We start from the raw sequence: 56,808 nt of genomic DNA on the forward strand, positions 1-56,808 counted from the left end.
CCAGCAAGCTGATGCAGGAATACAACACGCTCGTTTTCCAGAGCAACCGCCAGTAGTGCTCCTGCTTATGGCGTGATCAGCGTGCGCCGGTGTACATCGCCGGCGCTCGCATCAATGACTGAACGCATCCGGCAGCTTGCCGCCGCACTTGCGGCAGTGCAGTGCATCCGGTTCATGGCCTTCCAGCCCACAGTCCGGGCAGCCACGCGCATCGCGGCGTGCGGCCTGCTCGGCTTCACGCATGGTGCTGGCCAGTTCGGCGGTGTAGATGCCGGTGGGCACGGCGATGATGCTGTAGCCGATCAGGATCAGCACCGAGGTGACGAAGCGGCCGAGCACGGTCTGCGGCACGATATCGCCGAAGCCGACCGTGGCCATGGTCACCACCGCCCAGTACATGCTGGCCGGGATGTTGGTGAAACCGTGTTCGGGGCCCTCGATCACGTACATCAGCGCACCGGCGATGATGGTGATGGTGATCACCGTGAACAGGAACACCAGCACCTTGCGCCGGCTGCGCCACAGCGACGTCATCAGGACGCCGCTTTCCTCGATGTAGCGGGTCAGCTTCAGGATGCGGAACACCCGCAGGATGCGCAGCGCGCGCACCACCAGCAGGCTCTGCGCGCCGGGGATGAACATCGACAGGTAGGCGGGCAGGATCGACAGCAGGTCGATGATGCCCCAGATGCTCACTGCATACCGCAGGGGGCGCTTGACCACCGCCAGCCGTAGCAGGTACTCGGCGGTGAAGATGATCGTGAATCCCCATTCCAGGATGTACAGGCCGGTGGACCATTCCGCATGCAGGTGCTGCACGCTGTCGATCATCACCACCAGGATGCTGGCGACGATCGCCACCACCAGGATCAGGTCGAAATTGCGCGAAGGGCGGGTGTCATGGCGGTAGATGATGTCGAACCACCGACGGCGCCAGCCGGTCTCGGTGGCGGGGTTGAGCTGGGGGGCGGAAAACGGTCGCATGGGCGCATTGTGCCGCAGGGGTTCCGGCGCGAGAATGGGCGTTCCTGAACCCTGCCGACTGCCATGACCGCCGCGACCGATCCGCTGATCTCCCTTTCGCACTATTACCTGCCGGTCTACAAGCCCCGCCAGGTGGTACTGGAGCGAGGCCAGGGCGCCCGCGTATGGGACAGCCAGGGCCGTGAGTTCATCGACCTGGCTGCCGGCATCGCCGTGTGCGGCCTGGGCCACAACGATCCGGACCTGGTGGCCGCGCTGGTCGAGCAGGCCGGCAAGCTCTGGCACACCAGCAACGTGTTCTACAGCGCACCGCCGCTGCACCTGGCCGAGGAACTGGTGAAGGCCAGTCGCTTCGCCGAGCGGGTGTTCCTGTGCAACTCCGGCGCCGAAGCCAACGAAGTGGCGATCAAGATGGTCCGCAAGTGGGCCTCCAGCCAGGGCCGCCCGGCCGACAAGCGCGTCATCATCACCTTCCGTGGCAGCTTCCACGGCCGCACCATGGGCGCGGTGACCGCTACCGCGCAGCCGAAGTACCAGGAAGGCTACGAGCCGCTGCCGGGGGGCTTCCGCTACATCGATTTCAACGACGAAGTGCAGCTGGAAACCGCGATGGCCGCCGGTGACGTGGCGGCGGTGATGCTGGAGCCGATCCAGGGCGAGGGCGGCGTGATGCCGGCCAAGTCCGGCTTCCTCAAGCGCGTGCGCGAACTGTGCGACCAGCACGACGCGCTGCTGGTGCTGGACGAGATCCAGGCCGGCATGGGCCGCACCGGCACGCTCTTCGCGCACTGGCAGGACGACGTGGTGCCGGACATGGTCACCCTGGCCAAGGCACTGGGTGGCGGCTTCCCGATCGGTGCGATGCTGGCCGGCCCGAAGGTGGCCGAGACCATGCAGTTTGGCGCGCACGGCACCACCTTCGGTGGCAACCCGCTGGCCGCTGCGGTGGCCCGCGTGGCGCTGCGCAAGCTGGCGTCGTCGGAGATCGCCGCCAACGTCAGCCGCCAGTCGAAGGCGCTGCGCGATGGCTTCGCGCGCATCAACGAAGAGTTCGGCGTGTTCAGCGAGGTGCGTGGTCGCGGCCTGATGCTGGGTGCGGTGCTGAGCAAGGATTTCGCCGGCCAGGCTGGTGCGATCCTCGACCACGCTGCCGGGCAGGGGCTGCTGACCCTGCAGGCCGGCCCGGACGTGCTGCGCTTCGTGCCGTCGCTGAACATCACCGACGAAGAAGTGGCTGAAGGCCTCAAGCGCCTGCGCGCGGCAATTGCCGCGTTCATCGCCGCGCGCTGACGCCTTGGCGTCGGGGTCGGATCCCTCTCCTGCGGAGAGGGCTCTGGCCCCGATCAGCCCACCGCGTAACGCTTCAACACCTTGCCCAGCCCACGGCCATCGCGCACGGTTTCCGCGTGCAGGCCGGCGGCGCGTGCGCCGCGCACGTTGGCGAACAGGTCATCGACGAACAGCGTGCGCGCAGGTGCCACGTCCAGTGCTTCCAGCGTGCGCAGGAACACCGCGGGCGCCGGTTTGCGCAGGCCGAACTCCGCGCTGCAGAACACGCGCTCATGCAGGGCCGGGAACAGTTCCGGTAGCAGAGTCGGCAAGGCCTGCTGCATCAGTGCGCCATTGTTGGTCAGCACCGCCATCGGCAGCTGCAGGGCCTGCAGCCGCTGCAGCACGGCCGGCTGTGGATGGCTGGCGGCCTGTCGCGCCGCGATCCACGTGTGTACATCAACGGTGCGGCCCAGCTGTTTGCTCAGCTGCGCCAGATAGGCCGGGCCATCCAGCGTGCCATTGTCATGTGCCGCTTCCAGCCCGCTGTCGTACAGCGCGGCCTGCACGGTTTCCGGCGCGACATCCAGCGCCTGTGCCAGATGCAGCACGCGCTGCGCGCGCAGGTACTGCACCAGCACGCCATCCACATCCAGCAGCAACAGATCGATCCGCATCGGCCGAGCATGCCATCGCGGTGGATGCGCGGAAACCCTGGAGTGCGCGTGCGACAGACGGTCGCAGACGCGGCCACAGGAGGCTGCCTAGAATGGCGCTTGAATCCGCAGGAGATGCAACGATGAAGGCTTGGATGGTGGCAGTGGGACTGGGCGTGCTGATGCTGGCGCCGTCGGCGATGGCGCGGGTGTGTGCGGTGAGCATCGACAGCACCGACCAGATGAGCTTCAGCAGCCGCGAGATCAAGGTCGCCGCCGACTGCACCGCCGTGGACCTGACCCTGCGCCACACCGGCAAGCTGGCTGTCACCGCGATGGGCCACAACTGGGTGCTGACCCGTACCGCCGATTACCAGCCGGTGGCGATGGCGGGCATGCGCATGACCCTGGCCGACAGCTACCTGCCGAAGGCCGACAAGCGCGTGCTGGCGCACACCAAGGTGATCGGCGGTGGCGAGACCACGCGCGTGCGCTTCTCCACCCAGGGCCTGCAGAAGGGCGGTGACTACACCTTCTTCTGCTCGTTCCCCGGCCACTTCGCGATGATGAAGGGCAAGTTCGTCTTCGGTTGAAAAAAAGGGGACGGAGGGGATTAAGTCGTTTGTGCACAAACGACTTAATCCCCTCCGTCCCCTTTTTTGTGCTCAGCCCTTGGCAGCCCTGAACGCCACGCGTGCTGCGGCCAGCGTCGCCTCGATCACGGCATCGTCGTGCGCGCTGGACAGGAAGCCGGCCTCGTACGCCGACGGGGCCAGGAACACGCCCTGCTCCAGCATCGCGTGGAAGAAGCGGTTGAACGCCGGAATGTCACAGGCGGTGGCCTGCGCATAGGTCTCCACCTTCTCGCTGGTGAAGAACAGCCCGAACATCGCACCCACGCAGGTGGTGGTCACGGCCACACCGGCGTCGGCGGCGGCCGCTTCCAGACCCGCACACAGGCGTGCGGTGCGCTCGGCCAGGTCGGCATGGAAACCCGGCTGCTGGACCAGCTCCAGCATCGCCAGGCCGGCGGCCATTGCCACCGGATTGCCGCTCAGCGTGCCGGCCTGGTAGATCGGGCCGGCCGGTGCGATCTGCTGCATCAGCTCGCGGCGACCACCGTAGGCACCCACCGGCATGCCACCGCCGATGATCTTGCCGAAAGTGGTCAGGTCCGGGGTAATGCCGTAATGCGCCTGCGCACCGCCGAGGGCAACACGGAAGCCGGTCATCACTTCGTCGAAGATCAGCAGCGCGCCATGCTTCGTGCACAGCGCACGCAGGTGTTGCAGGTAGCCCTCGCGCGGCGGGATGCAGTTGGCGTTGCCGACCACCGGTTCGATGATCAGGCCGGCGATGTCGTCACCCTGCTGTTCGAACAGGGCGGTGGCCGCTTCGAAGTCGTTGTAGGGCAGGGTCAGGGTCAGTTCGCTCAGGCCGGCCGGGACGCCCGGCGAGGTCGGCACGCCCAGGGTCAGCATGCCGCTGCCGGCCTTGACCAGGAACGAGTCGCCGTGGCCGTGGTAGCAGCCTTCGAACTTGACGATGCGGTTGCGGCCGGTGGCGCCACGCGCCAGGCGGATCGCCGACAGCGTGGCCTCGGTGCCGGAGTTGACCATGCGCACCATCTCGCACGATGGCACCAGGCCGGTGATGGTCTCGGCCATGGTGACTTCGGCCGCGCACGGCGCACCGAAGGACAGGCCACTGTCGATCGCCTTCTTCACCGCCTGGCGCACGGCCGGGTGGTTGTGGCCGACGATCATCGGGCCCCAGGAACCGACGTAGTCGATGTAGCGGTTGCCATCGACGTCGTACAGGTAGGCGCCATCGGCGCGTTCAACGAAGAACGGCTCGCCGCCGACCGACTTGAACGCACGTACCGGCGAATTGACGCCGCCCGGCAGCAGCTGCTGGGCACGGGAGAACAGGGCGTGGGACTGGTCGTGGTTCATGGGGCTTTCCTGGGCATTACGCGAACTGGGCGAGATAGGCGCGCTGGGTCGCGACCGGGTCCGATGCGGCATAGATACCGCTGACCACGGCCACCAGATCGGCGCCGGCGTCGATGATGGGACCGACATTGTCCGGCGTCAGGCCGCCGATCGCCACCCGCGGCACGCCGAGTGCGGCGCTTTGCCGCAGCAGGTCGGCGTGGGCGCGGCTGCTGGTGACCTTGGTGGTGGTCGGGAAGAAGGCGCCGAAGGCCACATAGCTGGCGCCGGCCGCCACGGCCTTCTCGGCATTGGCCAGCTGGTCGTAGCAGGAGGCGCCGATGATGGCCTCGGCACCGAGCAGCGCGCGCGCGCTGGGGATGTCTCCGTCGGTGCCGCCCAGATGCACGCCGGCCGCGCCCACGGCCTTGGCCAGCACCGGATCGTCGTTGACGATCAGCGACACGCCGTGGGCGGCGCACAGGCCTTGCAGGGCCGTTGCCTGTTCCTGCCGCAGGGCATCGCTGGCGGTCTTGTGGCGGTACTGCAGCCAGGTGGCACCCGCGGCCAGCAGCGGCGCGGTACGGGCCAGCAGGCGCGCGGTATCGGGCTCGTCCGGGGTGATCAGGTAGACGCCGCGGGGCGCCGGGGAAGCAGAAGTCATCGATGGCTACCGGTGCGTGGGCTGCAATGGGACAATGGCCGCCCGTGAATCCAGCCCCGATTATCCGATGAGCGACGCCAGCCCCACCACCCTGCGAACCTGGATGTGCGTGGTCTGCGGCTTCCTGTACAGCGAAGCGGAAGGCTTGCCGGAGGAGGGTATTGAGCCCGGGACGCGTTGGGAGGACATTCCCGAAACCTGGACCTGCCCGGACTGCGGGGTGACCAAGGCCGATTTCGAGATGGTCGAGGTCGATTGACCGGCGGGCCACCCGGCCCATCCTGTGGGTGCGGACCGTTGGGGTGGGTGTGGACCGTTGGTCCACACACCGACACCCTCAATGCAGCCGCGGCATCGGCCCGCCGAGGTCGATCAGCTTCTCGCGCAGCCACTGCGCGTCGCTGGCCTCGGGATTGCGCTTCAGGTACTGCCCCAGGTCATGGCGGGCACCGGCCAGATACTCCAGTTGCAGGTACGCCAGGCCGCGGTCGCGCAGCGCGTCGTCCTGCTCGGGCGCCAGTTTCAGCAGGCGGTCGGCACTGCGTGCGGCACGATCCCATTCACCGGCTTCGGCGTAGACACCATGCAGGTTGCGCAGCATGCGCATCAGGATCGCGCGCGCCGGCGCCGGGTCGAGGATCTGCGCCAGCACCTGGTCATCGGGCATCTGTCCGCCCAGGTGTGACTTGGCGCGTTCGCGCAGTTCGTCCACGTCCAGTGGCCGGCCACCGTTGAACGGGTCCATCACCAGCACGCCGTCGTCCACCGGCAAGCGCACCAGGAAGTGGCCGGGGAAGGACACGCCATCCAACGGTATGCCGAGCCGGCGCGCGACTTCCATCTGCACCAGCGCCAACGAGATCGGATTGCCCAGGCGCCGCTCGAACACCTGGTTGAGGTAGCTGTTGCGCGGGTCGTAATACTCGTCGTGGTCGCCGCTGTAGCCCAGCTCGTCGAACAGGTGGCGGTTGATCGCCGCCATTTTCAGTGGGCTGTTGTCGATGCTCTCCACTTCCGAGCGGAGGTGGTCGACATGGCTCTGGATCAGCGCGTCGTAGGTGGACGGCTGCAGATCGGGGTATTCATCGCGCGCGATCAGCAGCGCGGTCGGCAACAAGGGCAGCGCCTCGTCTTCGAGGTCGGCCAGTGCATCCCAGTCGGGGAGTGTGATCCGGTCCTGCATGACCACAGACTGGCGTCATTCGCAGGCGGTTTCAAGCGGTGCCGCGTGAAAAATCCGGGGGTCAGATCCCTTTCGCGTGCGAAAGGGATCTGACCCCTGCAGGGTTGCCGGCCAGCGGCCGGCGCTACCGCGGGCAGAACCCTGTTACTCGATGCCCGGGCCGAACTTCAGCTCCGTGCCATCCTTCAGCTTGAGCTTCTCGGCCTGGCCGGCGTTGAGCTCCAGCACATAGCGCGCCGGGCCACCGCTGGGGTAGGGCGGGCACATGTCACCGGCCGAGCACGGCGGCACATCGCGCTGCTGGCTGACCAGCTTGCGCTGGCTGTCGAAGTACAGGATGTCCAGCGCAAGCTTGGTGTTCTTCATCCAGTACGCCTGCATTTCCTCGCGGTCGTGGATGAACAGCATGCCGTGGTCGGCTGCCAGCTGGTCGCGGAACATCAACCCGCGCGCGCGGGTTTCATCGTTGGTGGCCAGCTCGACCTGGTAGCGGGCGCCATCCAGCTCGACCCAGTGGCGGGCCGCGTCGGTGGCACAGCCGGCCAGGGCCAGCAGCGGAAGCATCAGCAGCGAACGCAACAGCGACATCGTCAGGATCCTTCGAAAGGGTCAGAGCACGACCGGCGGCTCGCCACCGACGATCACCACATCGGCGCGGCGGCGGGCGAACAGGCCGACGCAGACCACGCCCGGCAGCTGGTTGAGCTCGCGCTCCAGCTTTTCCGGATCGGTGATCTGCAGGTTGTGGATGTCCAGGATCTGGTTGCCATTGTCGGTGACCACGCCTTCGCGCCAGGTCGGCTGGCCGCCGGTCATGTCGCGGATCTGGCGGGCGACCAGGCTGCGCGCCATCGGGATCACTTCCACCGGCAGCGGGAACCTGCCCAGCACCGGCACCTGCTTGCTCGGGTCGATGATGCAGATGAAGCGCTCGCTGGCCTCGGCGATGATCTTCTCGCGGGTCAGCGCGGCGCCGCCGCCCTTGATCAGGCACTTGTTGGCGTCGCACTCATCGGCGCCATCGACGTACAGCGACAGGTTGCCGCTGTGGTTCAGCTCGATCACCTCGATGCCGTGCTGCTTCAGGCGCGCGGTGCTCTGCTCGGAGCTGGAAACAGCGCCCTTGATGCGGTGCTGGATGCGGGCCAGGGCATCGATGAAATAGGCCACGGTGGAACCGGTGCCGACACCGACGATCATGCCGTCTTCAACGTACTCGATGGCTTTCTCGGCGGCCAGGCGCTTGGCTTCGGACATGGGAGAACTCTCAGGCAGGGAATCAGGATTTCTTTTCCAGCGACAGCAGCAGCTTCCACTGCGCGGCGGTCACCGGGAACACCGACAGGCGGTTGCCCTTGGCAACCAGCGGGAAGCCCTCGCCGAGTTCTTCGGCGTGCAGCTTGATCTCGTCCAGCGCGATCACCTGCTTGAGCTTGCGGTCGAAGGCCACGTCCACCAGCATCCAGCGCGGGTTTTCGCGCGTGCTCTTGGGGTCGTGGTAGTCGGATTTCGGATCGAACTGGGTGTCGTCCGGGTAGGCCGTACTGGCCACGGTGGCCAGGCCGACGATGCCGGGCACCTTGGTATTGGAGTGGTAGAACAGGATGCCGTCGCCCACCTGCATGCCATCGCGCATGAAGTTGCGCGCCTGATAGTTGCGCACCCCGTTCCAGGGTTCGACCTTGACCTTGGCCAGGTCATCGATGGAGAAGGCGTCCGGTTCGGACTTCATCAGCCAGTAGCGCTTGCGGGCGGTCATGCGTTCACGGGGGCAGCGGAGGGGAACAGGGTGCCGTCTTCGGTGCAGATCGCATCCACCGGCACGTCCCACGACGCCACCGGCAAGGACTCGACCTGCTGCACCGCGAACGCAGCACCGACCAGCCAGGGCGGCGCCGGCCGGTCGTGGCGGAAGGCGAAGCTGCGATCATACCAGCCGCCCCCCATGCCCAGCCGCCGGCACTGCGTGTCGAAACCCACCAGCGGGGCCACCACCAGCGCCATCTGTGCTGGTTCCAGGGTGTCTTCCAGCGCCACGTCCGGCTCGGGAATGCCGTAGCGGTTGCTGGTCAGCGGCTGCCCCGGCCGCCACGGCGCGAAGCGCAGCACGTCGCCGGCCAGCACCGGCAGACAGTAGGTGAGGCCTTCGGGCAACTGCAACTGCCAGCGGTGCAGGGCGATCTCGCCATCCAGCGCCCAGTAGCCGGCCACGGCGCCTTCGCGCGGGGCGAACGGCAGGGCGAGCAGGGCATCGGCAAGCGATTCGGCGGCGGCGATGCGCTCAGCGGCGGAAAGGTCTCGGCGGCGTTGCCGCAGGTCGTGGCGCAGGGCCTGGCGCGGGTCGGTCATGGCAGCGTGCGGCAAGGATCAGCCGTCATTGTGCCGGAAAGAACAAGGGCGACGCCCGAAGACGCCGCCCTTGCTGGAATATTGCATTCTCCGCAATGTCGATGCATGCGAAACGACCTTGAACCCGGGGGCTCAAGTGGGAACGCTGGAGAACCATCGGGCTTCCCGCTGCAAGGCGGACCTGCACTCCCGGCGCTGTCGCGCTCCCGGTGTCGTTCTTAAGGGACAAGGCGAATGTTTGCACATGCCGTCGAGTACCGCAGAGAACGCGTGGCTATTATAGCCAGCACGCAGGATCTGGATAGGCCGTTCGTCGGCAACAGTCCGTGCCAATTCAGATATGAGAAGACGCGTCTTGCACGATTTTCAGGCGCCGCCGTCGATGGCGCGGTCCAGGCGCCGGTTCAGGTCGGCCAGGGTCTGCTGCAGGGCCACGGCCTGGCGGGCGTTTTCGTCGCGCAGCAGCTGCAGTTCGTGGGCCAGGTTCAGCGCGGCCAACACGGCGACGCGATCGACCGCGGCCATGCGGTTGCTGCCGCGGATCTCACGCATGCGCGCGTCCAGCAGGCGCGCGGCGGCCATCAGGCTGTCACGTTCATCGCCGCCGACGCCCACGGTGTATTCACGATCGAGGATGCGGACACTGACCGGTTCGGCGCTCATGTGTGCTGCTCCAGGGATTTGAGCCGGCTGATCATCGCTTCCACCCGCGAGCGTGCCTGCTCATTCTTGGCCAGCAGCGTCGAACGCTCGGCCACCAGCTGTTCCTGCTGGTGGCGCAGGCTGCGGTTCTCCTCGGCCAGGCGCTGGTTGCGGTCAAGCAACGCTTCCACGCGGGCAGCGAAGTCCTGCAGCTGGGCAAGGGGATCGGCGGGTTCCATGCGGGCACGATAGGCAAGCCGGGTAAGGGCGGTCAAGCGTTGTCGCAGCAAGGCTGGACGGCTGCGGAGAGGATGCCGTCGGGTTGCTACACTACGGGGTCTCACGGGCGCGCGCGTGCGCGCCCCGGGTTTCCTTTCCGAACGAGCCGCACGATGACCGAACTTCCCTCCGTCGACGACGTTACCCGCGCCAGCCAGGCGTTGGGCCTGGGCGCCACCGCTGCCGAGCTGCACGGCGCGCTGTGCGGCTGGCTGGCTGCCGGCGGTGCCCCCGGCAACGACTGGCCGGCGCGCGTGCTGGCCGACGACAACCTGCCGCCGGTGGCTGCCGACAGCGTGCTGGGGCAGCTGCTGCAGGCCACCATCAAGCAGCTGGAAGACCGCGACTTCGCCTTCGAGCTGCTGCTGACCGACGGCGACGATGTATCCGCGCAGGCCGATGCCATGTTCAGCTGGACCCGTTCCTTCCTGGGCGGCTTCGGCCTGGGCAGCGGCGGCCGCCGCCCGACCCTGTCCGAAGAGGGCGAGGAAGCGCTGACCGACATGGCCAGCCTGGCGCGTGCCTCCAGCGAGGATTTCGAGGCCGGTGGCGATGATGACGACGAAGCCCTGTCGGAGATCGAGGAATTCATCCGCGTGGCGGTGCTCCTGCTGCACGGCGACGTGGTGCTGGCCTCGCGCCATCGTCAGCGCCTGAACTGATGGACATCAAGCAGCGCACCGGCATTGCCGCCGGCGAGTACAAGCGTCGTCGCCGCCAGCTGATGGACATGGCCGGCGAGGATGCGATCCTGGTGCTGCCGGCCGCGGCCGAGAAGGTGCGCAGCCTCGATACCCATTATCCGTTCCGGCAGGATTCGGATTTCCAGTACCTGAGCGGCTTCCCGGAGCCGGAAGCAGTGCTGGTACTGATCCCGGGCCGACGCCACGGCGAGGCCATCCTGTTCTGCCGCGAGCGCGATGCCGAACGCGAAGCCTGGGACGGCAGCCGCGCCGGCCAGGAAGGCGCGGTGGCGCAGTACGGCATGGACGACGCCTACCCGATCGATGATCTGGACGACATCCTGCCGGGCCTGCTGGAAGGCCGTTCGCGCGTCTACTACCACTTCGGCCGGGATGCCGACTTCGACCTGAAGCTGATCGGCTGGGTCAACCGCGTGCGTTCGCAGGTGCGCCACGGTGCGCAGCCGCCGCACGAGTTCCTCGAACTGGGCCACCTGCTGCACGAGCAGCGCCTGTTCAAGTCCGGTGCCGAAGTGGCGTTGATGCACCACGCCGCGCAGATCAGCGTGCGTGCGCATCTGGCCGCGATGAGGGCCGCCAGGGCCGGCATCCACGAGTACGAACTGCAGGCGGAGCTGGAACGCGTGTTCCGCGCCAACGACGCCGTGCCGGCCTATTGCAGCATCGTCGGCGCCGGCCGCAACGGCTGCATCCTGCATTACCGCGACAACAACGCGCGTTCGCGCGACGGCGAGCTGGTGCTGATCGACGCCGGTGCCGAGTACCGTGGCTACGCCAGTGACATCACCCGCACGTTCCCGGTGAATGGCCGCTTCAGCGCTGAGCAGCGTGCACTGCACGACCTGGTCGGCGATGCGCAGGCCGCTGCGTTGGCCCAGGCCAGGCCGGGCGTGCCGTACGAAGCCGGTCACCTCGCCGCAGTGCAGACCCTGACCGAGGGCCTGCTGCGGCTGGGCCTGCTGAAGGGTACGCTGGAAAAGAACCTGGCCGAAGGCCTGTACCAGCGCTTCTACCGGCACAAGACCGGGCACTGGATCGGCATGGACGTGCACGACGTGGGCGACTACCGCCTGGCGGGTGACTCGCGTCTGCTGGAGCCGGGCATGGCGTTCACCATCGAGCCCGGGTTGTACATCGGCGTGGATGACACGACGGTGGAACCGCGCTGGCGCGGTATCGGCATCCGTACCGAGGATGACGTGCTGATCACCGATGACGGCCATCGCGTGCTGACCGAAGGCCTGGCGCGCAGCGCCGACGAGATTGAAGCGGTGATGGCGGGGTAAGGGGTGTTCTGCAGGGCTTGCAGCCCTGCACCTGCTGCAATCAACGGCAACTGCCAATGCCAGAGCGGCATTCCGTGGGATGGCGGGGCGGTGTGGGTGGTCAGGACACGCCGTAAACCCATCCATGGGGGCTCGATGGCGCCATCCATGGCGCCAACGGTCCTGCCCACCCACACCGCCCCACCCCTGACAGATTCCTGTGGCTGTTGGTGGGTGCCGACCGTTGGTCGGCACATCTGTCAGATATCGAATGAATCATCCACGCATGGCGTGGATCTACGGGCAATTGCGGCTGTTGGTAGGTGTCGACCTTGGTCGACACAGAGCGAGCGCAGCGAGCGACCCGCTTCTGCTTTTCTTTTTCTTTTCCGTGGTTGGACGCGCGCAGGAAACTGTCAAAGGCCGGGCGGGGTGGGTTTGCAGGACCGTTGGCGCCATGGATGGCGCCATCGAGCCCCCATGGATGGGTTTACGGCGTGTCCTGCAAACCCACCCCGCCCGGCAAAGCGCGGCTTTTGAATTCAGCACCCAACCACGAGGGGCTCAGCCGTTCGCCGCCGCAAACGCCGGCCGCGTCAGGTTGTCCGCCTCGCCATCAGTGCACAGCACTTCGTCTTCAATGCGGATGCCACCATACGGACGGAAGAAGTCCACGCGCTCCCAGTTGATCGCATCACCATGGCCGGCGTCCTTCACTTCGTTCAACAGCATGTCGATGAAGTACAGGCCTGGCTCGATGGTCACCACCATGCCCGGTTCCAGCACGCGGGTCAGGCGCAGGTAGGGATGGCCGGCCGGGCGCTCGATGCGGCCACCTTCGTCGCTGGCGGCGAAGCCGGCCACGTCGTGCACCTGCAGGCCGATCAGGTGGCCGATGCCGTGCGGGAAGAATGCGGCGCTGACGCCGGTCTCCAGCGCGGTCTGTGGCGACACCTTGATCACGCCGAAGTCCTTCAGCACGCCCATCAGCGAAAGATGTGCGTCCACGTGCAGCTGCTTGTAGTCGAAGCCCGGGCGCACCGCTGCGCACATCTGCTGCTGGGCCGCGTCGACGGCCGCAATCATCGCGGCGAATTCGTCGTGGCCCTGCGCGGCGTAGGTGCGGGTGATGTCGCTGGCGTAGCCGTGCGCACTGGCGCCGGCGTCGATCAGGAAGCTGCGCAGCGGCTGCGGTGCCTTGCGGCCCAGCTCGGTGTAATGCAGCACGGCGGCGTGTTCGTTCAACGCCACGATGTTGCCGTAGGGCAGTTCGTTGGCATCCTGGCCGACGGCCTGGCAGTACGCCATGTGGATGCTGAATTCGTCGGCACCGTTGCGGAACGCGGCCTCGGCGGCGCGGTGGCCGCGCACGCCCAGCACCTGGGCCTGGCGCATCAGTGCGATTTCATACGGTGTCTTGCTGCCGCGGTGCCATTCCAGGTAGTTCACCACCGGCGCTGGATTGTTCGGCACGTAGTTGCACAGTGCGCTCTGCGGCTCGCCCAGGATCGCGCAGCGCGACGGGTCGGCCGGCAGCAGGGCCAGCGCCTCTTCGGGCTTGCGGATGATGTGGATGTCGAAGTGCTCCACCCACCAGCCACTGGGGGCGTCCGGTACCACGTGCCAGTAGTCGAAGGGCTGGTGGAAGATCACCGCCGGGCGCTTGCCCGGGGTGAACACGATCCAGCTGTTGGGCACGCGGGTCAGCGGCAGCCAGGCCTTGAACTGCGGGTTGACCGCATACGGGTAGTCGCGGTCGTCGAACACCTGGTAGTGCAGGGTGCCACTGGGCACCACCAGATGGTCGAAGCCGCCGCGGGCCAGCGCCTGTTCGGCGCGTCGGCACAGCACGGCCAGGTGGTCGGAATACAGGGCGCCGGGGTCTTGCTGGATCATTGCGGTGGCTCGACACGGAAAACGGCCCTAGATTCTGCCGCATACCGCGAAAAACCGCTGTGCCGGAACCGGCACTCAGGCCGTCGAAACCGGTCCCTCGTCGCTGTCCTCGCCCACCCACTGCCGCAGCAGCTGCCGATGCTCGCGCGACAGGGTCAGGAAGCGGAAGCCGGTCCAGCTCTGCCCGGGAACGTGTGCGGGCTCGCTCCACAGCAGATGCACGCCTACGTCGATGGCCTGCTGGCGGCCATCACCCAATGGCAAGGGAAAGCGCAGCTGGTACAGCGCATCCTCGCGCAGCGGCATGCTGGCCAGCATCAGCATGCCAGTTTCGGAGACATTGCCGAGGCGCCCGACCACGCACTCGCGCATCTGGTCGGTAACCGGCACCAGGTCCGAGACCTGGCGCCGCGGCGCGCGGCGGGTGTCCTGCGGCGGTACGGCTTTCATGCGGGGGTCTCCTGTGCGCGAGCCGTGGCCAGTGCGCGCAGCGCACCGAGGCTGGCTTCCCAGGCGCGGTCGACCAGCCGGCCCTTGTCTTCGGTGACCAGCTGCGCGCGCCCGGCACTGATCTGCCGTGCCAGCGCATCCAGGTCGGTATCGGTGATCTTCTGCCCGCGCGCATTGACGAACAACGCGTGGCCGGTCAGCAGGCTGTACCAGGACAGGCGCTGGCGGCGCATCGTGCCATCGCCCGTGTCGATGTCGAACCAACTGCCGAACGGCAGGCTGGACAGCTGTTGGTAGGCCGCTTCTTCGGCGCTGCTGCGCGGCGTGGCAGGTGCGGCGCCACTGTTCGTGCCGGCGTGCTCGCCCAGGCGCGCACGTGCCTTGAGGCGTGCGCTGAGCTCGGTACGCGAGGTGCTTTCATCCTCGCCGCCGGGCGTGGCCAGCCTGCGCGCGACAGCGGCGGCTTCCTCGGCGTGGTAGCCGACCTGCAGCAATGCGGCCTCCACGTCCGCTGCCAGTGCGGTATCGGTGCCGCCGGGGGCGTCGATGGCCTGCGCGGTGATGGCAGCGATGCGCTCGGTCTGTTGCAGGCGCTCCTGCCATTGCGGTGAATCGTCGCCATGGCGCAGGCGGGTGAGGGTCAGTGCATCGGCCCAGGCCTGGCGCAGCAAGGTCTGCACGAAGCGAGGTGGCGACCGGGTGTCGCAGCACTGGTCGATCTGTGCGGTGGCCTGGCGACGGGCCAGTTCCAATCGTTCCTTGCCGCGCGCGGCTTCCACATGGCGGCGCTCGGCCAGTTCGGCACGATGGGCCGCCGCGCGCTGGTGCTGCTGCACGTCTTCACTGGCGGCGGCAAAGGCTTCCGGCGCACGCGCATCCTGCCCCAGCAGGCCCTGCACGCTCTGCGCCATGCGCTGCAGCAGCTGCGGGTCGACATCCTCATCGCCCAGCCAGTTGGCGCCGACTTCGGCGATCTGATTGAGCAGCTCACGCGCGGGGTGTTCGTCGCGCACGAAGAAGCCCGGATCGGCCATGGCGGCGCGTGCCAGGGGTACCTGCAGGCGGGCCAGCAGCGCGGCCGGCACTGGATCGGGACGCTGCTGCTGTTGCACCTGCTGCATCAGCATGCGCAGCAGGTCGAGGTTGTCCCGGTCGTGACTGCCCAGCTGGGCCTGCGCACCATGCTCGCTGCGCAGCTGCGCGACCACGGCAGCCTGCAGGTCGGCCACACCGGTTGCCGCACTGGACTGGGCCTGCAGGCGCGCGAGGACCGCGTCGACTGCCGCGCTGGGCACCGCGCCGCTGTCCGCCGGGGCAGGGCTGCCGTGCCGCGCCTGCTGCAGCAGTTCATGCAGTGCACTGCCGGTGGAGGTGGTCACGCCCGGCGTGGCGGGGCCGCCAGCGCCGCCCTCGTGGAAGGCGTCCTGTACCAGGCTGGACCAGGAGCCGGCCGGTGCCGAACCGTTCCAGCCGGTCAGGGGGGCTGCGGTGCGCTTGGCCGGCTGCGTGGTGCGGCCGCCCCCCACCGACTGGGTGATGATCCGCCGCGTGCTCGACGAGCGTGCCAGGTAGGGGGTGTAGACCAGCCCCGGCAGTACACCGGACTGGGCCAGCAGGGCATTGGCACGGTCAAGGATATCGCCCAGCCGTTCCAGCACCTGCCGTTCGAAACTGCGATACAGCGCCAGCTGTACCTCGACGCTCAGCGCGTCCTGTTCGGCAATCCGGCGCACCATCGCGCACAGTGCCTGCGGTGCCAGCGGCAGGGTGTCGGCCTCGAAGGCCGGCGCCGCCGCCAGTACGCCCAGGCGTTGGCCCAGCAGGTTCAGTGTGTTGGTTGAACGCAGGGTTTCGCGCCGCACCATCTCGGTCAGCAGCAGGTCGCGATCCACTTCGTGCTCATCAACCAGCGACAGCCCGAGCATGCCCGGCAGCGCTGGTGGCCCAGCACTGGTACTGACACCGCTGACCGGTTCGCGCAACCGCGCGAGGGCGTCGGCCACGGCATCGAGCATGCGATCGGCGAAATGGCCGGCGAAGGCGTGCAGCTGTCCACGCTGGGCCATCAGCTCGGCCTGCTGCTGCGGATTGCGTGCGCGGTCGGCGTCGTGCAGCAGGGTCTGCTCCAGCGCCTCGACGGTCAGGATCAGGGGCGCCGCCAGCGTCTGCCGGCACAGGCCGATCAGCGCGCCCAGCAGCTCACGTACCCGCGGTGGCAGATCGCTGGCGGCCAGGCGGTTCTTGTCGGCAGGAGTGATGGAAAAGACAGCTGACATCGGCAGGCGGTACCCGGATTCCCGCGGATCGATCTGGTGAATCTACCGTGTCGGCCGATGTCGGCGCTACTTTAGGCTGAACGTGAATCGCATCCGCCGGGCCTGGCCCGACCGATGAACGGTAGTGCCGGCCGCTGGCCGGCAGATATGTCTTCACCGGATTGCCGGCCAGCGGCCGGAACGATCCTTTGCCAGGCGAGGATCAATCTTCCAGGAACAGGCTCACCACATCGTTGGTGAAGCGGCGGCCCAGCTCGGTCGGCTGCACATGGCCATCGGTCACGTCCAGCCAGCCGCGCTGCACGGCCTCGGCCAGGGGAGCGTCCAGCACGCTGCGCGGCAGCCCCGTGCGCGACTCGAAATCGCGCAGGCCAAAACCTTCGTGCAGGCGCAGCAGGTTGAGCATGTATTCGAACGGCAGGCGCTCCGGCGCGATCACATCGTCGCCGCCGAACGAGGCGGGCGTGCCGGCGCTGTCCAGGTAGGCCTGCGGGTGCTTCAGCTTCCAACGCCGCAGCACATGCTCCTCGGCGCCGGAACTGATCTTGCCGTGCGCGCCGGCACCGATGCCCAGGTAGTCGCCGAAGCGCCAGTAGTTCAGATTGTGCGCGCTCTGCCGGCCGGGGCGCGCATAGGCGCTGACCTCGTACTGGCCGAAACCGGCCTGTGCCAGCAATGCCTGGCAGTGTTCCTGCATGTCCCAGGCGTTGTCTTCATCGGGAATGCCCTGCGGCGGCCGCGCGAAGAACACCGTGTTCGGTTCCAGGGTCAGCTGGTAGTGGGAGATGTGTGCCGGCTGCAGCGCGAACGCGCGTTCCAGGTCGGCCTCGGCACCGGCCAGGGTCTGTTCCGGCAGCGCGTACATCAGGTCGATGTTGAAGTTGTCGTAGCCCGCGTCCTGCGCCATCTTCACCGCGCGCTCGGCTTCGCCACTGTCGTGGATGCGGCCCAGGCGCTTGAGCATGGCGTCGTCGAAACTCTGGATGCCGAAGCTGAGGCGGTTCACGCCGGCCGCGCGATAGCGGTCGAAGCGGCCATGTTCGGCGGTGCCCGGGTTGGTTTCCAGGGTGATTTCGGCATTGGGCGCGAAACGCAGGCGTGCGCTGGCCTGTTGCAGGAAGCGGTCGATCGCCTCCGGCGGGAACAGGCTGGGCGTGCCGCCACCGAAGAACACGCTGTGCACCACCCGGCCCCAGACCAGCGGCAGGTCCTGGTCGAGGTCGCGCAGCAGCGCATCGATATAAGCGTCGAACGGCAGCTCACCCTTGGCCTGGTGCGAATTGAAATCGCAGTACGGGCATTTGCGCACGCACCACGGCAGGTGCACGTACAACGACAGCGGTGGTGGCACCAGTCGCGGCGGGCTGTCGTGGTCAGCGGAGCAGGCTTCGCCGGGCAGGTGGTTGCAGTGGTCGTGGGCGTGCGGCATGGGCTTCTTCGGTAGTGCCGGCCGCTGGCCGGCTTCCCTGGTTCGATCGGGTGGCGTCAGTACAGCGTCGCCAGCTGCTGCTTGAGCTGCTGCAGGGCAATCGCGCGGTGGCTGATGGCGTTCTTCAGTGCCGGCTCCATTTCCGCGGCGGTCAGGCCATGGGTGGTGTCCAGGAACACCGGGTTGTAGCCGAAACCATTCGTGCCACGCAGTTCGCGGATGATCTGCCCTTCCCAGCGGCCTTCACAGATCAGCGGCTGCGGGTCGGTGGCGTGGCGCAGCAGCACGATCACCGCATAGAAGCGGGCGCTGCGCTGGCCGTCGGGAATGTCGGCCATCGCGTCCAGCAGCTTGGCATTGTTGGCCGCAGCATTGGTCGGATGGCCGGCGTAGCGCGCGCTGTACAGGCCGGGCGCACCGCCGAGGGCATCGACGATCAGGCCCGAATCATCGGCCAGCGCCGGCAGGCCGGTCGCTTCGCAGGCCGCGCGTGCCTTCAGCAGCGCGTTCTCGACGAAGGTCAGGCCGGTCTCTTCCACGTCGCCCAGGCCCAGTTCGGCGGCCGAGGTGATCTGCAGCGGCAGGTCGGCGAGGATCTCCTGCATCTCCACCAGCTTGCCGGCGTTGTGGCTGGCCAGTACCAGTTTCTTCATTGGCGGGGCTCCAGCAGGTCCCAGGTGTTGCCATACAGATCGCGGAACACCGCAACCGTTGCATAGGGTTCTTCGCGTGGCGCTTCCAGGAACTCGACGCCGGCGGCCAGCATCGCCGCGTGGTCGCGATGGAAGTCGTCGGTGTTGAGGAAGAAGCCGACGCGGCCACCGGTCTGGTTGCCGATGCGGCTGCGCTGTTCCTCGTCGCTGGCGCGGGCCAGCAGCAGGGCGGCAGCGCTGCCGTCGGTCGGCCCCACCACCACCCAGCGCTTGCTGCCCTGGTCGATGTCGTCCAACAGGGCGAAGCCGAGCTTGCCGGTGTACCAGGCAATGGCTTCGTCATAGTCGGCCACCACCAGGGTGGTCAGGGCGATGCGCCGGTTCATGCTGACAGCGCCGCCTGCTGTGCGGCCAGCAGTTCGCCCACGCCCTTTTCGGCCAGGCCCAGCAGCGCGTCCAGTTCATCGCGGCGGAAGGCGTGCCCTTCGGCAGTGCCCTGCAGTTCGATGAAGCCGCCGCCGTCGTTCATCACCACGTTCATGTCGGTGTCGCAGTCGCTGTCTTCGGCGTAGTCCAGGTCCAGCACCGGGGTGCCGCGGTACACGCCTACCGATACGGCGGCCACTGCGCCCAGGATCGGGTTGCGCTTGATGTCGCCACGCTTGATCAGCACGTTCACCGCATCGACCAGCGCCACGTACGCGCCGGTGATGGCGGCGGTGCGGGTGCCACCGTCGGCCTGCAGCACGTCGCAGTCGAGGGTGATGGTGCGCTCGCCCAGCGCGTTGCGATCCACGCAGGCGCGCAGGCTGCGGCCGATCAGTCGCTGGATCTCCAGGGTGCGGCCACCCTGCTTGCCACGGGCCGCTTCACGGTCACTGCGGGTGTGGGTGGCGCGCGGCAGCATTCCGTACTCGGCGGTGACCCAGCCTTCGCCCTTGCCGCGCAGGAAGCCCGGCACGCGGTTCTCGACGCTGGCGGTGCACAGCACACGGGTTTCACCGAAGCACACCAGCACCGAACCTTCGGCGTGGCGGGTGAAGCCGCGTTGGATGACGACCGGGCGGAGCTGGTCGGGCTGGCGGCCGCTGGGGCGGGAATCGGACATGGTGCGGGTTCCGTAATGGCAAGGGAGTACGCCGCCACGCCCGCGGCCTTCACGGGGCGGGCAAGGGGGCTCTGGTGAGGGCGCTAGGGTACCATTCCCCCTTTGCACGCACCGGACACAATCCATGATTCGAAGCATGACCGCCTATGCCGGCGGCGAGCGGGTCACCCCGTGGGGCACGCTGGGCTGCGAGCTGCGCTCGGTCAACCACCGCTTCCTGGAGGTCGGCACCCGCCTGCCCGAGGAGCTGCGGGCGCTGGAACCGCAGCTGCGCGAGCGCATCGCCGCGCGCCTGAGCCGTGGCAAGCTGGATCTGGTGATGCGCCTGCGCGCGCCGGAAGCGGCGGCCAACCTTCAGGTGGACGAGGCCCTGCTGGGCCAGCTTGGCCGCCTGGCGCACCGCCTGACCTCCGATTTCCCCAACCTGCAGGTCAGCTTCACCGACCTGCTGCAGCTGCCGGGCGTGACCCGTGGCGAGGCCACCGACGCCGCCGCCCTGCAGGTCGAGGCGCTGGCGCTGCTGGACCAGGTGCTGGATGGCTTCGTCGAGGCCCGTGAGCGCGAAGGCGGCAAGTTGGCTGCGGCCATCAGCGAGCGGGTGGACGGCATCGAACGCATCGCCACCGAAGTCCGCACGCTGATTCCGGCCATTCGCGACGGCCAGCGCGCCAAGCTGGCCGCACGCCTGGCCGACCTGCCGCACCCGGTCGACCCCGGCCGCGCAGAGCAGGAACTTGTCCTGTGGCTGCAGAAGCTGGACGTGGATGAAGAGCTGGACCGCCTCGGCAGCCACATCGTCGAGATCCGCCGCGTGCTCAAGCAGCGCGAGCCGGTCGGTCGCCGCCTGGACTTCCTGCTGCAGGAGTTCAACCGCGAAGCCAACACGCTGGGGTCGAAGTCGGTGGACAGCCGTACCTCCAATGCCGCGGTGGAGCTGAAGGTGCTGATCGACCAGATCCGCGAACAGGTGCAGAACATCGAGTGATGTTGCATCCAGCGGTACAGCAGGGGCGCCTTCGGGCGCCCTTGTCGTTCCAGCGCATCAGCGCACGCTGACGCCCGGCGCTCCTTCGCTCAAACGCCCGACCACGGCTGCCTGGCCGAACCCCGCGTCGTGGAAGCAGGCCAGCACCGCATCCGCCGCTTCCGGGGCGCACGACACCAGCAGGCCGCCGCTGGTCTGAGGGTCGGTCAGCAGTGGCTGCCAGTGTGCCGGCAACCCATCGGCGAAGCGCACCTCGGTGCCATAGGAGGCCCAGTTGCGGTTGGATGCGCCGGTCACGCAGCCACGCTGCAGCAGCTCCAGCGCCTGCGGCAGCAGCGGCACCTGTGCACTGTCCACCTCGGCAGCGACACCACTGGCGCGGCACACTTCCAGCAGGTGGCCGAGCAGGCCGAAGCCGGTGACGTCGGTCATGGCGTGCACGCCGTCCAGGGCGGCCAGCGGCACGCCCACGGTGTTCAGGCGGGTGGTCGACGCGATCATCTGCTGGTAGCCGTCGGCGTCCAGCACTTCCTTCTTCAGTGCTGACGAATACACGCCCACGCCCAACGGCTTGCCCAGCACCAGCACGTCGCCGGCGCGGGCATCGGCATTGCGCTTGAGTCGTTGCGGGTCGAGCACGCCGATCGCGGCCAGGCCGTAGATGGGTTCCACCGAATCGATGCTGTGGCCACCAGCGACCACGATGCCCGCATCGGCGCAGGCGCGTTCGCCACCCTGCAGGATGCCGCGGATCGTGTCCTGCGGCAGCGTGTTGATCGGCATGCCGACGATGGCCAGTGCGAACAGCGGGCGCGCGCCCATCGCATACAGGTCCGACAGCGCGTTGGTGGCCGCGATGCGGCCGAAGTCGAACGGGTCGTCGACGATGGGCATGAAGAAATCGGTGGTGGCGACGATTGCCTGGCGATCATCGAGGCGGTACACCGCGGCGTCGTCGCTGGTCTCGCGGCCAACCAGCAGTTCAGCTGGTGCCGGAAGTGCTGGAACACCACGCAGCAGTTCGCTCAGCACGCCCGGCGCGATCTTGCAGCCGCAGCCGCCGCCATGCGCGAGAGAGGTCAGTCGTTGCGGGGCATCGGCCGTTGAAGGGGCGGGGGACTGCGCGTGCGTGGCCATGCCGACATCTCCTGCGGGAACGCGAATGGCGGAAGGCAGCAGGAGTCGAACCTACCAGGGAACGATCGACGCCCCCTACTGGGTTTGAAGCCCAGCCGCATGCCCGGATGCGCATGCCTTCCGAAAGTACGGCGGTACCGGTGGGCTCAGTCGCGGGCTGCGTTCCACTGCAGGTCGCCGCGCGGCCGATGCTGGTCACCGACGCGTCGAGTGTAGCCAACGCGATTGAAGAACTCCAAGATCTGGATGCTGCGTTTGCGGCCCAGGCCGATGGCATCGCGGAACGTGGCCGCATCCACCGTGCCGCTGGCCTGTGACAGCCGCGCGACGATCGCGGCGAGTTCCGCAATGCGTGCGGGTGCATAGAACAGGTCCGGCACCACCTGGAACAGCTCGCCACGTGCGGTGGCGCGGCGCAGGACGGCGCGGACTTCGTCTTCGGCCAGGCCGATCTCGGCAGCAAGGGTGCGCACCCACGGCGGATCGAAGCCACCGGCGTGCAGTTGCGGCAGCACGCGTTCCAGCAGCAGACGCTCGCGTTCCGGTGGCGCATGGTCATGCCCGGGCAGGCGCCACCAGGCACCCACGCGTTGCACGCTGCCGTCGTCCAGCAGGTCCTGCAGCAGCGCATTCCAGAGGCTCGCTGCAAGCGCGGGCAGGGTGCTGCGCTGCAGGCGGCCGCTGTCGACACCGGGTTCGTCCGGGCGTCGCTCATGCCATCCACGCAGTGAGGCGATCACCTGCTCGCGCAATGCCTGCCAGTGCGACACAAGGATGACTACCGTGTCTTCGCGGGTGACGATGCGTCGCGTGTCTGCAGGAAGATCGATCCGGTCGGCGGCGCGCCGGCAGTAGCGCTGCAGCGCGGCCATGGCAACGCCGAAGGGCGCCTGCTGCAACAGTGGACCGATTCCCGCACCCGCGGCCAGTTGCTCCAGTGCTCCCAGCCATGCGAGCCGTGCAGGACTGCGCCGGCGCCGCTGTGGCGGGTCCGGATCGAGCACGAGGCCGCCGCCCAGCGTGTGGGTGGCCGCTGAATCGCGGGCAATGAAGCGATCGCCACACATCGCACAGACCGGAGCATCGAACACCAGCTGCACCAACTGCCCATCACCGTGGTCATGGTCCTCCAGCAGCACCACATGGGCCTGCCGGTGCATCGTGCCCCAGTGGATATGCAGCGGTGCCCAGTCGCGCAACGGTGCGGCCAACGCGGACAGCCGCAACCGCACATCAACGCGGGTGGTGGCCAGCAGTGCGCGTGCGTCGGCGATCCAGTCACCGCGGCGGATGTCATCACGGGCGATGGCCGCCAGGTTCAGCGCGCAGCGCTGCCCGGCCATCGCGTGGTCACTGGCCTGGTTCTGCGCGTGGATGCTGCGTATGCGCACTTCAGTGGCGGCCGGCATCAGTTGCAGATGCTCACCCACCGCGGCGATGCCGCCGTGCACTGCACCGGTCACCAGCGTGCCATGACCGGCCAGCGAGAACACGCGGTCCACCGGCATACGGAACAGCTCGCTGCGCAGTTCGGCCTGGCGCGTGCTGGCGTCGTCCGCCGCCCACGCGTGCAGCTGGGTACGCAGCGCGTTGATGCCAGCATCGTCGGGTGCGGTGCTGTTGCAGGTGAACACAGGGGAATCCTGCAGCGGCGTGCCGGCCAGCAGGGCAGCGACCTCGATCTCGACCCGGGCCAGGCGCGCCGCATCCACACGGTCGATCTTGGTGAGCGCCACCGCACCCCGGTTCACGCCCAGCAGCTGCAGGATGGCCAGATGCTCGCGGGTCTGTGGCATCACGCCGTCGTCGGCAGCGATGACCAGCAGGGCGACGTCGATACCCGTGGCGCCGGCCACCATCGTGTGCACGAAGCGCTCGTGGCCCGGCACGTCGACGAAACCCAGCGTCGCGACAGGACCTGTGCCGTCCCTGCGTTCCACAGGAACATAGGCATAGCCCAGCTCGATGGAAATACCACGCGTACGCTCTTCCTGCAGGCGATCGGTTTCGATGCCGGTCAGTGCCCGCACCAGGCTGGTCTTGCCATGGTCGATATGCCCGGCGGTGCCGACGATCATGCCTGCAGCGTGCTCCACTGGGCGAGGAAGTCGGCTTCGTCGGCGGGTTCCAGGCAGCGCAGGTCCAGCCACAGCGCGTCATCGGCAATGCGGCCCAGCACGGGTCGCGGCAGCTGACGCAGGCGCTTGGCCAGGCGATCCAGTCCGCCACGGCGCGCGCTGGTAATGCGCAGTCCGGCGCTGGCCAGCTGCGCCTGTGGCTGCGCGCCGCTGCCGATCTGGCTGTGCATCGAAGCAGGCTCGAGGGTATAGTCCGCCGCCAGCGAGGCACGCATCGGCTGCAGCAGGCGCTGGGCCTGCGCATCAATGTCATCCTGCGTGCGCGAGAGCGTGCGCAGTGTCGGCAGCCGCTGTGCCAGCAGCTCGGGTTCGCGGTACAGGGCCAGCACCGCCTCCAGTGCGGCCAGGCCCATCTTGTCCATGCGCAGTGCCCGCTTCAGCGGGTTGCGGTTGATCCGCGCGATCAGGTCCGCGCGACCGGCGATGATGCCGGCCTGCGGGCCACCCAGCAGCTTGTCGCCGCTGAACGAAACCAGATCGGCGCCGTCCGCCAGTGTTTCCTGCACGGTGGGCTCGTGCGGCAGGCCGAACGTGGCCAGATCGCACAGGCTGCCACTGCCCAGGTCCACCACCAGCGGCAGGCCGTGTTCGTGCGCGATCGTGGCCATCGCCGCCGTGTCGACCTTGGCAGTGAATCCGCTGATCGCGTAGTTGCTGGCATGCACCTCCATCAGCAGCGCTGTGCGCGCGCCGATGGCGTTGGTGAAGTCGGCCGGATGGGTGCGGTTGGTGGTACCTACTTCCAGCAGCCGCGCGCCCGCGCTGCGCATCACATCCGGGATGCGGAAAGCGCCGCCGATCTCCACCAGCTCGCCGCGCGACACCACCACCTCGCGGCGGTTGGCCAGGCTGTTGAGCAGCAGCAGGACCGCTGCTGCATTGTTGTTGACCACAGTGGCCGCTTCGGCGCCGGTCAGTTCGCAGATCAATGCCTGTACCCGCGCATCGCGGTCGCCGCGACGGCCACGGATGACGTCGAACTCCAGATCGACCGGCGCGGTCATCGCGCGGGTGACTGCCTGCACCGCGGCCTCGGGCAGCAATGCGCGACCCAGGTTGGTATGCAGTACGGTGCCGGTCAGGTTGAACATCGCTTGCAGGTCCAGCCGTGCATCGGCTGCCAGTGCGGCCTCGACCGCTGCCACCAGCGCCGGGCCGTCGACCGCTCCCTGCAGCTGCGCGGTCGACAGCTGACCGGCGCTGACGCGCTCACGCAGCACCTGCAGGTGCGAACGCAGCAGCTGGGTGATGCGGCTTCGACCGTGGCCTTCGATCAGTGGCGCCAGTGCAGGCAGGCGCAGCACCCGGTCCAGCGAGGGCAGGGCGGCGGCCGATGCCGGGGCGGGGGGCATGGCTGTCATCGCCTCAATCGCCGTCGGATTGCCACAGCAGAGGATTCTGGCTGGCACGCGCATAGTCTTCCTCGGCCAGCAGCAGATCCAGCGCCAGCGTGCCGAGGTCATCGGCCACCGGCTCCAGTGACGGGTCCTTTTCCAGATACAGGATCTTGCGGTAGCTGTGGCAGTGGTCGCAGGTCTCGGCACGCACCGCGCTCTCGCGCACCGCCTCGCCGCTGTCGCCGTCCACATCGGCCAGGGCGCGATAGGCGATGTCCTTGCCGGCGGCACCACACTGGCTGCACTGCACGCGCACGTAGTGCCATTGGCAGGCGCACAGCGAGCACGACAGGTAACGGTAGGACGCATAGGGTGGGCGTGCCTGCACCACGCTGGTTACCGGCAACGTGCCGCACAGCGGGCACAGCCCTGGCGCATCAGCCAGCGGCTTCAGGTCGGTAGGGCGGAAGCTGGCTGCGAGCACCGCCCAGTAAACCTGCAGTGCGTTCATCACCAGCAGCGCAGCGACCGCATCCACCGACGGCGCGTCATCGCGCTCCAGCACCGCGTGCGCCTGCGCATCCAGCCAGGCGTCGTCGGCAGCCGCGACGCGTTGCAGCTCCTGCCGGGTTTCCAGCGGCAGCCCCGTTTCGTCGGCACAGTGCTGGCACAGCGTGCGCAGCCAGTCGCGCCAGCATCCATCCAGTTGAAGCGTGTTGGCCGGCCGCAACGGCATGCCGGCACCGGCCGCCGCACTCGACTGCTGCGCACGCGCCTGCGACTGCAGCGCCTCGCGCTGCTGCGGTGTCAGCTCATCCAGCAGCGCCTGCTGTGCATCGGCCAACGCCGCCAGCAGCTGCAGGTAGCCGCCGATGGCACTGTGCGCGGCCAGGCTGCGCAGGCGCGTCGCGCGCTCGGCGAACAGTGACTCGATATCGGGCAGGATGATGCGCGGCACATCGCGCGAGGCGAGCGTCTCGATCTCACCGGGTTCAAGGATGCGTTGTGCCATGCAGGGCCAGCCAGAAGAACCAGCCTCCATCCTCGCCGTTGTCGGCGCTCGCGTCCAGCAGGTTCAAACAACGCAGTCGAGCAAAGCAGTCGAGCACGGCTCGACTCTACAAAAACCGGTTTCGGTCGTCGCCATGTTCATCGTGTCGACCAAGGTCGACACCCACCAAGAGCAGCTCATGCCATTCCGACAGCAGCGGGAAACTGTGGAAGGCGGGGTGGATCCGGTTGCGGGGGTGTCCGCGGCATGGATGCCGCGGCCAAGCCCCCAAGGACGGGTTGACGGCGTCCCCCGCAACCGGACCCACCCCGCCACCCCTCAGGAAGCCCGCTCTTGACGTTGACGTTGACCTTGCCTCTGCGGGTGCAGGGCCGCAGGCCCTGCCGCTAACCCTCTTCCCGACGTCCGCGCAGGATGTCCCTGAACCACTGCCGGTGGTGCTTGTACGCCCACCCATAGGTCACCTTGCCCTGGGTCATCGCCCGCACCGAGCCCTTGATCCAGATCGCGGCATAGATGTGCACCACGATCGCGCACACCAGCACCCAGCCGAACAGCGCATGGGCCAGCACCGAGAAGCGGATCACCCCGATCGGGAAGAAGTGGCTGAAGTACTGCCGCCAGATCACGAAGCCGGTCAGCAGCAGCGCCGACAGGCAGCCGATGATGGCCCAGAACAGCAGCTTCTGGCCGGCATTGAAACGGCCCACCGGCGGCAGCTTCTCATCCTCGTTGCGCAGTACATCGCGCATGCCGCGCATCCATGCGCGATCGTCGGCGGTCGGCAGATTGTCGCGCCACATGCGGAACGCCAGCAGCGCAAAGCCCACCACCATGGCCAGCCCGATGAACGGATGCAGGATGCGCGTCCAGGGGCCGCCACCGAACAGCTGGGTCAACGGGAACAGGGCCGGGTGGAACAGCGCCAGCCCGGACAGCGCGGTCAGCACGAAGCAGATCGCCACGATCCAGTGGTTGATGCGGGTCGGTGCGCGGTAGCGGATGATCTGGCGCGGGTGCGGGGCGTACTTCATGGCCGCTGCTCCTCTTCGATCTTCTTCGCCTCGTGTTCGGCTTCCTCTTCTTCCTCGTCATTGACCGTGTTGCGGCCGATGCCGATGTAATGCAGGAAGCCGGCGAAGGCGGTGGCGGCGATCGCCAGCACGCCCAGCGGCTTGGCCACGCCCTTCCACACCTCCACCATCGGGCTGATGCGCGGGTCCTTGGGCAGGTCGGCATACAGCTCCGGCTTGTCCACGTGCTGCAGCACGTACATCACGTGGGTGCCGCCGACGCCCTGCGGATCTTACAGGCCGGCATTCTCGTAGCCGCGCGATTTCAGGTCTTCCACGCGTCCGGCCGCATGCTCGGTCATCGCCTGCTTGCTGCCGAAGGTAATCGCGCCGGTCGGGCAGGTCTTCACGCAGGCCGGTTCCTGGCCCACCGCCACCCGGTCCGAACACAGCGTGCACTTGTAGGCCTTGTGGTCCTTCTTGGAGATGCGCGGCACGTCGAACGGACAACCGGTCACGCAGTAGCCGCAGCCGATGCAGTTCTCTTCCTGGAAGTCGACGATGCCATTGGCGTACTGGATGATCGCACCGGGCGACGGACAGGCCTTCAGGCAGCCCGGATCGCTGCAGTGCATGCAGCCTTCCTTGCGGATCAGCCACTCCAGCTTGCCCTTCTCGTCCTCGTACTCGCGGAACTTCATCACCGTCCACGACTGGTCGCTCAGGTCGGGCGGGTTGTCATAGCTGCCAACGCAGCTGCCCACTTCGTCGCGCAGGTCGTTCCATTCCATGCAGGCGACCTGGCAGGCCTTGCAGCCGATGCACTTGCTCACATCGATCAGCTTGGCGACCTGGCCGGTGTGCGCACCACGCGCCTCCGGCGAGGGCGTGGTGGTGGCCGAGCGGCGGATGATGTCCAGGGATTGCAGTGACATGGCGTGTCTCCTACACCTTCTCGACCTTGACCAGGATGCACTTCGATTCGGGCGTCTGCGAGTTGCCGTCACCGATGGCGTTGGTCAGCGTATTGGCGATGTATCCGGGCTTGGCCGCACCGAGGAAACCCCAGTGGATCGGCACGCCCACCTGGTGCACGGTCCGGCCATCGATCTGCAGGGCCTTGATGCGCTTGGTCACCATGGCGACCGCTTCGATGTGGCCGCGCTTGGAACTGACCCGCACGCGGCTGCCGTTATTGATGCCCAGCTCGTCGGCCAACGCCGCGCCGATCTCGACGAACTGCTCGGGCTGGATGATGGCGTTCAACTTGCCGTGCTTGGTCCAGAAGTGGAAATGCTCGGTCAGGCGGTAGGTGGTGGCCACATGCGGGAACTCGTCCGGTGAACCGATCTGTGCGCGATCGCTGGCGAATACGCGGGCGGCCGGGTTGTTCAGCGTCAGTGCCTGGCCGGGGCTGAGCGGGTTGCTGCGCAGCGGTGTATCGAACGGTTCGTAGTGCTCCGGGAACGGGCCTTCGGCCATGCCGGCCTTGGCGAAGAAGCGCGCGATGCCCTCCGGGTTCATGATGAACGGGCCCATTCCGCCGGCGGGATCTTCGTCGGCCTTGAAGTCGGGCACGTCCACGCTGCCCCAGTTTTTCCCGTTCCACGCCAGCAGCGTGCGCCGTGGATCAAATGGCTTTCCGGCGACGTCGCACGAGGCGCGGTTGTACATCACGCGACGATTGGCCGGCCACGCCCAGGCCCAGCCCAGCGTGTTGCCGATGCCGGTGGGGTCGCTGTTGTCACGCCGCGCCATCATGTTGCCGGTCGGGCCCCAGGCACCGATGTAGATCCAGCAGCCGGAGGCGGTGCTGCCGTCGTCGCGCAGGTCGCCGAATGCGGCCAGCTGCTCGCCGGCCTTGCGCACCAGCTTGGTTGGGTCCTTCGGATCGAACACATCGGCCAGCGCCTTGCCGTTGTATTCCATCGCCAGTTCTTCGGGCGTGGGTACCTCAGGGTTGGCGTAGTTCCAGGCCAGGTCGCGCACCGGCTCCCACCACGCCCCGCCGTCCTTCTCGTACATCGCCTTGATGCGATGGAACAGCTCGGACATGATCTCGATGTCGCTGCGCGCTTCTCCCGGTGGGTTGGCACCCTTCCAGTGCCACTGCAGCCAGCGCGAGGAATTCACCACCGCGCCGTTCTCCTCGGCGAAGGAGGTGGTCGGCAGGCGGAATACTTCGGTCTGGATCGTGCTCGGGTCGACGTCGTTCAACGCACCGTGGTTCTGCCAGAAGGCGATGGTCTCGGTTTCCAGCGGGTCCATGCTGACCATGAACTTCAGCTTGGAGAACGCGCTGATCAGCTTGCCCTTGTTCGGCGCCGAGGCCAGCGGATTGAAGCCTTGGCAGATGTAGCCGTGGATCTTGCCTTCGTTCATCAGCTCGTACGCCTGCAACATGTCGTACGGCTTGTCGAGCTTGGGCAGGTAATCGAAACACCAGTTGTTGTCGGCGGTGGCGGCGTCGCCCCACCACGATTTCATCAGGCTGACGTGGAACTTCGGGTAGTTCTGCCAGAACGACATCTGGTTGGCGCGCAGCGGCTTCTGCGTGCGCTTGGCGATGTAGGCCTCGTAGTCCTGCTCGTCCTGTTTCGGCAGGGTCAGGTAGCCGGGCAGCAGGTCGGACATCAGGCCGATGTCGGTCAGGCCCTGGATGTTGGAATGCCCGCGCAAGGCGTTCATGCCGCCACCGGCCACGCCGATGTTGCCCAGCAGCAGCTGCACCATGGTGCCGGCACGCACGTTCTGCGCGCCGATCGAGTGCTGCGTCCAGCCCAGCGCGTACAGGATGGTCATCGCCTTGTCCTTGCCGGCGGTGGACGCGATCATGTCCCAGATCTGGCGGATGCTGTCGGCCGGCGTGCCGCAGATGCGTTCGACCATCTCCACCGTGTAGCGCGCATAGTGCTGCTTGAGCAGGTTGTAGACGCAGCGCGGGTCCTTCAGCGTCGGGTCGCTGCGCACGAAGCCATCGTCACCGTAGGCGTAGTCCCAGCTGGAGCGGTCGTAGCTGCGCTTCTCTTCGTTGTAGCCCGAATACAGGCCGTCCTTGAAGGCGAACTCGTCCTTCACCAGGAACGACATGTCGGTGTAGTTCAGCACGTACTCGTGCTGGATGCGGTCCTCGGTCAGCAGGTAGTTGATCAGGCCCCCCAGGAACACGATGTCGGTACCGGTGCGGATCGGCGCGTACACGTCGGCCACCGCGGCCGAGCGGTTGAAGCGCGGATCGACCACGATCAGGCGTGCCTTGTTGTGTGCCTTGGCCTCGGTCACCCATTTGAACCCGCACGGGTGCGCCTCGGCGGCATTGCCACCCATGATCAGGATCAGGTCGGCATTCTTGATGTCGACCCAGTGATTCGTCATCGCACCACGGCCTAGCGTCGGGGCAAGACCTGCCACCGTCGGGCCGTGTCAGACACGTGCCTGGTTGTCGAATGCCAACATGCCAAGGGAGCGCACGACCTTGTGGGTCAGCACCGCGGTTTCATTGCTGGTGGCCGAGGCCGCCAGCATGCCGGTGGTCAGCCAGCGGTTGACCGTCTGCCCGGCCTCGTTCTTCTGCACGAAGTTGGCATCGCGGTCTTCCTTCATCAGCCGCGCGATGCGGTCCAGCGCATCGTCCCAGCTCAGCCGCTTCCACTCGTTCGAGCCCGGCGCGCGGTACTCGGGGTAGAGCAGGCGCGACTTGCTGTGGATGATGTCGGCCAGGCCGGCGCCCTTCGGGCACAGCGTGCCGCGGTTCACCGGATGGTCCGGGTCGCCTTCGATATGGAAGATGCTCGGCTCGGCGTTCTTGGCACCATCGCCGAGGCTGTACATCAGGATGCCGCAGGCCACCGAACAGTAGGTACAGGTGTTGCGGGTCTCGGTCGCGCGGGTCAGCTTGTACTGCCTGACCTCCGCGAGCGCGATGCCGGGCGCGAAGCCCATCAATGCCAGGCTGGAGCCGACCAGGGTTGTCCCGGTCACTTTCAGGAACTGGCGGCGGCTCATCGATGGCATGCCGTTCTCCTGGGATGGCGGGGAGGCGCAGGCCTCCGGGCTGTCGTTGGGTACGGCCCGGTTATAGCACAGGCCCCCGTACGCCCATGTGGCACAAGGCCCGGCGCCCGCCAGACGGGCGCGCGACGGGGCCGCTCTGGTAAAGTTGCGTGCCCGCCCCCCGGGGAAAGCGTCTGCCGGGCCTGGTTCCAGGATGTTCCGCGCAGCCCCCGCCGTCCTGGCGCGATCCTCCGCGCCGGATCTGGAACACCGAGGAAAAATTTTGCGAAATCAACCCGTTGGATCCCCCGCATGAGCGCCGCGTCGAAGCCGTCGGACGCCGTTGCGCGCGGCACGCTGTACATCGTTGCCGCCCCGTCCGGTGCCGGCAAGAGCAGCATCGTCAATGCCACCCTGGCGCGTGACCCGCAGATCGCCCTGTCGATCTCCTTCACCTCGCGCGCGATGCGCCCGGGTGAAGTGAACGGCCAGCACTACCATTTCGTCTCTGCGGAGAAGTTCGAGCAAATGATCGCCGCCGGCGACTTCTTCGAACACGCCTGGGTGCACGGCGACTGGAAGGGCACCGCCCGGCAGTCGGTGGAGCCGCAGCTGGCCGCCGGCCAGGACGTGCTGCTGGAAATCGACTGGCAGGGCGCGCAGCAGGTGCGCCAGCTGGTGCCGGGCACGGTCACCGTGTTCATCCTGCCGCCGTCCAAGCAGGCCCTGCAGGACCGCATGCGCAAGCGCGGCCAGGACAGCGAGGCGGTCATCGCCCAGCGCCTGGGCGCGGCACGCGATGAAATGCTGCACTTCAACGAGTTCGACTACGTCATCGTCAATGAGGTGTTCGACACCGCCGTGGACGAGCTGTGCGCCATCTTCACCGCCAGCCGCCTGCGCCGGGAGGCCCAGAAGGTCCGCCACGCCGGCCTCATCCAGGCCCTGCTGACCCCCGATCCGGGTGCAACTGACTGATTCCAAAAGAATCGGGTGGGGGTTGGCTTGATTTTGTCCAGCCCCTGCCAGTACACTCCGTCCCCTTTCCCTCATTCGACTGAGCGGCCGACCGGTCGCCGGGAGCCCGTATGGCCCGCATCACCGTAGAAGATTGCCTGGAAGTCGTTAACAACCGTTTCGAACTGGTCATGATGGCTTCCAAGCGTGCCCGCCAGCTCGCCAACGGCGTGCAGGCCACGCTGGACAACAGCGAGACCGAGGACAAGCCGACCGTGCTGGCGCTGCGCGAAATCGCCGCCCGCAAGATCGACAACGCGCTGATCGACGAAGTCGAGAAGGCCGAGCGTGAGCGCGCCGAGCGCGAAGCGCTGGAGTGGGCTGCCGCCGAAGTGGTCGCCGATGAAGACATGTCCAAGAACGACGATTGATCGCATCGATCAACGTCATTGCTGGATCGCCGAACAGCCCGCCCCGTGCGGGCTGTTTCGCATTCAGGATTTGCCGTAAACGTCGCGCTGGAATAGGCTTCGGGCATGAACCCAGGCCCCACTGCCAAGGTCGCCGCAGCCCCCGCTGCCGCCGTACCCGACTACGTCCTCCAGCTTGAACGCGCCGCCCATTACCTGCCGCCGGAACAGCTGCCGCTGTTGCGCCGTGCCTGGGAAGTCGGAGCTTCCGCGCACGCTGGGCAGACGCGCAAGTCGGGCGAGCCCTATATCACCCATCCGGTGGCCGTGGCCCAGGTGCTGGCCGAGCTCGGCCTGGACGTGGAAGCGCTGATCGCCGCGATCCTGCACGACACCATCGAAGACACCCCGCTCACCCGCGAGGCGCTGGCTGCCGAGTTCGGCGAAGCCGTGGCCGAACTGGTCGACGGCGTGACCAAGCTGGACAAGCTGAAGTTCCGCGACCGCCAGGAAGCGGCCGCGGAGAGCTTCCGCAAGATGCTGCTGGCGATGTCGCGCGACCTGCGCGTGATCATGATCAAGCTGGCCGACCGCCTGCACAACATGCGCACGCTGGGCGCGCAGAGCCGCGAAGCGCGCGGCCGCATCGCCCGCGAGACGCTGGAGATCTACGCGCCCATCGCCCAGCGCCTGGGCATGAGCCTGGTCAAGAGCGAGCTGCAGAACCTCGGCTTCAAGGCGCTCTACCCGTGGCGCCACGCCATCATTGAAAAACACATCCGCAGCCAGCCGGTGGTGCGCCGCGAGGCGATGGCGCAGGTGGAAGTGCAGCTGTCGCAGCGCCTGGCCAAGGAGGGGATCGAGCATCGGCTGATCAGCCGCATCAAGACCCCGTGGAGCATCTACAACAAGATGCGCGACGAGAACAAATCCTTCGACCAGGTGATGGACGTGTTCGGCTTCCGCCTGGTCGTGCGCAGCGTGCCCAGCTGTTACCACGCGCTGGGTTCGGTGCATGCCACCTTCAAACCGCTGGATGGCCGCTTCCGCGACTTCATCGCCATTCCCAAGGCCAACGGCTACCAGTCGCTGCACACCGTGCTGTTCGGGCCGTATGGCTCGCCGATCGAAGTGCAGATCCGTACCGAGGAAATGGACCTGATCGCCGAGCGCGGCGTGGCCGCGCACTGGACCTACAAGTTTGGTGGCGATTCGCCCAACAGCGCGCAGAGCCGTGCCCACGCCTGGATCGTCGAGCTGATCGACTCGCAGCGCGCTGCCGGCTCCTCGCTGGAGTTCCTCGACAACGTCAAGGTCGACCTGTTCCCGGACGAGGTCTACCTGTTCACCCCGAAGGGCAAGATCCTGGCCCTGCCGCGCAATTCCACCGCGCTCGATTTCGCCTACGCCGTGCATACCGATGTCGGCAACATGGCGGTGGCCTCGCGCGTGGACAAGAAACTGGTGCCACTGCGCACCAAGCTGGTGTCGGGGCAGTCGGTGGAGATCATCACCGCACGCTCGGCCACGCCGAAACCGCAGTGGCTGGAATTCGTGGTCACCAGCAAGGCGCGCACTGCCATCCGCCACCAGCTCAAGCAGCTGGAACACGAAGATGCCGTGCAGCTGGGCCACCGCATGCTCGACCGTGCGCTGGAGGCGATGGATTCGTCGCTGGAACGGCTGCCGAAGGGGCGCCTGGATGCGTTCCTGGCCGAGCATCGTTTCCCGCGCCTGGAGGCGCTGCTGGCCGAGGTGGCGCTGGGCAACTGGATGCCGACCCAGGCCGCGCAGGCGCTGATGGCCTACGCCGAACTGCGTGGCGGCCCGCATTCGCGACACCATTCGCAGGAAAAGATCCTGATCAACGGCAGCGAGCGCGGCGTGGTCACCTTCGCCGGCTGCTGCCAGCCGATTCCCGGCGACGAGATCATGGGCTACCACACCGCCGGCAAGGGCATCGTGGTGCACCGCATGGACTGCCCGAACCTGGCCGAGCTGCGCAAGTCGCCCGAGCGCTGGGTGCCGATCGGCTGGGACACTACCGTTTCCGGCGACTACGACACTTCGCTGGTGGTGGAAGTGGAGAACGGCACCGGCGTGCTGGCGCAGCTGGCCGCTGCCATCGCCCAGAGCCATTCCAACATCGAGCGCGTGGACTACCTGGACCGCGACTTCAACGCCGCCGTGCTGGCGTTCAACATCCAGGTACGCGACCGCAACCACCTGGCCGAAGTGATGCGCCGCCTGCGCCGCCTGTCGGTCGTGCAGTCGGTACGCCGCCAGTAGGTCCTGCGCGGACCGGTAGTGCCGGCCGCTGGCCGGCAACGTCGCGGTGCTTCCGATGTTCATGAGGTTGCCGGCCAGCGGCCGGCACTACCGGAGCGGTGCGGTAGATCCACGCCATGCGTGGATGCTCCCCCACCCGGTACAATCACCGCTCTGTTTTCCCCCAAGCACCGGAGCGACCCATGTCCCGCCAGATCATCAACACCGAAAAGGCCCCCGCCGCCATCGGCCCGTACTCGCAGGCCGTGCGCGCCGGCAACACCGTGTACTTCTCCGGCCAGATCCCGCTCGACCCGGCCACCGGCGACATCGTCGGCGCCGGCGACGTCGAAGCACAGGCCCGCCGCGCCTTCGACAACCTCAAGGCCGTGGCCGAAGCCGCTGGCGGCTCGCTGGACAAGGTCGTGCGTCTGGGCCTGTACCTGACCGATCTGGGCGAGTTCGCCAAGGTCAACGCGGTCATGCAGGACTACTTCCAGGCCCCGTACCCGGCCCGTTCCACCATCGAAGTCTCCGGCCTACCGAAGGGCGCCAACTTCGAGGTCGACGCGGTGATGGTCATCGACTGACCGCCACGTGGCACGCAAGGCGGCGGTCACCCCGGTCCTGTCACCGTCCGGCGAAGCATCCCTGGCGATGCTCGCGGGCGTCGGTCCGGCCGTGGCCGCCAAACTGCAGGCGCGTGGCCTGGCCACCCTGCAGGATCTCTGGCTTCATCTGCCGCTGCGCTATGAAGACCGGACCCGGCTGACCCGCATTGAAGACCTGCGCAACGGCGTGCCGGCGCAGGTGGAAGGGCGGGTGGTCGCGGTCGAGCGCGGCATGCGCTACCGGCCGATGCTGAAAGTGGCGGTGGAAGACGAAGGGCGGGGCACTTTGGTGCTGCGCTTCTTCCACTTCCGCCAGCAGCAGGTCGGCCAGTTCGCGGTCGGCAACCGGTTGCGCTGCTTCGGCACGCCCAAACCGGGCCAGCTCGGCCTGGAAATCGTCCACCCCAGCTACCAGGTGCTGGGCCGCAACGACGATCCCGAACTCGGCGACCGCCTCGACCCGGTGTATCCCACCGTCGAAGGCGTCGGTCCGATGACCATGCGCAAGCTGATCGGCCAGGCGCTGGACCGCCTGCCCGAGGAGAGCGCGCTGGAACTGCTGCCCAGCGGCTGGCTCGATGGCCTCGGGCTGCCGTCACTGCGCAGCGCGCTGCTGACCGTGCACCGGCCGCCACCAGATGCCGATCTGGTCGCGCTGGCCGCCGGCACCCACCCGGCGCAGCGCCGCCTGGCGATGGAAGAGCTGCTGGCCCATCACCTCAGCCTGCGTCGCCAGCGCATTACCTTGCAGGCGCACCATGCGCCGCCGCTGGCCGGTCCTGGCAAGCTGGCCAAGGCGCTGCTGAAGCAACTGCCGTTCGCGCTCACCGGCGCGCAGGCGCGCGTGTTCAAGCAGATCCGCGAAGACCTCGCGCGGCCCAGCCCGATGCTGCGGCTGGTGCAGGGCGATGTGGGCTCCGGCAAGACCGTGGTCGCCGCGCTGGCGGCGATGCTGGCGGTGGAGCAGGGCAAGCAGGTTGCATTGGCTGCGCCCACCGAGCTGCTGGCCGAACAACATCTCAACAACCTGCGCGGCTGGCTGGAACCGCTCGGTGTGCGCATCGCCTGGCTGGCCGGCAAAGTCACCGGCAAGGCGCGCGCCAAGGTGATGGAGCAGGTCGCCAGCGGCGAAGCGCAGGTGGTGGTTGGTACCCACGCGCTGATGCAGGAGGCGGTGGTGTTCCAGGATCTGGCGCTCGCCATCGTCGACGAGCAGCACCGCTTCGGCGTGCACCAGCGCTTGGCGCTGCGCGACAAGGGCGCAGGCGGCAACAGCGTGCCACACCAGCTGGTGATGACCGCCACGCCGATTCCGCGCACGCTGGCGATGTCCGAATACGCGGACCTGGATGTGTCGGCCATCGACGAACTGCCGCCGGGCCGTACCCCGGTGCAGACCGTCGCGCTCAACAATGATCGTCGTCCCGAGCTGATCGAGCGCATCGCACTGGCCTGCCAGGAAGGGCGGCAGGTGTACTGGGTGTGCACCCTCATCGAGGAAAGCGAAGAACTGGATGCCACCCCGGCGCAGGCCACCTACGAATCGCTGCAGGCGCTGTTGCCGGGCGTGCGCGTGGGGCTGGTGCATGGCCGTCTGAAAGCCGCCGAAAAGCTGGCGACGATGGTGGCGTTCAAGGCCGGCGACATCGACCTGCTGGTGGCGACCACGGTAATTGAAGTGGGCGTGGATGTGCCGAACGCCTCGCTGATGGTGATCGAGAACGCCGAGCGCCTGGGCCTGGCCCAGCTGCACCAGCTGCGCGGCCGCGTCGGCCGTGGTTCTGCGGTATCGCGCTGCGTGCTGCTGTACCAGGCACCGCTCTCGCAGATGGCACGCGAGCGCCTGCAGACCATGCGCGAAACCAACGATGGTTTCGTCATTGCCGAGAAGGATCTGGAACTGCGCGGCCCCGGCGAACTGCTGGGTACGCGGCAGACCGGCCTGGCCGGTTTCCGCATCGCCGACCTGGCCCGCGACGCCGGCCTGCTGCCCGGCGTGCACGACCTGGCGGAGCGCCTGCTGGACCAGCAACCCGCGCTGGCCGATCGTGTGGTGCAGCGCTGGATCGGCACCGCCGTGCGTTACGCCTCGGCGTAAGTACCCAGGGGTCGGATCCCTTTGTGCAGCAAAGGGCTCTGACCCCATTTCCGGGATGCTCATCCGCGCATGGCGTGGATCTACCTCGCGCTGCGCGCGGGAGTCGGACAAGGCTCGACTCTACAGACAGCGCTTTGGATCATTTCCATGTTCATCCACGCATTGCATGGATGTGTCGACCAAGGTCGACACCCACCAACAGCCGCGGAAATCTGTCGAAGGCGGGGTGGATCCGGTTGCGGGGGCGTGAGCCGCATGGATGCGGCGACCGAGCTTACATGGACGTACTTGCAGCGTCCCCCGCAACCGGACCCACCCCGCCATCCCCCAGGAAACCCGCTTTTGCCGTTGATTCGGCGGGTGCAGGGCGCAGCCCTGCCGAACCCCAACCCCCGTACTTGCAACGGTCATCATCCCGGTCCACACTTCGTTGCCGATCTGAAGACGGCAACGATGACCCACAAGATCCCCCTGTTGATCGACACCGACCCCGGTGTGGACGACGCCCTGGCCCTGCTGATGGCCTTTGCCGACGAACGGCATGACGTGGTCGCCCTGACCATCGCCGCCGGCAACGTCGGCCTGCAGTACACCGTCCGCAACGCCCTCAAGCTCTGCGACATCGTCGGCCGCACCGACGTACCGGTGTTTGCCGGCAGCCCGGATCCGCTGCTGCATCCCTCCGTTGACGCTGCCCACGTGCATGGCCGTGACGGCTACGGCGACGTGGACCTGCCGCCGCCGAGCCGCCAGGCTGAAGCCGAACACGCCGCACTGGCCATCCTGCGCCTGTCGCACGAGCACGCCGGCGAACTGATGCTGGTGATGCTGGGCCCGCTGACCAACCTTGCCCTGGCACTGAAGCTGGACCCGACCCTGCCCGAGCGCATCAAGCGCATCGTGGTGATGGGCGGCGCGGTCACCTGCCACGGCAACATCACCCCGGCGGCCGAATTCAACATTGCGTTCGACCCGGAAGCGGCGCACGTGGTGTTCACCTCGTTCAAGCACCTGCTGGTGTCGGACTGGGAGGCCACTGTCGCCCATGGCCTGCCGCTGCAGGACGCCGAGAAGTGGTTGCAGGCCGATTCCGATCGCGCCCGCTTCTACGAACTGATCTCGCGCAAGACCCGTGGCCTGTCCGAAGACAGCAAGGGCGGGCGCTGGTACACCGCCGATGCGGTGGCCATGGCCTGGGCGCTGAACCCCGAAGGGCAGCTGCGGGTCGAGTCGCGCCCGCTGAACGTGGAGCTGAACGGCACGTTCAGCCGCGGCGCCACCATCGTCGATTGGAACCGCCAAACTGGCCAGCCGGACAACTGCGATCTGCTGATGGCCTACGACCAGCAGCGTTTCGAGGCCCTGGTGCGCCAGGCCCTGGGTGCGGACTGACGTCGATTGACCGGCACCGGTTGCCCCGGGCGGCAACCGGTGCTTATAATGCCGCTCTTGACCACCAGCCCATTTACGGTGTGAGCCCATGAAGGCCGATATCCATCCGAACTACCGCGACGTCGTCTTCCATGACGTCACCTCCGATTTCAAGATCCTGACCCGCTCGACCATGGCGACGAAGGAAACCATCCAGTGGGAAGACGGCAACGAATACCCGCTGGTCAAGGTTGAAATTTCCTCGGCTTCGCACCCGTTCTACACGGGCAAGCACAAGGTCATCGACACCTCGGGCCGTATCGACAAGTTCCAGAAGCGCTACGCGCGCTGATCTGTCGATCCAGCTTCGAACCAACGGCCGCGCTCTGCGCGGCCGTTTGTTTTTCCCCAACGCCAACCCAACGGGCGTTTGGATGGGCGGAACACTGCGTTCGTGTGACAACGCTTTTGCCGATCCGGGCCGCTCAACGGCCGGTGTCTGGCTGCCTGTCGTATACGACTTCTGTCTAGCGCCGGGCAAATGCTGCTGTGCGATAATGACCTGATCCCCGGCACAGGCCGAGGACGTCATTCACGTGCCTGACCAATGCGCTTGGGCAGGCGCCTTCCCATGAAGGAGCGCACACAGTGTCCGATCTTGATCAGGTCACGCTCAACGCCGGCGACAAGTCGGTCGTTCTGCCCGTCATCAAACCCACCCTTGGCAACGACTGCGTCGACATCGCGAAGCTGACCAAGGAAACGGGGTTCTTCACCTACGATTCCGGCTTCACCGCGACGGCCAGCTGCAAGTCCGCCATCACCTACATCGACGGCGACAAGGGCGTGCTGCTGTACCGCGGCTACCCGATCGAACAGCTGTCGGAAAAGTCGAGCTACGTCGAAGTGGCCTACCTGCTGATCAACGGCGAGCGCCCGAGCGCCGAGCAGCTGAAGGCCTTCACCGATGAGCTGACCGCCGAAGCCAACGTCGATGAGTCGATCAACACCCTGATCGGCAGCTTCGCCAAGGATGCCCATCCGATGGCCATCCTGGCCGCTGCAATCGCGCAGCTGTCGGCCATCTACCACGACTCGCTGGACCTGTCCGACGCCGAACAGCGCCGTCAGGCTGCCGTGCGCCTGATCGCCAAGGTGCCGACCCTGTCGGCGCTGATCTACCGCCACGGCAAGGGCCTGCCGGCCAACAAGCCGGACACCTCGCTGGACTACGTCAGCCGCTTCCTGAAGCAGACCTTCGAGTCGGCTGACGGCCAGTACGACCTGAACCCGGACGTGGTGAAGGCGCTGGACCTGCTGTTCATCCTGCACGCCGACCACGAGCAGAACGCCTCGACCTCGACGGTGCGTCTGGTCGGTTCGACCGGTGCCAACCCGTACGCGTCGGTTGCTGCGGGTGTCACCGCGCTGTGGGGTCCGGCCCACGGTGGTGCCAACGAAGCCGTGCTGAAGATGCTGGAAGAAATCGGCAGCGCCGACAACGTCGAGTCCGCCGTGGTCAAGGCCAAGGACAAGACCTCCGGCTTCCGCCTGATGGGCTTCGGCCACCGCGTCTACAAGAACTTCGACCCGCGCGCCAAGGTCATCGGCGAGATGACCAGCAAGGTGCTCAAGCAGCTGGGCGTGCAGGATCCGCTGCTGGACGTGGCCGTGAAGCTGGAACAGGCCGCCCTGCAGGACGAGTACTTCGTCGCCCGCAAGCTGTACCCGAACGTCGATTTCTACAGCGGCATCATCTACAAGGCGCTGCAGATCCCGACCGAAATGTTCACCGTCATGTTCGCCCTGGGCCGTACCTCCGGCTGGGTCTCGCATTGGCTGGAACAGCAGGTTGATCCGGAAATGAAGATCGGCCGTCCGCGCCAGGTCTACACCGGCAGCGACGTGCGCGACTACCAGGGCTGATCGCCCCGCGTAGGTTGTGCCGAGAACGCCCCGCATCCGCGGGGCGTTTTTTTGGAGCGGACCTGGTAGGTGCGGACCGTTGGTCCGCACGATTTCGGCGCCCGCGAAAAATCATCCACGCACGGCGTGGATCTACCACCGCAACCGCCTTCGGTAGGTGCCAACCTTGGTTGGCACGCGCTTCACCGCGCCAAGACCGCGTGATTCAAGGGTCTCGCCAGCTTCACAAGCGCTCGCGCAGCCTCAGGACGCCAGCTGCATCCGCAGCACCTGAAATGGAGCGTCCATCCCGATGAGTACCCGATTCGACCCACCCGAGCGCGGACCGCTCGGCCCTGACGTCACCGCCCCGATCGTCGCCCCTCCCAGCGAAAGCGCCGTTTCCTGGGGCGCGATCTTCGCTGGCGCCACCGCTGCCGCTGCACTCTCCCTCATCCTGCTGATCCTCGGTGTTGGCCTCGGCCTGTCGTCGGTGTCGCCATGGTCGTTCGAAGGCGTCAGCAAAGAGACCTTCAGTTGGTCCAGCATCATCTGGCTCACCTTCACCGCATTGGCCGCGTCCGGCCTGGGTGGCTATCTGGCGGGCCGCCTGCGTACCAAGTGGACGCAGATCCATGGCGATGAAACCTATTTCCGCGATACCGCGCATGGCTTCGTGTCGTGGGCGGTGGCCACGCTGCTGACCGCGGGCCTGCTCACATCGGCCATCGGTGGCGTGCTGGGCGCCGGCGCAAAGGTGGCCGGTGCCGCCGCAGGCGTTGCCGCATCCTCGGCCAGTGTTGCCGCAGCGGGCGCGGGCAGCACTGCTGCGGCGGCCCCGGAAGGCGACCTCAACTACTGGGTGGATTCACTGTTCCGCAGCACGACCAGCGCAGGGCCGACTGATCCTGCAGCGCCGCCGCCGGGTGCACCGATGGATCCGAATGCCGCCCCGCCGCCGCGCCCGATGCCGGGTAATGGCCCGATGGGCGACCGCCGCGAAGTTCGCGCCGAAGTGAACCGCATCATCGTCAACAGCCTGCAGGGCGATGGCCTGGATCCGGCCGACACCCAGTACCTGGCGCAGCTGATCGCGCGCGAAACCGGCATGAGCCCGGCCGAAGCGCAGGCGCGCGTGACCGATGTGCAGACGCGCATGCGTGCGGCGCTGGAGAAGGCCAGGAACACCGCCAAGCAGGCCGCCGACGATGCCCGAAAGGCGACCGCCTATGCCGCGTTGTGGCTGTTCATCACCCTGCTGATCGGTGCGTTCTTCGCCAGCCTCAGCGCCACCTGGGGCGGCCGCCGCCGCGATCTGTAACCCGCCTTCCACGCAAGGAGACCTGCAATGAAAATGATTCTGCTCTGGTTGTTGGGCGTACCGATTCCGCTGCTGATCCTGTACGCGATCTTCTTCTGATCGTGCGCCAACGCGATGTCTCATCAGGCCGCCGAAGGGCGGCCTGATGCCATCCAGCAGATCCACGCCATGCGTGGATGACCCGCTGTAGAGTCGAGCCGTACTCGACTCACGCGCGCAGCGTGTGTGCTTCGCGCAGTATCGGAAGAGCAGTCGACTAACAGCCGACTCTACAAACCCAAGGCAATGAGGTTTATTGCATTCAAGCAGTGAGGGAGTTTGCATAACCCTCAAACATTGAGCGCCTTCAAGAATCCTCCTTAACCTCCAACGTTTTAGGAATGCTTGAATGGCCTGCATGGCAATGGATTCCTAACATTCTCTCCGTCGCCCGCAACCACCTCTGCGGGCGGCGCCTCCCTCCCTTTCTCCTTAGGGGAGGGGGGCTTTCATATTCCCCCTGTCCGAGAGAGACACCCATGCACGCCATTATCAAGAAGGCCGCGCTCGCTGCAGCGCTGGCCACTGCTTCGCTGTCCGCGCACGCCGTGGAAACCAAGATCTCCGTCTACGCCGACGTCGACCCGACCCTGGCGCTGCTGCGCGATGACGGCACGCCGCTGCCGGACATGGTCACCCTCACCCACGACCCGCTGCGCGGCCTGATTCCGAACACGCAGCGCGTGCGCATCCACTCCAACGATGAAACCGCGGATATCGAAGCCCGCATCGATGGCAGCTTCTTCCTGGCCAACGAGACCGGCACCGTGACCGTGCCGATGACCATCAGCCTGAACAACCGCGCGCTGGGTGCAGCCGCCATCGAGTACAAGGCCGCTGACCTGTTCAACGGTGCGGGCTCGACCCCGGGCGCCTCGATCTCGATGCCGCTGACCATCGCACAGACCACGCCGGCGCCGATCCTCACCAAGGGCGCGTACAGCGGCCTGGTCAACGTCGTGCTGAACCAGAAGGCGGCTACGCCGTAATCCCCCGCGCCGGCCCGCATCCCGGGCCGGCCGCTTGCAGCGGTGCCCCCATGACCCTACACGCCCCCGCCGTCACCCGGCTGGCGGTCGCGCTCGCCCTGGCGTTGTCCACTCCGCTGGCGGCCGCGCGCGGCGTCCCGCCCGGTTTTGAAGATCTGGTCGAAGGCCAGACCGAACAACTCGACATCCAGCTGTTCGGCCGCTCGGCCGGGCTGTCGCCGGTGCGCGTGACCCTGGAGCACGTGCAGCTGGAAGATCCCGCGCGCGTGCTGCAGTCACTGGACCTGCCTGCCGAGGCGCAGGCCGCCCTGCTGCCTGCGCTGTCGCAGCCGCTGCCGCGCAACAGCCATCTGGCCTGCCGCTTCGGTGGTGCCAGCGCCGGCTGCGGCTACATCGATCCGCCGGAAGCTCCCGACGAGGTGCGCGCGCTGTATGACGAAGGCGAGGGCGCGGTGCGCTTGTTCGTGGCGCGCCAGTGGATTCCCGGCAAGCCTGCCGCCGAGCGTTTCCACACGGTCACCGCCAATGCCGAGAACGCGTTCCTGCATCAGCAGACGCTCAACCTCAGTGGTGGCCGTGACTACCAGTCGCTGTCGGCACGCGGCGTCGGCACGCTGGGCCTGTTCGATCGCGGCCACCTGTCGGCCGAGTGGTACTACAACCAGCAGCGCTATCGCAGCCACAGCGACGACGATTTCCAGTTCGACAACGTCTATTACCGCCACGACCTGGGGCCGGCGCACTACCTGCAGGCCGGGCGCATGGACCGCCGCAACCTGTCCAGCCCGCAGGGCGGCACTTTCAGCTTCAGCATGCTGCCGCTGGACCGCTTCCAGGGCGCACGCCTCGGTACCACCCAGGCCTATGTGGACACCGACGCGGCGGTGCAGGCCAGCCCGCTGACCGTGCTGCTGGCGCGCGATGCGCGGGTGGACGTGTTCGATGGCGAGCGCCTGCTGCAGACCTTCTACCTGCAGGCCGGCATCAACCAGATCGACACCCGCAATTTCCCGTTCGGCAACTACCTGGTGCGCATGCGCATCTACGAGGACGGTGTGCTGGTGCGCACCGAGGAGGCGCCCTTCGACAAGGGCGGCGACTGGACCAACAGCCAGTGGCAATGGTTCGTGCAGGGTGGCCACCGCAACGAACGCCGCAGCGATGCTTTCGATGGCGAGCGTATCGCGATGGCCGGCGTGCGCGTGCCGTTGGGCCGCGACGCGGCGATGACCGCCGGTGCCGCCACGTTCGGCGGGCACCGCTACGGCGAGCTCCGCCTGGACCTGCGCAGGGTGATGGCCACGCAGGAAGTACGCGCCACCTTCAGCGGCATGCGTGGCAGCGACGGCAGCAACGGGCAGCAGCACCAGCTGTCGTACCGGCGCACGGCGTCGTGGAATCTCTACCAGCAGCGCATGCGTGGCAAGGCCTGCCAGTTCGAGGCCGAGGCGCGCGACCAGTTGGGGTGCACCAATGCGCTCAGTGGCTCGATGTCGCTGCCGCTGGCGGGCGGCAATGTTTACGTGGGCTACACCCGGCGCCAGACCTGGCGCACCGGCTGGCACCGGCCGGAGTTCGAGCAGGATCCGTCGTTCGGGCTTGAGCCGCTGTTGCCGCCGGGGCCGTTGGAACCGCGCCGCGAGCCGTTGCTCAGCCGCACCTGGCAGGCCAGCTTCAGCCGCAGCCATCGCTGGCAGGATTTCAGTGTCTCCACGCGCGTGGGCGTGTGGCGGCAGAACAGCACCGACAGCGTGCGTGGCAGCACCGAGCGCGACCGTGGCATCTACGTCAACCTCAGCCTGAGCCGTCGGCACCGCAGTGCTGCCGGCGATGGACAGCGCCGCTATGCCGTGGATGTGCGCCAGCCGCAGCATCAGCGCCCGGCGATCGACTACAGCATTGGCCAGAGCCTGCGCCAGGAACTGGATACACAGTACCGCGAGCTGTCCGCCGAGCTGCGCGCCAACAACAACGAGCGCTACAGCGCTTCACTGGGTGGCCAGCTGCAGAATGGCATCGGCCACACCAGCGCCAGCGTGGCGCGCTACCAGCAGCGTGGCCGCAGCGAGACCGGCTACAGCGGCGCACACAGTTCCGGCTTCGCGCTCGGCCGTCGCGGCTTCTACTGGAGCGGTGCCAACGGCGCCGACGCCGGCCTCGCCGTGCAGGTGGCCGATACCGATGACGCCGACCTGCGCGGCGTGGCCGCCGAACTGCAGGTGGGCGGGCTGCGCAGGCAACGCCTGCAGATCGGCGAACGCCGATTGCTGCCGCTGCCGGCCTATCAATCGCAACGTGCCGAAGTGCAGGACGCCAGCACGCTGGACAGCGTCGCCGCCATCCGCGTGACCGGTGTGGGCGGTGCACGGCCGATGTTCCTGACGCCCGGCAAGCTGATGCGCATGCCGGTGCCGATCGAAGTGACCTACACCTTCATCGGCCATGCCCGTGACCTGGCCGGTGCGCCGCTGGGCGGCGCCCGCATTCTCAACGCGCCGGTGCCCGGCACCAGCGCCAACGGCGGCTTCGTTGCCGATTTCCCGCGTCGCGAAACGACGCTGTACCTGTTGCAGGACGACCGCCTGCTGCACTGCCCGCTGCAGGTGCGCGAGCGCCGCCAGGTGGTGCTGCTGGTCGGTGCCGTGCACTGCGAGCCGCTGGCCGTGGCCCAGCTGCCGGCCGAAATCCGCCAGCAGGCCCGCGTGACCCGCCTGCTGCAGGAACGCGCGTTGATTGCCGCCACGCCCCGGACCGCTGCTGCAGGAGGTACGCCATGAACCGGCGTTGGATGTTCGTGTTGATGCTGGTGTGTGCGCCGGTGCTGGTGATGCCGCGGGCGTGGGCGCAGTGGCCGCCAGAAACGCATCCGGCCGACCAGAGCCGGGACATCGTGATGAGCTGGGATCGCTCGGCGGTACCCGGTGATGTGGAGTTGTGGGCGCCGCGGACGGTGCTGGGATTCAGTCACGACCTGGCGCTGAAGTATGGGCAGATCCATGTGGTTTGTGAGTCTGCTTCTGACAGTGAATTCGGTCGGTGCCCTCTTGATGGTGAACCGGGAGTGTCACTTGGCAGTAGCAATGTCGATCTGCTGTTCGTGGAGCAGAGGACTGGCCTACGTAGCGAACTTCGGGCGCAGGGATATTTACAGAGAGTCATGTCGGATTGGGTTTGCGCTATCGACTACTGGGACACGCTCAGAAGGCAGTTGAATGCGTCGTTCTGGTACATATGCAGTTCCGGACAGCCAGTTGGTACAGGCGTATATCTGGAAATCCCAGCGACCGAGCTCTCCAGACTCGTCGCAGGCCACTGGAAGGCCACGATGCGCCTGAACATCAAGGCCGACCCCGCCGCAGCACCCGTCGCCACAGCCACCTTCAACTTCGATTTCACCGTCACCGACTACGACGCGATCTCGATCTACTTCCCGACCTTCGACACCGTCGCGCCGCTGGTCAATCTCGATCTGCGCTACGACCCCATCCAGAAGGTGGTGGGTGGCAGGAAACAGCTGGATATGTGCCTGTACGACGGCCTGGGTTCGCAGAGCGAGTACCTCGACGTCACGGTTCGCGACAGCGGTCCACGCCCACCTGCGGGATCGGACTTCTCGCTCTGGCACCGCGATGGCGGCAGCGATGCCAGCCAGCGCCTGGACTACCGGGTCCACCTGGACTACGGCGGCCATCGCCTGGCGATGAAGCACAACGTCAAGCAGCAGCTGCGCGGCATCGACAGCGCACAGCTGCGGCTGGTGATGCTGCCGGGCATCAGCCAGCCGGTGTACTGCGTGCCCACGCCGCTGACCCTGGAAACACCGCCCACCCCTATCGCCAGCCAGCGCCCCGGCCTTTACGAGGGCGAGCTGACCGTGGTGCTGGATGTCCCTACTGCCAAACCCTGATCCCGAGGAGCCTGCCATGAAGAAGCTGCTGTTCTGCCTGCTGCCGGTGAGCGCCCTGCTTGCCGTGCCGGCACACGCCAACCTTTCCATTCACCCGATGCGCGCAGCGGTGGATGCCAAGCGCGGCACCCAGATCCGCGTGTACTCGCAGTCGACCATTCCGCAGTACGTGCAGACCCGCCTGCGGCGCATCGTCAACCCCGCCACGCCTGCCGAAGAAGAACAGGAGATGGAGGCCTCGGATGCGGCGATTGCCATCACCCCCGGCAAGTTCGCACTTTCCGGCGGCGGCAATCGCCTGATCCGGGTGATTCCGCTGCAGCAGGTCCAGAAGGAAACGGCCTACCGTCTCTATTTCGAAGGCGTGCGCGGGCCGGATGACGCTCCCCTCGAAGACGGCGAAGGCGCACAGGCAAACATCGGCGTCAGCCTGGTCTGGGGGGCGCTGGTCAACGTCACTCCCGACGACGGTGTGGTGGACCTGCGCCTCCAGGACAACACGGTGCACAACACCGGCACGCTGCGTGTCGGAATCATCGGCGCCGAGGAGTGCACGGCGGCGGGCGCCTGCACGCCACACCCCGTGTCGCACAGCCTCTATCCCGATGCCGCACTGACGCTGCCGTTCCAGCTTCAGCCGGGCAACTCGCTGCAACTGCGTTACCGGCTCACCCGCGATGGCTATCGCGAACACGTGCGGACGATCGAACCGACGGCGACCTGAACCCGCACTTTGCCCGCCCCGTGCCCGGCACGGGGCTCACTTTCCTTGTCCTGTTAAGGAGAAACACATGAATCGAATCCATCGTCGTATCTGGAATCACGCCAAAGGCTGCTGGGAGGTGGCCAGCGAGCTGACCAGGCCCTGTGGCAGGAAATCGAGCCGCGTAACCGGCGCCGGTGGACTGCTGATGGTCGCGCTGATGTTGGCGGGCGGAGAGGTGCACGCCAAGACCCGTTACTACATTGGGTGCGATCCCTTCAATCTGGGAAATGGCGAGTTTGTCTCCTGTTCACCCATCACAGGTCGCTATGACGACACCATGTTCGTCGGCTATGCACTGACCAACGGCCTGAACTCGCTTGGCTACGGTGCAGGCGTGAACATGAAAGGCGACAACACCACCGCATTTGGCATCGGTGCCCGGATAGACGGGCAGAACAGCGCCGCGTTTGGCTTCAAGGCGAGGACCAGTGGCGTCGATAGTGTTGCCTTTGGGTACAACGCCAGTGCCAATGGCGGCCACGCACTGGCAATGGGTGCGAACGCATACACCGGAGCACTTGGGGCTACGGCCGTGGGCAACGATGCTGCGGCCACCCGGCAGAACGCGGTGGCCGTTGGCAGCGGCTCCAGCGCGGAGAAGGAGAATGCAGTGGCGCTGGGTGCCAACGCGTGGTCCAACGGTGTGGATGGAGTGGCGCTTGGAAGCAGGGCACAGGTTGAGACCGGTGCGGGCACGGGTGGCGTCGCCATCGGTGGCGGTGCCCGTGCGGGAAGCCTGGGCTACACCGGTGCCATCGCCATCGGCGGTGAGAGCCGTGCCCTTACGGACGGCGTTGCCCTGGGCTATGCGGCGTCTGCGTCCGCACAGGGCGCCGTAGCCCTGGGTGTCCGCTCGGTGGCCACGGAAGCCAATACGGTGTCGGTAGGCAGCGCCTCGGTGCGCCGTCGCATCGTGAACGTGGCGGACGCCCGCATTACGGCCTCCAGCACCGATGCGGTCACCGGCAAGCAGCTGCATGCCATGAACGAGCGGGTTGACGGCATGATCAAGCAGGATTCCGCAGGCGGCATCGTACGCATCGCCCACAGCAACACCGGCACGGAAGTCAGCATGCGCAATGCGGTGCTGGCCACGCGCAAGGTAAGTGGCGTGTCCGACGGCGCGCTGACGACGACCAGCACCGACGCTGTGAATGGACGCCAGCTCAACACGACCAATGGCAATGTCACCAAGGCGCAGACCGCTGCGGATGCGGCCAAGGCTGATGCCAGCAAGGCGCTGGCCCAGGTCACCACGGTGACCGGCCTGATCAGCCAGGCTTCGTCCACCAGCAGTGTCCGCTTGGGCGAGAAGAACAGCGGTACCTCGCTGGATATCCGCAACAGTGCCAATGCCAACCGCAAGGTGACCGGTGTGGCCGATGCCACGCTAAGCACCTCCAGCACGGAAGCAGTGACCGGCAGGCAGTTGAACACGACCAATGAGAATGTTGCCAAGGCACAGACCGCTGCGGGAGAGGCCAAAGCTGATGCGAGCAAGGCGCTGACTCAGGTGGTGACGCTGGGCGGCCTGGTGGGGCAGGTGTCGGCAACCGGCAATGTCCGCCTGGGTGAGAAGAACAGCGGAACGGTGCTGGATGTGCGCAATAGCGCCAATGCGAACCGGAAACTGACCGGCGTGGCCGAAGGCGTGGTCAGCGACAGCAGCTTTGAGGCCGTCAACGGCAGGCAGCTCAATGCCACCAATGACAAGGTGGCGGCGGTGGAGAGTGTTGCCAGAACTGCGGGCACAGAGGCGGCGGCGGCAAAGACGGATGCAGCCAAGGCGTTGGTCGAGACCGCAGCGCTTGGCGGGCTGGTGGCACAAGTGTCTACGACTGGCAATGTGCGTCTGGGTGAGAAGAACGGCGGTACGACGTTGGACGTGCGCAACAGCGCCAATGCCAACCGGAGGATCAGTGGTGTGGCGGATGGATTGTTGAACGCCAGCAGCGCTGAAGCAGTGTCTGGTAAACAGCTCTACTCAACCAATTCACGGGTATCAGCTCTAGAGGACGTAAGTCAGTTCGTGAGCATCGGTGCGGCTCCTACCAGCGAACCTGCTGAGGCAGGACCAGTGGGTGTCGCTATAGGTAATTCGGCTAAGACAGGCAACGAGGGTGGGACTGCAGTCGGAACACACTCGAAGTCACTGGGTAGAAATTCGGTGGCCGTTGGACGTGCTTCAACGGTACATGAAGGTTCCGACAATGGCTTTGCCCTTGGGGCGGGCGCTGAGGTCGGTATTTCGGAGGGTGGTGCAAGGGGGGGGGTTGCGATTGGCGCTGGAGCGAAGGTTGGGAAAGGGGCGGATGGATCACTGGCGATCGGTGAAGGCTCGCAAGCGAATGAGGCTGGCGTTGCATCATTTGGAAGCGCAACTGCTTATCGCCGCTTAGTAAACGTTGCTCGAGGTGCTGCCGACCACAATGCCACTACCGTCTCCCAGCTCAAAGACTCCCTCGCTACCCTTGGCGGCGGAGCAGGCATGGATGCCAACGGCAACATCATTGCCCCGACGTACTCGGTGCAGGGCGGAACGCAGAACACCGTGCAGGACGCACTGATGGCGCTCGATGGAGCTGTCACCACCGCAGGCCGCCGTGCGGACAAGGTGGAAGGCCAGCTCAACTCGATCTTCCAGGATTCACCCTCGGCCCGTGGCGATGGCATGGACCAGATCGCACTGAATGGCGCGAACGGCATGGTGTTGACCAATCTGGCTGACGGTCGGGTGGCCCCTGGAAGCCGTGACGCCGTAACGGGAAATCAGCTGTACGCCGCAGAGCAGAAGATCTCGCAGAATCGAGATGATCTGGAGGCGATGCGCAAGGAGCGGGAGATGCGCGAGCGGGCGATGCGTGGATTCGATGCGGGCGGTCCGATCGATTTCGGCGGTGCGCGTTTGACTGGTGTGGCCGACGGCTCGCTCTCCACGGATAGTCGAGATGTAGTTACCGGGCGCCAGTTGTTTAGTGTCAGCGATCGGGTATCGCAGATTGAGGACCAGCACCGCTTCTTCAAGATCGATACAGACCAGCTTAGTGAAGGCGCGTCGGCTGGCTTCCTCGGAGTGGCAATTGGCGACTCTGCCCGAACGGGAGTTGACGGTGGAACAGCCATTGGCTCCTATGCAGCTGCGCTGGGGGTGAATTCGGTGGCTCTTGGACGTGGGTCTTGGGTTTCCGAAGATTCGAGTGGTGGCTTTGCCGTAGGAGCTGGTGCGCAGGTGTGGGAAAGCAACGGCATTGCCATTGGGGAGAGCGCTATGGTCCTTAAGGGTGCAGATAGCTCCCTCGCGTTGGGAGTTGGTGCAGTGGCAACTGAGAAAAGTACTGTTTCGTTTGGTAGCGGGAGCATTCAACGCCGCCTCGTAAACATCGCCAACGGCACCGCCAACCACAACGCCGCCACCGTCGGCCAGTTGCGCGGTGCGCTGTCCGCGCTCGGCGGTGAAGTCGATGCCAACGGCAACATCGTCGGCCCCAGCTTCACCGTGCAGGGCCAGTCCCAGTCCACGCTCAATGGTGCATTGGAAGCACTCGACGGCGCAGTGGTCAGCAACCGCTCGCGCGTGAACCAGGTCGAGTCGCAGCTGCGCAGCGTGTTCCAGGACACGCCCTCCGTCCGCGCCGACGGTCTCAACCAGCTCACCCTGGCCGGAACCCACGGCATGGTCATTTCCAACGTGGCCAACGGCCTGATCGCGGCCGGCAGTCGTGATGCCGTCAATGGCGGCCAGCTGCACTCGATGCAACAGCAGCTCAACGGCCGCATGGACGGGCTGGAGCAGCGCATCGATGCGCCGCAGCCGCAGGCAATGGCGGTTGCTTCGGTGCCGGAGCCGGAAGCGCCGGTGCCGCAGGCCGAAGGCGGCCAGCAGGTGGCGTCGGCAGGCGAGGGTGAGAAACCTGCACCGCAGCCGAAGACGAAGAAGGAGGACTCCCCGAAGCCCCAGGTCGATACCGCTGAACTGGAGAAGATGCTGGCCCGCGCCAACGAGTATACCGATGGCGCGATCAGCAACTTCGAGCGTCGCCTGGACAAGATGGACAAGCGCTTCAACCGCATGGCGGCGATGAGCAGCGCGCAGACCGCGATGGCGATGAACACCGCCGGCCTGGCCACCTACAACCGCCTGGGTGCGGGCGTGGGCTACAGCGAGGGTGAGTCGGCGATGGCGGTGGGCTACCAGCGCGTGCTGAACGAGAAGGGCTCGGCCACCTTCAGCCTCAATGGTGCGTTCACCAACAGCGGTGAGCGCAGCATGGGCGTCGGCGTGGGCATCGGCTGGTAAGCCATGCCGCCCCGGCGTAGTGCGCGTAATGAACCCCGCCGCGCCGGGGTCCTTGCCGAGGAGAAGGCAATGTACAGATGGGTAAGTGGAATCGTCAGCTATCGCACGTTCTATATCTGGCGGGCGCGCTATCGCTACTACACACGGAACCTGGATATGTGGACGCTGATGAGCGGGCTGTGCATCGCCGGTCTGCTGCTGGCGCTGTGGTACCTGTGGCAGATGCTGGGTGTGCCGCCGCCGCGCGTGCACCCGCAGGCAGCGGCGCTGCGCATCGACGGCGTCACCAGCGAGGCGATCCATCGCATCGTGCTGGTACGCCATGCTGGCCGCACGCCGGGTGCCCCGTTCACCACGCCGGAGGAGGTGCGGGCGAGCACGCTGCGCACGATGCGGGTACGCCAGGTGATGGACAGCGAAGTGGTGTGGCGGCTGAAAGCCGACATGCTGGCGGACATCGCCGACTACATCACCGCCACGGGTGGGTGCTTCCCTTACGACTGCCGGCGGGTCCTCGATCGATTGGACTACGTGCGCCAGGCGGGGGTTGAGAATGCGCAGATCAACGCGGCGCTGTCGACGATCCTGGAGGTGTCGCTGGATCAGATGCCGCCGTTGGAGGCAGACGAGCATGAGCGCGTGAAGAGTGGTTGGTCGGATGGGTTCAACGACATCTATGACCAGATCGGGTTGCTGCGGGGCCTGCAGGTCATGCATGCACAGATGATGCGGGAGTATCCGCAGCGAGCTCCTGCCCCGTGGTTGCCGCGGTTGTTAAGCGACCCGCTGCGCGATACTCGTTTTGTCTGGTAGTGGGAGCAAGATTGGCGTCATCTGCCAGCGCAGGTAGCGCAGCTTTTGTAGAGTCGAGCCGTGCTCCACTGCTCTCCGGCCAGCAATCGAAATGCCTGAAGCACAGTGCGGACCAACGGTCCGCACCTACCGAACACGGGTGCAGCGCTTCTGTAGAGTCGAGCCGTGCTCCACTGCTCTCCGGCCAGCAATCGAAATGCCTGAAGCACAGTGCGGACCAACGGTCCGCACCTACCGAACACGGTGCAACGCTCCTGTAGAGTCGAGCCGTGCTCGACTGCTCTCCGGCCAGCAATCGAAATACCTGAAGCACGGTGCGGACCAACGGTCCGCACCCATCACTGGCAGGTACCGCTGCGCTCGCCGGCCATGGGCCGGCGCTACCGTCATCCGCCGATGTACGCGCTGATCTCCGCTTCGGCCAGCACCTGCCGCAACTGCGCCACGGACGCACGTCGCATCGGCTTCTCATCCACCGGTGACAGTGGGGCCTGGCGCAGGGCGTCGTACGGCAGCACGGCCAGGTCGAAGGTCAGCTCCTCGGCACTGAACACCCACACCGGCACATCCAGGCTGCGCTCGCGATCCATGCGCAGGCGACGCGTCCGCGATTCGGCGGGAATGCCGTGTTCGTCCAGGAAGCGGTGCACGGCTTCCGGGTCGTCGCTGTGCAGGTGCAGCTGCACGGGGCTGTTGGCGTCGGCGGTGCCCTCCAGCACCGGGCCGGCCAGGCGCGGGGCGAAGCCGTGCAGGAACTCCAGCGCACGCATGGCGGCCTCGCGGCGGCGCTGCAGTTCGTTGCCATGTTGGGGGCCCGCGAAGAGCCGCTGGTATTCGCGCAGGGCGTCTTCGATCTCGGTGTTGCGGGGCAGGGAGGCATCGTCGTGGATGCCGAGCCGGCTGGCGGCCTTCAACTTGGCCTGGTGATAGTCGCGGATGCCGCCTTCGGCCATCAGGCGGGCGGCTTCGTGGGCGAGGCGGTGGCGCCGCTCGCGGGTCTGGCTGGCAGCATGCTGACGAGCGCGGTGCATGCGATGACTCCCTGTTGCGACCTGGCTACAGATTAGCGCACGGATGTGACATCTGCGTGGGTATGGCGCGGAGATGCCAACCAACGGTTGGCACCCACCAACGCTCTGGTAGGTGCCGACCTTGGTCGGCACGGGGCGCCAACCAAGGTTGGCATCTACCAGAGCAGCGCGGGACCGTGCCCGGCGGATGCATCGGTGCCAACCAAGGTTGGCACCCACCGACGCTTTGGTAGGTGCCGACCTTGGTCGGCACGAGGCGCGAACCAAGGTTGGCCTCTACCAGAGCAGCGCGGGACCGTGCCCGGCGAATGCATCGGTGCCAACCAACGGTTGGCACCCACCGATGCTCTGGTAGGTGCCGACCTTGGTCGGCACGAGGCGCCAACCAAGGTTGGCCTCTACCAGGGCCGCATCGGTGCCAACCCACGGTTGGCACCCACCGGACCGTTCCTCAGAAGATATCGAACGCGGCGGCGTCGGCCTGTGGCGTATTGAGGTTCAGGTCGTAGTCGGTCAGGCGGTCCATGTCTTCCACCTTCACCCATTCGGTTGCGCCGTTGAGCGTGGCCTGGACCATGCCGCTGGGCGGTTCGTTCTGCGCGACCGGGGTGTCCTTCAGCGCGGTGCGCATGTAGTCGATCCAGATCGGCAGGGCCGCCTTGCCACCGTATTCGCGGTAACCCAGCGAGCGGAAGTCGTCGCGGCCCACCCACACGGTGGTCACGTACGGGCCACCGAAGCCGGAGAACCAGGCGTCGCGGTGGTCGTTGGTGGAGCCGGTCTTGCCGCCCACGTCCTCGCGGCCTAGCACCTTGGCCTGCACGCCGGTACCGCGCTGGACCACGTCGCGCATCATCGATACCAGCTGGTAGGCGGTGCGGGCGTCGATCGCACGCGGAGCGGTGCGGGCATCGGGGTTGGCCGGCGCGGCCGGGGTTTCGGTCTTGGCTTCGGCCTTGGCCGCAGCGGCCGGGTCCACCTTCGGGGCCGGGGCGCCGAAGTTGAAGCCGTCCACCACCTGGTTGACCGGCTGGTCGCTGCTGCCGGCGCAGTCGCGGCAGGCCAGCGCCGGGTTTTCCTTGAACACCAGGTTGCCGTCGCGGTCATTGACCTGGTCGATCAGCCAGGTGTCCACGCGCGAGCCGCCGTTGGCGAACACAGCGTAGCCACGGGCCACCGACAGCGGGGTCAGCGAGGCGGTACCCAGCGACATCGACAGGTTCGGCGGCAGTTCGGATTCGGCGAAACCAAATTCGCTGATGTACTTGCGCGCGTAGTCCACGCCCATGCCGTCGAGCAGGCGCACCGAGACCAGGTTGCGCGACTGCACCAGCGCCTCACGCAGGCGCATCGGGCCGCGGAAGCCGCCGCCGTCGTTCTGCGGGGCCCAGGTCTTGCCGCGGCGGTCGCGGAACACGACGGGCGCGTCGAGCACGATCGAGGCCGGGTTGTAGCCCTTGTCGAAGGCCGCGGCGTAGATGAAGGGCTTGAAGCTCGAACCCGGCTGGCGACGGGCCTGGGTGGCGCGGTTGAACTTGTTGCCGGAGAAGCTGAAACCACCGACCAGCGCCTTCAGGGCGCCGTTGTGGGCATCGAGCGAGACCAGCGCGGACTGGCCGCGCGGGATCTGGTCCAGCAGCCACTCACCTTCCTTGGCACCGGCACGCACGCGCACGATGTCACCGCGCTGCACCAGCTTGCCCGGGGTCTTGTTGGTCCACTTGGCGGCACCGGCCGGCAGCACGATCTCGCTGCGGTTGGCCAGCACCACGGTGGCGCTGCCATCGGCGCCGGTGCTGGCGACGATCGCCGGCAGCAGGCCGGCCTGGCCGTACATGCCGCGCAGGTGCTCGGCCAGGGCGGCGGCGTCTTCGCCGGCACCCACCTGCACCTGCTTCTCCACGCCGTGCCAGCCGTGGCGGTGGTCGTACAGCAGCAGGCCGTCGCGCACCGACTGGTTGGCGGCGGTCTGCAGGGTGGAGTCGATGGTGGTGGTGACGTGGTAACCCTTGTTGACCACATCCCCGCCGAAGCGGGCGATCATTTCCTGGCGCACCAGCTCGGCCACGTACGGCGCGTCGACCTGCACCGGCGGCTCATGGGCGGTGGCGTGCATCGGCACGGCCTTGGCCGCGTCGGCCTCGGCCTGGCTGACGAACTTCAGGTCGGCCATGCGCTGCAGCACGTAATTGTCGCGGCGCTGGCGGGCGCGCTCCGGATTGGAGATCGGATTGCCCGAGGACGGGAACTTGGGGATGCCGGCCAGCGAGGCCATCTCGTCCAGGTCCAGCTCGTTCAGCTTCTTGCCGTAGTAGAACTCGGCCGCGGCGGCCACGCCGTAGGCGCGGTTGCCGAAGAAGCTCTTGTTCAGGTACAGCTCGAAGATCTCATCCTTGCTCAGCTCGGACTCGATCTTCCGCGCCAGCAGGATCTCGGCCAGCTTGCGGGTGTAGCTGTACTCGGAGCTGAGGAAGAACTGGCGGGCCACCTGCTGGGTGATGGTGGAACCACCCGGCACGCGCTTGTCGTTGGTGGTGGCCAGCAGCCACACCGCACGGCCGATGCCCATGTAGTCCACGCCGCCATGCTCGTAGAAGCGGGCGTCCTCGGTGGCCAGGAAGGCCTGCTTCAGGCGCTCGGGCACGTCCTTCATGGTGATCGGGGTGCGC

At 66.8% G+C, this 56,808-nt stretch carries 48 protein-coding genes, 1 tRNA gene, 1 other RNA gene and 1 pseudogene (2 of these 51 cut by a window edge); 22 read left to right on the forward strand and 29 right to left on the reverse strand.

The genetic code is table 11. The features are described from left to right. A protein-coding gene (locus AC5P5S_RS04855; protein WP_062605703.1) for a YiiG family protein crosses the window boundary here: on the forward strand, positions 1-56 show its final stretch. 937 nt of this gene lie to the left of the window's left edge; the window shows 56 of its 993 coding nt (coding positions 938-993); its start codon lies off the left edge, out of view; the stop codon is at positions 54-56. A 55-nt stretch (positions 57-111) separates the two neighbouring features. Here the strand turns inward: AC5P5S_RS04855 and AC5P5S_RS04860 are convergent, their stop codons facing one another. Continuing rightward, positions 112-984 (reverse strand): ion transporter, encoded by an 873-nt coding sequence (locus AC5P5S_RS04860; protein WP_005410911.1) that lies wholly within the window; start codon positions 982-984, stop codon positions 112-114. A 63-nt stretch (positions 985-1,047) separates the two neighbouring features. On the opposite strand from AC5P5S_RS04860, the gene AC5P5S_RS04865 reads away from it, so the two are divergent. After that, positions 1,048-2,274 (forward strand): acetylornithine transaminase, encoded by a 1,227-nt coding sequence (locus AC5P5S_RS04865; protein WP_005414378.1) that lies wholly within the window; start codon positions 1,048-1,050, stop codon positions 2,272-2,274. 53 nt (positions 2,275-2,327) lie between these two features. On the opposite strand, the gene AC5P5S_RS04870 is transcribed toward AC5P5S_RS04865, so the two are convergent. Beyond that, positions 2,328-2,930, reverse strand: a complete 603-nt coding sequence (locus AC5P5S_RS04870; protein WP_062605705.1) for an HAD-IA family hydrolase — start codon at positions 2,928-2,930, stop codon at positions 2,328-2,330. A 122-nt stretch (positions 2,931-3,052) separates the two neighbouring features. On the opposite strand from AC5P5S_RS04870, the gene azu reads away from it, so the two are divergent. Beyond that, positions 3,053-3,502 carry an azurin gene (azu, locus tag AC5P5S_RS04875; RefSeq protein ID WP_049395433.1) on the forward strand — a complete coding sequence of 150 codons (450 nt, stop codon included), beginning with the start codon at positions 3,053-3,055 and terminating at the stop codon, positions 3,500-3,502. A 72-nt stretch (positions 3,503-3,574) separates the two neighbouring features. Here azu and hemL read toward each other — a convergent pair whose 3' ends face one another. Together hemL and thiE are read right to left on the reverse strand one after the other, a co-directional pair. Beyond that, positions 3,575-4,864 carry a glutamate-1-semialdehyde 2,1-aminomutase gene (hemL, locus tag AC5P5S_RS04880; protein WP_062605708.1) on the reverse strand — a complete coding sequence of 430 codons (1,290 nt, stop codon included), beginning with the start codon at positions 4,862-4,864 and terminating at the stop codon, positions 3,575-3,577. A gap of 16 nt (positions 4,865-4,880) precedes the next feature. Further along, positions 4,881-5,507, reverse strand: a complete 627-nt coding sequence (gene thiE / locus AC5P5S_RS04885; RefSeq protein WP_049395370.1) for a thiamine phosphate synthase — start codon at positions 5,505-5,507, stop codon at positions 4,881-4,883. Positions 5,508-5,541: 34 nt separating this feature from the next. On the opposite strand from thiE, the gene AC5P5S_RS04890 reads away from it, so the two are divergent. Beyond that, positions 5,542-5,766, forward strand: a complete 225-nt coding sequence (locus AC5P5S_RS04890) for a rubredoxin (RefSeq protein WP_005410905.1) — start codon at positions 5,542-5,544, stop codon at positions 5,764-5,766. Between the two features lie 78 nt (positions 5,767-5,844). Here AC5P5S_RS04890 and AC5P5S_RS04895 read toward each other — a convergent pair whose 3' ends face one another. The 8 genes from AC5P5S_RS04895 to AC5P5S_RS04930 form a co-directional block, all read right to left on the reverse strand. Beyond that, on the reverse strand, positions 5,845-6,690 hold the full coding sequence (locus AC5P5S_RS04895) for a SirB1 family protein (RefSeq protein ID WP_024957828.1): 846 nt from the start codon (positions 6,688-6,690) through the stop codon (positions 5,845-5,847). Positions 6,691-6,834: 144 nt separating this feature from the next. Further along, positions 6,835-7,278 carry a DUF192 domain-containing protein gene (locus AC5P5S_RS04900; RefSeq protein WP_062605710.1) on the reverse strand — a complete coding sequence of 148 codons (444 nt, stop codon included), beginning with the start codon at positions 7,276-7,278 and terminating at the stop codon, positions 6,835-6,837. A gap of 21 nt (positions 7,279-7,299) precedes the next feature. Beyond that, positions 7,300-7,947, reverse strand: coding sequence for a ribose-5-phosphate isomerase RpiA (gene rpiA, locus AC5P5S_RS04905; protein WP_005410902.1), 648 nt, complete (start codon positions 7,945-7,947; stop codon positions 7,300-7,302). A 22-nt stretch (positions 7,948-7,969) separates the two neighbouring features. Then, positions 7,970-8,449, reverse strand: a complete 480-nt coding sequence (locus AC5P5S_RS04910) for an EVE domain-containing protein (protein ID WP_005410901.1) — start codon at positions 8,447-8,449, stop codon at positions 7,970-7,972. Continuing rightward, complete coding sequence (locus AC5P5S_RS04915) at positions 8,446-9,039, reverse strand: 5-formyltetrahydrofolate cyclo-ligase (RefSeq protein WP_033834478.1); 594 nt, start codon at positions 9,037-9,039, stop codon at positions 8,446-8,448. Before AC5P5S_RS04915 ends, AC5P5S_RS04910 begins: the two co-directional genes overlap by 4 nt. 83 nt (positions 9,040-9,122) lie before the next feature. Next, a non-coding RNA gene (gene ssrS, locus AC5P5S_RS04920) (6S RNA) lies at positions 9,123-9,308 on the reverse strand. Between the two features lie 97 nt (positions 9,309-9,405). After that, on the reverse strand, positions 9,406-9,702 hold the full coding sequence (locus tag AC5P5S_RS04925) for a cell division protein ZapA (protein WP_006467013.1): 297 nt from the start codon (positions 9,700-9,702) through the stop codon (positions 9,406-9,408). Next, complete coding sequence (locus AC5P5S_RS04930; protein ID WP_043034082.1) at positions 9,699-9,920, reverse strand: TIGR02449 family protein; 222 nt, start codon at positions 9,918-9,920, stop codon at positions 9,699-9,701. The genes AC5P5S_RS04925 and AC5P5S_RS04930 overlap by 4 nt, the downstream gene beginning before the upstream one ends. Before the next feature lie 153 nt (positions 9,921-10,073). Between AC5P5S_RS04930 and AC5P5S_RS04935 the strand changes: the two genes are divergently transcribed. Both AC5P5S_RS04935 and AC5P5S_RS04940 read left to right on the forward strand, forming a co-directional pair. Beyond that, on the forward strand, positions 10,074-10,622 hold the full coding sequence (locus AC5P5S_RS04935) for a YecA/YgfB family protein (RefSeq protein ID WP_005410897.1): 549 nt from the start codon (positions 10,074-10,076) through the stop codon (positions 10,620-10,622). Between the two features lie 5 nt (positions 10,623-10,627). Beyond that, positions 10,628-11,950: an aminopeptidase P N-terminal domain-containing protein gene (locus AC5P5S_RS04940; protein WP_086016280.1), complete on the forward strand. Its 1,323-nt coding sequence runs from the start codon at positions 10,628-10,630 to the stop codon at positions 11,948-11,950. 543 nt (positions 11,951-12,493) lie between these two features. On the opposite strand, the gene pepQ is transcribed toward AC5P5S_RS04940, so the two are convergent. The 7 genes from pepQ to rph all read right to left on the reverse strand — a co-directional run bounded on the left by pepQ (position 12,494) and on the right by rph (position 19,741). Then, positions 12,494-13,825: a Xaa-Pro dipeptidase gene (pepQ, locus tag AC5P5S_RS04945; protein ID WP_059035314.1), complete on the reverse strand. Its 1,332-nt coding sequence runs from the start codon at positions 13,823-13,825 to the stop codon at positions 12,494-12,496. A gap of 75 nt (positions 13,826-13,900) precedes the next feature. Next, entirely contained in the window at positions 13,901-14,275 is a 375-nt protein-coding gene (locus AC5P5S_RS04950; protein ID WP_005410894.1) for a PilZ domain-containing protein, read from the reverse strand. Next, positions 14,272-16,551 (reverse strand): DUF1631 family protein, encoded by a 2,280-nt coding sequence (locus AC5P5S_RS04955; protein ID WP_062605712.1) that lies wholly within the window; start codon positions 16,549-16,551, stop codon positions 14,272-14,274. The genes AC5P5S_RS04950 and AC5P5S_RS04955 overlap by 4 nt, the downstream gene beginning before the upstream one ends. Before the next feature lie 202 nt (positions 16,552-16,753). Next, complete coding sequence (gene hemW, locus AC5P5S_RS04960) at positions 16,754-17,980, reverse strand: radical SAM family heme chaperone HemW (protein WP_043400308.1); 1,227 nt, start codon at positions 17,978-17,980, stop codon at positions 16,754-16,756. A 56-nt stretch (positions 17,981-18,036) separates the two neighbouring features. Further along, positions 18,037-18,633: an RdgB/HAM1 family non-canonical purine NTP pyrophosphatase gene (gene rdgB, locus AC5P5S_RS04965; protein ID WP_005410891.1), complete on the reverse strand. Its 597-nt coding sequence runs from the start codon at positions 18,631-18,633 to the stop codon at positions 18,037-18,039. Then, a complete protein-coding gene (locus AC5P5S_RS04970) occupies positions 18,630-19,019 on the reverse strand; it encodes a VOC family protein (RefSeq protein ID WP_062605714.1) in 390 nt (129 codons plus the stop codon). Before AC5P5S_RS04970 ends, rdgB begins: the two co-directional genes overlap by 4 nt. Beyond that, the gene (rph, locus tag AC5P5S_RS04975) at positions 19,016-19,741 is read right to left on the reverse strand and encodes a ribonuclease PH (RefSeq protein WP_043034086.1); all 726 of its coding nucleotides are present in this window, start codon (positions 19,739-19,741) and stop codon (positions 19,016-19,018) included. The genes AC5P5S_RS04970 and rph overlap by 4 nt, the downstream gene beginning before the upstream one ends. 124 nt (positions 19,742-19,865) lie before the next feature. Here rph and AC5P5S_RS04980 point away from each other — a divergent pair, with 124 nt between their 5' ends. Then, positions 19,866-20,726 (forward strand): YicC/YloC family endoribonuclease, encoded by an 861-nt coding sequence (locus AC5P5S_RS04980; RefSeq protein WP_005410888.1) that lies wholly within the window; start codon positions 19,866-19,868, stop codon positions 20,724-20,726. Positions 20,727-20,783: 57 nt separating this feature from the next. Here the strand turns inward: AC5P5S_RS04980 and selD are convergent, their stop codons facing one another. From selD to fdnG, 8 genes and pseudogenes are all read right to left on the reverse strand, one after another. Continuing rightward, positions 20,784-21,863: a selenide, water dikinase SelD gene (gene selD, locus AC5P5S_RS04985; RefSeq protein ID WP_062605716.1), complete on the reverse strand. Its 1,080-nt coding sequence runs from the start codon at positions 21,861-21,863 to the stop codon at positions 20,784-20,786. A 26-nt stretch (positions 21,864-21,889) separates the two neighbouring features. Next, positions 21,890-21,985, reverse strand: a tRNA-Sec gene (locus tag AC5P5S_RS04990). Positions 21,986-22,009: 24 nt separating this feature from the next. Continuing rightward, entirely contained in the window at positions 22,010-23,941 is a 1,932-nt protein-coding gene (selB, locus tag AC5P5S_RS04995) for a selenocysteine-specific translation elongation factor (RefSeq protein WP_062605862.1), read from the reverse strand. Further along, positions 23,938-25,362 carry an L-seryl-tRNA(Sec) selenium transferase gene (gene selA, locus AC5P5S_RS05000; RefSeq protein ID WP_062605718.1) on the reverse strand — a complete coding sequence of 475 codons (1,425 nt, stop codon included), beginning with the start codon at positions 25,360-25,362 and terminating at the stop codon, positions 23,938-23,940. Before selA ends, selB begins: the two co-directional genes overlap by 4 nt. 4 nt (positions 25,363-25,366) lie before the next feature. Further along, complete coding sequence (gene fdhE / locus AC5P5S_RS05005) at positions 25,367-26,350, reverse strand: formate dehydrogenase accessory protein FdhE (RefSeq protein WP_062605720.1); 984 nt, start codon at positions 26,348-26,350, stop codon at positions 25,367-25,369. A gap of 386 nt (positions 26,351-26,736) precedes the next feature. After that, positions 26,737-27,384: a formate dehydrogenase subunit gamma gene (locus tag AC5P5S_RS05010; RefSeq protein ID WP_005410882.1), complete on the reverse strand. Its 648-nt coding sequence runs from the start codon at positions 27,382-27,384 to the stop codon at positions 26,737-26,739. Beyond that, positions 27,381-28,298, reverse strand: a pseudogene (gene fdxH / locus AC5P5S_RS05015) (formate dehydrogenase subunit beta). Before fdxH ends, AC5P5S_RS05010 begins: the two are co-directional and overlap by 4 nt. Positions 28,299-28,308: 10 nt before the next feature. Beyond that, positions 28,309-31,377 carry a formate dehydrogenase-N subunit alpha gene (gene fdnG, locus AC5P5S_RS05020; RefSeq protein WP_138464127.1) on the reverse strand — a complete coding sequence of 1,023 codons (3,069 nt, stop codon included), beginning with the start codon at positions 31,375-31,377 and terminating at the stop codon, positions 28,309-28,311. Positions 31,378-31,668: 291 nt separating this feature from the next. Between fdnG and gmk the strand changes: the two genes are divergently transcribed. The 15 genes from gmk to AC5P5S_RS05095 all read left to right on the forward strand — a co-directional run bounded on the left by gmk (position 31,669) and on the right by AC5P5S_RS05095 (position 53,108). Beyond that, positions 31,669-32,334 (forward strand): guanylate kinase, encoded by a 666-nt coding sequence (gmk, locus tag AC5P5S_RS05025; RefSeq protein ID WP_049396152.1) that lies wholly within the window; start codon positions 31,669-31,671, stop codon positions 32,332-32,334. 110 nt (positions 32,335-32,444) lie between these two features. Beyond that, positions 32,445-32,744 (forward strand): DNA-directed RNA polymerase subunit omega, encoded by a 300-nt coding sequence (rpoZ, locus tag AC5P5S_RS05030; RefSeq protein ID WP_005410877.1) that lies wholly within the window; start codon positions 32,445-32,447, stop codon positions 32,742-32,744. A gap of 105 nt (positions 32,745-32,849) precedes the next feature. Continuing rightward, positions 32,850-35,012 carry a RelA/SpoT family protein gene (locus tag AC5P5S_RS05035; protein WP_005410876.1) on the forward strand — a complete coding sequence of 721 codons (2,163 nt, stop codon included), beginning with the start codon at positions 32,850-32,852 and terminating at the stop codon, positions 35,010-35,012. A 182-nt stretch (positions 35,013-35,194) separates the two neighbouring features. Next, positions 35,195-35,581, forward strand: a complete 387-nt coding sequence (locus AC5P5S_RS05040) for a RidA family protein (protein WP_005410875.1) — start codon at positions 35,195-35,197, stop codon at positions 35,579-35,581. A gap of 7 nt (positions 35,582-35,588) precedes the next feature. Next, a complete protein-coding gene (gene recG / locus AC5P5S_RS05045; RefSeq protein WP_231336631.1) occupies positions 35,589-37,700 on the forward strand; it encodes an ATP-dependent DNA helicase RecG in 2,112 nt (703 codons plus the stop codon). A gap of 453 nt (positions 37,701-38,153) precedes the next feature. After that, the gene (locus AC5P5S_RS05050; RefSeq protein WP_005410872.1) at positions 38,154-39,092 is read left to right on the forward strand and encodes a nucleoside hydrolase; all 939 of its coding nucleotides are present in this window, start codon (positions 38,154-38,156) and stop codon (positions 39,090-39,092) included. 88 nt (positions 39,093-39,180) lie between these two features. Beyond that, the gene (locus AC5P5S_RS05055; protein ID WP_005410871.1) at positions 39,181-39,423 is read left to right on the forward strand and encodes a type B 50S ribosomal protein L31; all 243 of its coding nucleotides are present in this window, start codon (positions 39,181-39,183) and stop codon (positions 39,421-39,423) included. 296 nt (positions 39,424-39,719) lie between these two features. After that, complete coding sequence (locus AC5P5S_RS05060) at positions 39,720-40,997, forward strand: citrate synthase (protein WP_005410870.1); 1,278 nt, start codon at positions 39,720-39,722, stop codon at positions 40,995-40,997. Positions 40,998-41,289: 292 nt separating this feature from the next. After that, positions 41,290-42,297: a hypothetical protein gene (locus tag AC5P5S_RS05065; RefSeq protein ID WP_087802371.1), complete on the forward strand. Its 1,008-nt coding sequence runs from the start codon at positions 41,290-41,292 to the stop codon at positions 42,295-42,297. Between the two features lie 518 nt (positions 42,298-42,815). Then, positions 42,816-43,325 carry a CS1 type fimbrial major subunit gene (locus tag AC5P5S_RS05070; protein ID WP_231336630.1) on the forward strand — a complete coding sequence of 170 codons (510 nt, stop codon included), beginning with the start codon at positions 42,816-42,818 and terminating at the stop codon, positions 43,323-43,325. Between the two features lie 50 nt (positions 43,326-43,375). Further along, a complete protein-coding gene (locus tag AC5P5S_RS05075) occupies positions 43,376-46,102 on the forward strand; it encodes a TcfC E-set like domain-containing protein (protein ID WP_065183876.1) in 2,727 nt (908 codons plus the stop codon). Beyond that, positions 46,099-47,232 carry a CblD like pilus biogenesis initiator family protein gene (locus tag AC5P5S_RS05080; RefSeq protein WP_087802366.1) on the forward strand — a complete coding sequence of 378 codons (1,134 nt, stop codon included), beginning with the start codon at positions 46,099-46,101 and terminating at the stop codon, positions 47,230-47,232. Before AC5P5S_RS05075 ends, AC5P5S_RS05080 begins: the two co-directional genes overlap by 4 nt. Positions 47,233-47,248: 16 nt before the next feature. Further along, positions 47,249-47,956 (forward strand): pilus assembly protein, encoded by a 708-nt coding sequence (locus AC5P5S_RS05085; protein ID WP_087802362.1) that lies wholly within the window; start codon positions 47,249-47,251, stop codon positions 47,954-47,956. Positions 47,957-48,023: 67 nt separating this feature from the next. Then, positions 48,024-52,295: an ESPR-type extended signal peptide-containing protein gene (locus AC5P5S_RS05090; RefSeq protein WP_231336629.1), complete on the forward strand. Its 4,272-nt coding sequence runs from the start codon at positions 48,024-48,026 to the stop codon at positions 52,293-52,295. 69 nt (positions 52,296-52,364) lie between these two features. Next, on the forward strand, positions 52,365-53,108 hold the full coding sequence (locus AC5P5S_RS05095; protein ID WP_062605734.1) for a hypothetical protein: 744 nt from the start codon (positions 52,365-52,367) through the stop codon (positions 53,106-53,108). A 386-nt stretch (positions 53,109-53,494) separates the two neighbouring features. Here AC5P5S_RS05095 and AC5P5S_RS05100 read toward each other — a convergent pair whose 3' ends face one another. Both AC5P5S_RS05100 and AC5P5S_RS05105 read right to left on the reverse strand, forming a co-directional pair. Beyond that, positions 53,495-54,139 carry a hypothetical protein gene (locus AC5P5S_RS05100; RefSeq protein WP_231336628.1) on the reverse strand — a complete coding sequence of 215 codons (645 nt, stop codon included), beginning with the start codon at positions 54,137-54,139 and terminating at the stop codon, positions 53,495-53,497. A 451-nt stretch (positions 54,140-54,590) separates the two neighbouring features. After that, positions 54,591-56,808, reverse strand: partial view of a penicillin-binding protein 1A gene (locus tag AC5P5S_RS05105; protein ID WP_012481143.1) — the 3' portion only. It continues 206 nt past the right edge of the window; 2,218 of the gene's 2,424 nt are visible here — the last part of the coding sequence; the start codon falls outside the window, past its right edge; the stop codon is at positions 54,591-54,593.

The sequence above is a fragment of the Stenotrophomonas sp. YJH_SMC_54 genome, from assembly GCF_059368435.1.

What these genes read in the sequence shown, in the direction of transcription:
- AC5P5S_RS04950 (WP_005410894.1), bottom strand. Translation starts at nt 14,275, where the DNA reads ATGAAAGCCGTACCGCCGCAGGACACCCGCCGCGCGCCGCGGCGCCAG.
- AC5P5S_RS05100 (WP_231336628.1), bottom strand. Translation starts at nt 54,139, where the DNA reads ATGCACCGCGCTCGTCAGCATGCTGCCAGCCAGACCCGCGAGCGGCGC.
- AC5P5S_RS04890 (WP_005410905.1), top strand. Translation starts at nt 5,542, where the DNA reads ATGGCCGCCCGTGAATCCAGCCCCGATTATCCGATGAGCGACGCCAGC.
- AC5P5S_RS04870 (WP_062605705.1), bottom strand. Translation starts at nt 2,930, where the DNA reads ATGCGGATCGATCTGTTGCTGCTGGATGTGGATGGCGTGCTGGTGCAG.
- AC5P5S_RS04980 (WP_005410888.1), top strand. Translation starts at nt 19,866, where the DNA reads ATGATTCGAAGCATGACCGCCTATGCCGGCGGCGAGCGGGTCACCCCG.
- pepQ (WP_059035314.1), bottom strand. Translation starts at nt 13,825, where the DNA reads ATGATCCAGCAAGACCCCGGCGCCCTGTATTCCGACCACCTGGCCGTG.
- AC5P5S_RS04865 (WP_005414378.1), top strand. Translation starts at nt 1,048, where the DNA reads ATGACCGCCGCGACCGATCCGCTGATCTCCCTTTCGCACTATTACCTG.
- AC5P5S_RS04900 (WP_062605710.1), bottom strand. Translation starts at nt 7,278, where the DNA reads ATGTCGCTGTTGCGTTCGCTGCTGATGCTTCCGCTGCTGGCCCTGGCC.
- AC5P5S_RS05075 (WP_065183876.1), top strand. Translation starts at nt 43,376, where the DNA reads ATGACCCTACACGCCCCCGCCGTCACCCGGCTGGCGGTCGCGCTCGCC.
- AC5P5S_RS04915 (WP_033834478.1), bottom strand. Translation starts at nt 9,039, where the DNA reads ATGACCGACCCGCGCCAGGCCCTGCGCCACGACCTGCGGCAACGCCGC.
- hemW (WP_043400308.1), bottom strand. Translation starts at nt 17,980, where the DNA reads ATGCCGCACGCCCACGACCACTGCAACCACCTGCCCGGCGAAGCCTGC.
- AC5P5S_RS04930 (WP_043034082.1), bottom strand. Translation starts at nt 9,920, where the DNA reads ATGGAACCCGCCGATCCCCTTGCCCAGCTGCAGGACTTCGCTGCCCGC.
- azu (WP_049395433.1), top strand. Translation starts at nt 3,053, where the DNA reads ATGAAGGCTTGGATGGTGGCAGTGGGACTGGGCGTGCTGATGCTGGCG.
- AC5P5S_RS04970 (WP_062605714.1), bottom strand. Translation starts at nt 19,019, where the DNA reads ATGAACCGGCGCATCGCCCTGACCACCCTGGTGGTGGCCGACTATGAC.
- AC5P5S_RS04925 (WP_006467013.1), bottom strand. Translation starts at nt 9,702, where the DNA reads ATGAGCGCCGAACCGGTCAGTGTCCGCATCCTCGATCGTGAATACACC.
- hemL (WP_062605708.1), bottom strand. Translation starts at nt 4,864, where the DNA reads ATGAACCACGACCAGTCCCACGCCCTGTTCTCCCGTGCCCAGCAGCTG.
- AC5P5S_RS05065 (WP_087802371.1), top strand. Translation starts at nt 41,290, where the DNA reads ATGAGTACCCGATTCGACCCACCCGAGCGCGGACCGCTCGGCCCTGAC.
- selB (WP_062605862.1), bottom strand. Translation starts at nt 23,941, where the DNA reads ATGATCGTCGGCACCGCCGGGCATATCGACCATGGCAAGACCAGCCTG.
- AC5P5S_RS05085 (WP_087802362.1), top strand. Translation starts at nt 47,249, where the DNA reads ATGAAGAAGCTGCTGTTCTGCCTGCTGCCGGTGAGCGCCCTGCTTGCC.
- AC5P5S_RS04935 (WP_005410897.1), top strand. Translation starts at nt 10,074, where the DNA reads ATGACCGAACTTCCCTCCGTCGACGACGTTACCCGCGCCAGCCAGGCG.
- rdgB (WP_005410891.1), bottom strand. Translation starts at nt 18,633, where the DNA reads ATGAAGAAACTGGTACTGGCCAGCCACAACGCCGGCAAGCTGGTGGAG.
- AC5P5S_RS05095 (WP_062605734.1), top strand. Translation starts at nt 52,365, where the DNA reads ATGTACAGATGGGTAAGTGGAATCGTCAGCTATCGCACGTTCTATATC.
- rph (WP_043034086.1), bottom strand. Translation starts at nt 19,741, where the DNA reads ATGTCCGATTCCCGCCCCAGCGGCCGCCAGCCCGACCAGCTCCGCCCG.
- thiE (WP_049395370.1), bottom strand. Translation starts at nt 5,507, where the DNA reads ATGACTTCTGCTTCCCCGGCGCCCCGCGGCGTCTACCTGATCACCCCG.
- rpiA (WP_005410902.1), bottom strand. Translation starts at nt 7,947, where the DNA reads ATGTCCGAAGCCAAGCGCCTGGCCGCCGAGAAAGCCATCGAGTACGTT.
- AC5P5S_RS04955 (WP_062605712.1), bottom strand. Translation starts at nt 16,551, where the DNA reads ATGTCAGCTGTCTTTTCCATCACTCCTGCCGACAAGAACCGCCTGGCC.
- selA (WP_062605718.1), bottom strand. Translation starts at nt 25,362, where the DNA reads ATGACAGCCATGCCCCCCGCCCCGGCATCGGCCGCCGCCCTGCCCTCG.
- AC5P5S_RS05080 (WP_087802366.1), top strand. Translation starts at nt 46,099, where the DNA reads ATGAACCGGCGTTGGATGTTCGTGTTGATGCTGGTGTGTGCGCCGGTG.
- AC5P5S_RS05010 (WP_005410882.1), bottom strand. Translation starts at nt 27,384, where the DNA reads ATGAAGTACGCCCCGCACCCGCGCCAGATCATCCGCTACCGCGCACCG.
- selD (WP_062605716.1), bottom strand. Translation starts at nt 21,863, where the DNA reads ATGGCCACGCACGCGCAGTCCCCCGCCCCTTCAACGGCCGATGCCCCG.
- AC5P5S_RS05035 (WP_005410876.1), top strand. Translation starts at nt 32,850, where the DNA reads ATGAACCCAGGCCCCACTGCCAAGGTCGCCGCAGCCCCCGCTGCCGCC.
- AC5P5S_RS04910 (WP_005410901.1), bottom strand. Translation starts at nt 8,449, where the DNA reads ATGACCGCCCGCAAGCGCTACTGGCTGATGAAGTCCGAACCGGACGCC.
- AC5P5S_RS05050 (WP_005410872.1), top strand. Translation starts at nt 38,154, where the DNA reads ATGACCCACAAGATCCCCCTGTTGATCGACACCGACCCCGGTGTGGAC.
- AC5P5S_RS05040 (WP_005410875.1), top strand. Translation starts at nt 35,195, where the DNA reads ATGTCCCGCCAGATCATCAACACCGAAAAGGCCCCCGCCGCCATCGGC.
- AC5P5S_RS05055 (WP_005410871.1), top strand. Translation starts at nt 39,181, where the DNA reads ATGAAGGCCGATATCCATCCGAACTACCGCGACGTCGTCTTCCATGAC.
- AC5P5S_RS05070 (WP_231336630.1), top strand. Translation starts at nt 42,816, where the DNA reads ATGCACGCCATTATCAAGAAGGCCGCGCTCGCTGCAGCGCTGGCCACT.
- AC5P5S_RS04895 (WP_024957828.1), bottom strand. Translation starts at nt 6,690, where the DNA reads ATGCAGGACCGGATCACACTCCCCGACTGGGATGCACTGGCCGACCTC.
- fdhE (WP_062605720.1), bottom strand. Translation starts at nt 26,350, where the DNA reads ATGGCACAACGCATCCTTGAACCCGGTGAGATCGAGACGCTCGCCTCG.
- AC5P5S_RS04860 (WP_005410911.1), bottom strand. Translation starts at nt 984, where the DNA reads ATGCGACCGTTTTCCGCCCCCCAGCTCAACCCCGCCACCGAGACCGGC.
- gmk (WP_049396152.1), top strand. Translation starts at nt 31,669, where the DNA reads ATGAGCGCCGCGTCGAAGCCGTCGGACGCCGTTGCGCGCGGCACGCTG.
- AC5P5S_RS05090 (WP_231336629.1), top strand. Translation starts at nt 48,024, where the DNA reads ATGAATCGAATCCATCGTCGTATCTGGAATCACGCCAAAGGCTGCTGG.
- rpoZ (WP_005410877.1), top strand. Translation starts at nt 32,445, where the DNA reads ATGGCCCGCATCACCGTAGAAGATTGCCTGGAAGTCGTTAACAACCGT.